This window comes from Corynebacterium marambiense, from assembly GCF_016342275.1.
Lineage (GTDB): Bacteria > Actinomycetota > Actinomycetes > Mycobacteriales > Mycobacteriaceae > Corynebacterium > Corynebacterium marambiense.
Genome location: NZ_JAEIOT010000005.1, coordinates 1 through 57,457 on the forward strand (window position 1 = coordinate 1; position 57,457 = coordinate 57,457).

Here is a 57,457-nt window from a genome sequence, read left to right on the forward strand (position 1 = left end):
TTTCGAGATAAGGTTTCGTTTGAGGTTCCCTGTAGATTATGGGGTTGATAGGCCGGATCTGGAAGCATAGTAATGTGTGGAGGTGACCGGTACTAATTGACCGAAACAAAACAACTGCAGAACAGAGAAACATTTGTTTGTGTTGCTTGCGTCCACTAGCCAGTGTCTGGCACCAACACCAGCACAACGTAAGTTGTGTGTGACATTGTTTGAGATGTGTCGGTGGTTTTAGCGGTGGGGAAACGCCCGGTCCCTTTCCGAACCCGGAAGCTAAGCCCTCCAGCGCCGATGGTACTGCATGCGGGAGCGTGTGGGAGAGTAGGACACCGCCGATACTACAACTTCATGAGTATGGATTGAGGCACCGGCCTTTGGGTGGTTGACAGGAATGTCGACCACCCGGGGGCCGGTGTTTTGTCATATTCACCACCAAAAGGCGGGGTGGTTGTTTATTGCCGCTCTAGGGGCGGCGTTCCCGCGTACGGAATTCCCGGCGAATAACCGGCTACACAGGGTGAAATAGTGGCTGGTTCCACGAGGTATGGAGCCACCGGTCGGCATCCGTGGAGACTGGAGCGCCATTAGTGCTATCCGGTCACAAACCGGGGTCAGGAAGCGGAACATATCCCGGTACGCTTCAGAATGGGTGAGGCACAGGTAGACCATCAAGATGGTTAATGTCGACAACCTCGCTCCTCATGCGACGCAGGTCACGTCCGGTACCGCCCATCCCATTCTGGAGCAATGTATGGAATCCACCCCGTCCGCTTTTTAGGCATCCCTCATAGCGCTCTTTCACAGCCTACGACAGTAGAATCCCGACGCCACCGCGGTTGTCTCCGGCGAGCGTGGTGAACGCCGGAGCATGTCACGGGGCGAACTCGCCGGCCGGGTGCTGACGCTCGCCGAGGAACTCCGGGCCTTCGACGGGCGCATCGCCATCGGGAGAACCCACAACCGCCCTACCTCGGCAACCGTCATCGCGCTTCTCGCACGTCTAGAGGCGAGCAAGAATTTCACCCTGTGGAACGCCAGGCGGTCCTACGGTCTCCTGCGGGATGCCGACGCGTGTGCCTTCATCGACACAGAGGACAGCCTCGCGGTGCACGGCCTCCCGAACCTGCCGTCGTCCCCTCCCGACCCCGGTGACTACGTCGTGTTCAGCTCCGGGACCACCGTACGCCGAAGGGAATCATCGGCTCCGGACGCGGACTCGCGGAGTTCATCACCTGGCAGACCGACACCTTCGGTATCGGTCCCGGCGACCGCTGCACCTGCTTGACGCCGCCCACCTTCGACGTGTTCCTCAGGGACGCACTGACTCCCCTCAGCAGTGGCGCGACACTCGTCCTCCCCGGCGACGACGATGTGCGTGACCCGGCTGCGTTCCTCGCCGCCGAGAGCATCACCGTGTGCCACGTCGTTCCCAGTCTCGCGGCACGGTGGCTGAGACGGGCGCAGGGCACCTGGGAATCGCTCCGGTTGGCCTTCTTCACCGGCGAGCCGCTCTACGCCTGACATGTGGTGGCCCTGCGTCAGTTCGCACCGAACACGCGGGTCATCAACCTCTACGGCCCGAGCGAGACGACCCTGGCGAAGTTCTTCTCCGACGCAACCGAATGGTGCGACGACGGCGTGTGCCCCGTCGGTGTGCCGCTGCCTGGCACCCGCTACCGGCTGCAGGCCGGGGAAGTTTACATCGGCCCGCCACTCGCCCTGAGCGGCTACCTCCACCGGGAGGATCCGCACTTCTACCGCGACGACGATCGCTGGTGGTTCGCCACCGGCGATCTGGGCTACGACAGCGGTGCGGGCCTCGTCATCGAGGGCCGGACGGACCAGCAGGTGAAGATCGCCGGCGTGTGGGTCAACACCACAGACGTCGCGGCCGTCATAGCCGCCTGCAGCGGTGTCGAGAACGCCGCGGTCCTACCGGTCGCGGACGAACTGGGCACCCACCTGGCCGGTTTCGCCCAGGCCCGGATGCGTACCGCGGAGCAGATCCGGGAACAGCTCGTGGACCGTCTCCCCGCCACCCACCTTCCCGCGAGACCCATCGTCTGCGGGGACCTGCCGTTGACCGTGCGGGGAAAAACTCGATCGGGCAGCCCTCCGGGATCTCCTCACGCACGCCACCCACGAGCCCGGAGACGCCGACGACAGGGGCGATCCCGAGCTCGTGCATGTTGTGGCCGACGCAGCCTCGCGGGCACCGGGAGTGCCGTTGGCCGCTGCAGACGACTTCTTCGCTGCCGGTGGCACGTCCCGGGAAGCCACGACGTGGGTCGCGAAGCTTGCATCCGCGGGCATCTCGGTGAGCCTGCGCGACCTCTTCGAGAAACGCACCCCGCAGGCGGTGGCCGCCGAACGGGAGGCTTCCCGCGTGCCACGTGGAGACAGTGTTCCCTTCGTCGGTCGGCTCGGAGCTACGGCACGGCAGCGGCGCTACACCCGCGTCTACCTGCCCCGGGGCAAACGCAACTGGGCCAACATGACTTCCGGTGTGCCGCTGGGCGAAGAGAGCACCGCCGACGCCGCCGTTCACGAGCTCATTGCGCGACACGACAGTCTCCGCGCCATCGTAGACACGAGCAAAGGCGAACAGGTCTTCCTTCCGGTTGCCCAGTGCACGATTCCTCCGATAGAGCAGCTCACCGCCCGCGAGTGGGAGAGCGTCGTGTCGACCCCAATCGACGTCGGACAGTCGCCGCCGCACCGCTGGGTCATCCGACGGGGAACTCCGCTGGGCCATCCGACGGGGAACTCCGCTGGGTCATCCACCACTTGTTCAGCGACGGCCACAATCAGTCGGTGCTGCGGCGGGAACTCGGCGCACTTCTCGCGGGACACGCACTGCCGCCACGTGTGGGGTTGAGCTACGCCGACTTCTCCCGCGTCGAGCCCCGCCCGGACCGGAATTCCTGGTGGGAGGAACAGCTGCGCGATCCGCCACACTTCCCGTGCACCTGGACGCCCGCCATGCGCAGCAGGGTGCCTGGCGGGCCGTGCGCCCCATCCCGGATTCTCTCCTGGCCGCGGGGCGCGCGCGTGGCATCACCCCGTTCCAGGGCGTGATGCTGGGGCTGTTCGCCAGCCTCATGAAGCGCACAGGTCGGGATGACCTCCTCATCGGCACGCCGGGCACGGGCGAACCGTCCCCGGCGTCGAGGACACTGTCGGCAACTTCATCAGCCTCGTTCTCGTGCGCCTACGCGCGGGAGAACTCGTGCCGTCGATCCTCCAGGATCGCCTTCTCGGAGCGCTCGAGCACCAGGACTACCAGTTCGACCGGGGGATGGACGATCTGGGGCAGGAAGAATGCGAGGACCGTTTTCCTGTCACGGGTTTCTTCGCCTCCCACATGGAGATCGGCTCGGAGCCGGTTGTGGGCGTCCACCCCATGGAGGGCGACGTCAAGTTCGACGCCATGGCCTACGTGCTGCGGCACGGCGGGGAACACTGGCTGGAGATCCAGGCCCGGCGCAGCATCTTCAGTGCCGAGGAACTGGATACGCTGCTGAGGGACGTTCTGGCGGGTTGGAAGGACCATTGCTGAGCAACGCGGGCTGACCGGATGAAGCCGGTGCTCCGGTCATCGGCGTTCAGCCGTTCCCATGAACTCCTCTCACCCGGCCGCAACCGTCATGTCGGCGGCTCATCGCCCCACATCACAAACCGCCGCAGCTTCCCCTGAAAGACGAATCATCAGAGATGGCCCACCCGCTGATCCCGGTGCTCCGGTTTTACCGGCATGATGGCGATCCGTGGACATGATGAAGCCCACGCGCCGGAATACCGGGCGTGAGCTGTCCGGTCGGCAGCTGCGAGGGCGGGGTCCGCCGCGGACGCTCATGTCTACGGGACGAGACCGAAGTACAGGAAGGTGAGGTATCCGTAGAAGGTCGCCGTGAAGATCCCCTGGAGGACGAGTAGCCAGCTGCGGAGTCTCACTGCGGCGACAAGTGCGACAAGGCCTGCAACGGGTGAGTATATGAAGATCAACTGATAGCTGTTGTCGATACGTAACGCGCAGAACGTGATTACCGGGAGTGCGAGGATGAGCAGCCACGCGGTAGCCAGCAACCACCTCGGTTCAGTTTCTCCGTAGAAGGACGACTTGTTTCTCATCTGATTCTCTCCTTCCATCAGATTGTCCACGTGCACCGGACAGTGACCGATCCGGTGTCACATGGGCGGCTTCCCGAAGCCCCGGTCTCGCCGTTCATCGGCCCCGACATCTGTCGTTCGGGACGTCTACCGCATAAAACTGTACGGCGTGCATATTTTCTCCTCGGGGTCGGATGGCGGTGCCGGGCGGCCCGGTGCCGCTTCTCTCCGGGATGCACCTTCGCGGGCCGTTGATCGGCTCAACCCGACACTCCCGTCCCGGTGCTCCCGCAGGCGCTGTCCCACCCGCGTGTACCCCTGCGGTTCCAGTGGGGGAGCAGAAGATGAAGCCAGAGCAGCGACGGTCCCTGCTGTTGTTCTCTCATGTCGGACCGCTCTTGCATCGATTTCGGGCGGTGATGTGCCGACGCCTGTACCGCTCGTACGGTCGTCCTTTCGTACCGCGTACGCGGTCGGGGAGTTTTCGGCGATCTCTGGGATCAGTTCGGTGTCCCGGCACAGCTGCCGTCGCTGTCGTCGTGGCCGCAGCAGCGGTCATGGCGCGCCTGCACGCGGTACCGGGAACGTCCGACGAGGCACCCCGACACTCTGTCCGGACAGGACCGGTGCGGACAGGACCCGGGTTTCCCGGGATGCGGAGATGACCTCGCCGTGCCGGTTGACGGGGGACGGGCATGAAAAGGCGCGCCGTTCCGAGAGACACACCCGGCCACGCCGCCTCCACGCAGGGGGCTCGTCGCCCGGTAGCGGCCCCCCACCATCAGAGGCGTCGTCCAGAAACTGTGATCAACCAGAATGAGGGCGGGTACGTGTCCGTTTACCAGGCCCGGCGCAGCACCGTGCGCCACCGAGGTCCCGGCTACGTCGATTGTTCAGGCTCCGACTCCCTGCGGTTCCTGATCGTATGGCAGACCGTCCCGGAAGGCGTCTCCGTCAGTATGGTCGCCGCCAGTTCCCGGCCCCTCGGCATGAGCCGCACGGTTACCCTTCCTCGGTCCGTTGATCTCAGGATGTCCGCCGCCAGCGAGCAGGCTTCATCGACTTCGGGTGGGCGCTCCGGGTGATCGACGGTTCTCCGGTGGAAGATTCTCGCCGGGGTGAGATCATCGAGCAAGGTGACCTTGACGCCCCGCTTCCGTGCATTCCACACCTCCCGGGTGAGATCGGGAACGTCGAGGAACGGGGATCTGATTGAATCACGGAGCCGCATCTCGAGGAGACGCGCATTGCGTGTCCTTTCCTGCAACGGCAGATCATCCGGCAACGCGAATGCGATCATCGCTTTCACCCATTCGCAGTTCCGTCGGAGATATCCGGTGTGGGTACCTGCCCGGTGCTCGGCTTCGTCATGCTTCAACGCATCTTTCGTCGCGATCGGGAACTGGCTCGTCGCTCTTTTGATCAACAGCGGAACCAGTGCGCCGGCGAAGATCGTCGGGAATACGTTGAGGATGCTAAACAGAGCCGGTGCGTCCACCGTCGCTCCTGCTGCACGTGCCGCCGTGACGATCACGACGACGCATCCAAACGTTGCTGCGGCAGTTCCGCCACGCCTTCGGATAGCGAGGAGAGGGAGAATCGAATGCAGGGCGTAGAACCACCAGTGGGTGGGCCACGGCATGTCGTGCCCGGCTCCCATCATCAGGCCGCTGACGCTCATGATTAGGATGCCCGTAACTGTTGCACACGTCGCGGGTATCGATAGCTTGAACTCCCGTCCGGTCATGATCGCCGCGACTGCGAACCCGAAACCGATCGTCGCGACAATCTGCGCCGGGTGGTTGGTGTACTGGTGCCGCTCGGTCCACTGCATGCCCATGAACGTCATGGCGATGCACCCCGCGAACCACGGACTGTACGTGACGTGTCGGCCGGTGAGGCGTTCGAGTGGTGGGAACCTGAACGGGTCGCGGGGCTGTTCCGCAGGCATCCGGGTGTACGTGTCGGCGCTCCATCCGATCGTCACGGTCACCCCTTTTCCCGGTGCCGATTCGATGTCGACGATTCCGCCCTTCGTCGTCTGCAGACGACTGAATATGCTGAGGCGGAGCCCCGCCCTGTCGTCCGGAATCCTCCTGATGTCGAAGCCGGGGCCGTCATCGCTGTAGCGGACGGTTAAACCACGCAGACGGTCGTCGCTGTGGGTGACAATGATCTCGCACCGGCGTTGGGCGTCCGGTGCATGTTTCGCGGAATTGAGTGCAGCTTCGCGGAGAGCGTCACAGATCGCCGCCGCCGCCGAAGCCGGTAGGGTCACCGCGGTGGACGGCACAGGCGTCGATGTCACCACGGTTCTCGGATCGAAGATCGTCACGATTCGCAGCATCTCATCCATGAGCTCACGGACCGCGACCGGAGCGCCGCCCGGGTACGGCACACCGTCGGGTGACAATCTTCCGATGATCTGTTCAGTACCGATCCCGGGGTTGCCCCGGGCGACGGAGCCAAGCAATGTGAGGACGTTGTCATGCACGTGGGCCAGAAACTGGGTCTCTGTCTCCCTCAGCGTCCGGGACCCGGCGTTCAGCAGCGCGGCGCGGTGCAGCGACGCAACGCGGGCGTCGAGTCGCCGGGCGGTGCTGGTTGCGTAGGCGAGAAACACGAGGAACGGAAAAGTAATGATCTCACCGTGGGCGATCGCGAGAAGGAAGTGGCTACCGAGGGGGATCGTGTTGTTCAGGAGTGTGGAGGCGGCGATGATGATCGCCCCGAAAGCGTATCCGAGCGGTGGCCGGAGTGAAGCGGCGAAGAACACGGCGGGAAAACCGGAATAGTCCTCCATATGGAGGTCGCCGAGCGGAGAACTGCCGTACACCGCCTTCAACACAATGTGGGTGCTGATGATGGCGGTGTATCCCGTGGCGGAGAGGACCATCAGCTGCCGGTAGCGTCTCGGATCCGGGCTGAAAAACACCAGCAGGGGAAGCGAAGCACAGATCAGGAGAGTGGCTGACGCTGCGAGTGATCCGCTGAAGCTTCCCGTCGAGAGTTGTCCAGCGACTTGGTTCCCGGTTCTGCTGAATACCAGAGCCAGGATCCAGGCGGCACTCGTTGCGGAAGCGGTGACCCGCAACACCGCGGCCTCCGCCCGGCGTCCACTGGTCAGATGTCCGAAAGGACTCTGCGCGCTATCTCCGATAGCTCGGGTGGGAGCAGGGACAAATGGAGGATCGACGTCCGGGGCGTGGGTATCAGCCCCCCGGCTGTCGGTGATGCCGGATTCCGGGATGCTCGTTGATCCACTCATGCCGTATCCCCCCACCGGTCGTGGTTCATGGGCGAGCTCCATTCACGGTGAAACTCCTGAGCTGGCGGCATCCGGGAAGGGTGTATCCGCTATTAGTTTTAGTGTCCTATCGAGCTCACTGGAACCCCATACTTTCAAGGGGCCTCGAGCGGCCGCACAGTGGATGACTGTTCGGGGTCACCGGGTATCAACGGGAGGCCGGTGCCCGAGGAGAGAGAGGATGGGACCGTTCAGGTGTCCTCCTGCGCCCTCTGGCGATGCCGACCTTCTCTCTCCGGGCACGGTGGTGTCGCCGCACTCGTCGCTACGGTCGTGCATCAGCTGCGGGATGCGTCCCCCGGTTGGACGAGCTTGTCGTGTGGGTCGACCGATCCCGGACAAGTTGCCGATCTCGCGCTGATCCCGTGATCGGAGGATGCGAACCGGTCGGAGACACCAACCAAGTGGTCGAATCCGGACCCGAATGGGCGATCTTTGAGATCGAACACTGCCGTGGTCCGGTGGCCAGGGGCCGGATGGTTGAACCGGGCAATGCTCCGGGCCCGGAAGTCAGTCGAGAACGAGCAGGTCTGCGGGGGTCTCGCGGACCTCGGCGAGGCGATCGACGGACTTCTCCAGGCGTTTCCACTGAGCCGCCGGGATGGCGTCAGCGGCCCGGCCGATCACACCCCTGTCTGGTGTCGCCCAGGAAATCGGCATCGGGGTGACCTCGCTCCAGTGTTCTCTGTCCGAGAGATGCCGTTGCCCAGACACCGCCACCGACGGGACCCGTTCGCCGACCTTTCGCGGGTGGCCCGCGAGTCTGGTGACCGTTCGCGCGGCGAGTGCCCACCGGGGTTTATCGTTCTCATCCACGGTTGTGTTCACCAGAGCGAGCAGTACGAGGTCCCGTTCGTTAACCTTTGCGACGACCGCGGGAACGAGGGGATAGCGGTCGTAGAGTTCCTGCGCGGTGCCGACCTTTCGGGGCAGGACGAACATCATGCCGAAGCTCACCACGGCCATCACGGCCAGGGCGATCACCATCATCCAGACCCACGGCTGCCCACCGAAGTACCACAGGATCCCGGCTGCGACGGCTACCTGGATCAGACCGAAGACACCCGCAGAGACCACGAGGCGACGGGAATCCCGGAACAGTTCATTGTTCGTCTTGCTGTGGGTCTCGTCGACGGTGAAGGGGAAGTCGGTTGCGCTCATCGCGTGGATTACCTTCCGTGGTTGGAATCGGTTGCGGGTGCCGTCCGTTGCCAGTCTAGATGCCGGATCCCGGCAGATCGGCTGCGTCCATGATGCGGTAGGCGTAGCCCTGCTCCGCGAGGAAACGCTGCCGGTGTGCGGCGTATTCGGTGTCCAGGCTGTCGCGGGAGACGACCGAGTAGAAGTGAGCCTCACCTCCGTCGGCCTTCGGCCGCAGCAGCCTACCGAGGCGCTGTGCCTCCTCTTGTCGGGAACCGAAGGTACCCGACACCTGGATGGCGACTGCGGCCTCCGGCAGGTCGATGGAGAAGTTCGCGACCTTACTGACGACGAGGACATCGATCTCCCCGGCACGGAACGCGGCGAACAGTTTTTCCCGCTGCTTGTTCGAGGTGCTGCCCTCGATGACGGGGGCGTCGATGGTCTGACCGATCTCCTCCAGCTGGTCGAGGTACGCACCGATCACCAGCGTCGGTTGGCCCGCGTGCTGTGCCAGGAGCTTGCGGATGACCCGCATCTTCGAGCCGGCGCACGCCGCCAGCCGGTACCGGTCGGCGGCCTCCGCGGTGGCGTAGGCCATACGTTCGGCGTCGGTCATGGTGACACGGACCTCGACGCAGTCCGCGGTGGCGATGTAGCCGCGCGCCTCGATGTCCTTCCACGGTGCGTCGAAGCGTTTCGGGCCGATGAGGGAGAAAACGTCGCCCTCACGGCCGTCCTCGCGCACGAGGGTCGCGGTGAGTCCGAGTCGCCGTCGGGACTGCAGATCGGACGTCATCCGGAACACCGGCGCCGGGAGCAGATGGACCTCGTCGTAGATGATCAGTCCCCAGTCCCGGGAGTCGAACAGCTCGAGTGCCCGGAACTCGCCCTTGGTGCGACGGGTGACCACCTGATAGGTCGCGATCGTGACTGGGCGGATCTCCTTGACCTCCCCAGAATATTCGCCAATCTCGTCGGCGGTGAGGGACGTTCTGCGGATCAGTTCGTCGCGCCACTGGCGCCCAGCCACGGTGTTGGTCACGAGGATCAGGGTGGTGGCCTTAGCCTTCGCCATGGCTGCGGCACCGACCATCGTTTTCCCCGCACCACAGGGGAGCACGATTACGCCGCTGCCGCCAGCCCAGAAAGCTTCGGCCGCCTGGGACTGGTAGTCCCGCAGCTCCCACTGTTCGTTCTCGGTGGACAGTTCGATGGGGTGCGCCTCCCCGTCGACGTAACCGGCGAGGTCCTCGGCAGGCCAGCCGACCTTGAGCAGTTCCTGCTTGAGTCGGCCGCGTTCACTCGGATGCACGGCGAAGGTGGTGTCGTCGATGCGTTCGCCGAGCATCGGGGCGATCTTCCGGTGCCGGATGAGTTCCGCGAGGATCGCGGCCTCGTCCGATTCGAGCGTGAGACCGTGCGCCGGGTCCTTGTGCAGCCGTACCCGACCGTATCGGCTCATGGTTTCCGCGACATCGATGAGCAGTGCGTGTGGCACGGGGAAACGCGAGTAGGTTTCCAGCATGTCGACGACCTGTTCCGCATCGTGTCCCGCGGCGCGGGCGTTCCACAGCGCCAGCGGCGTGATCCGGTAGGTGTGCACATGTTCCGGGGCGCGTTCGAGTTCGGCGAATGGTGCCAGCGCCGATCTAGCGGCGTCGGCCTTCTCGTGTCCCGTCTCCAGCAGCACTGTCTTATCGGACTGCACGATCAGCGGTCCATCGCCGATGGGCACAGGCGACCACGTCCTCTCCAGATTCGCGGATGATCCCCGGGTAGGGGACAATCCACCATTATTGCACTGTCCGTCGTGTGGTGCCTGCGGGTCAGCTGTCCTCGAGAATGACCTCGGTGATGCGGTGGAGCAGGAACCGCCGGGTTTCCCCGGTCGCCTCGTCGACGGCGTCGACCTGCCCGCCCGACACCATCACCGGGGTGATGCGGAGGTACCCGGCCTGGCCGTGATTGTCGACGAAGCCGAGCGTCACCGTCTGGTTCGATCTCGCAGCGGCCTGCAGGATGCCGAGGGCGCGTGCCCCCTGAACGACCCTTCCGGTGTCGTCGGTGGCGGTGCGCCCCTTCCGTGCCGCGTCCTGAGCGGCTTCACCTCGCCGCACTGCGGCGACCACCTCCCGGGTCTGCACACCGTCGCCTGCGGCTGATGGCTGCGGGGGTTGAGGTTCCGCTCCCACCCGTGCGGGGCGCTTACGGAGATCGAGGCTGGCCCCGGTGGCGGATTCCGCGACCGGTTGAAATCCGTCCGCGCGGAGGGCATCGAGTACCTGGATCAGCGGAGCCTGCGCGATGGCCACGGTCGGGGCTACGAGGCGGAGCGCGACCTTCTGGGCCCCGGGGGCCTGGGAGACCTGCAGGAGGAGGGCCTCATCGTCACACCGCAGATAGCAGAGAGCCGGTCCGCCGCGGAGGGCGCCGTGGCGCCGGGAGACGTCGCTGATGAGGTACACGATGTTCTGCGGGAGCGCACCCATGGTGTGCTGCTCCAGGAGTGAACGGATGTCGGTGCCGCTGCGGCCGGCGTCCAGTGCGCGCCGGATCGAGTTCTCGGTGATGCGGAACACGCTGGCCAGTCCCGCTGATTCTATATCCGCGGCCAGGGTCAGCTCTGATTCGAGTTCGGGTTCGAGCGGCCCCGGGGCGAGGACCGTCATGTCGCCCTGTGCGATGAGTGTGTCCACCGGCGCCGGGGTCACCGAACTGGTGGCGGTGAGAAGCGCTGGCCCCGGAGTACCCGGGGTGGGGGAGACCTCCCGCGACAACGCTCGCAGAGGCGTCGTCGCGGTGTCGTGGGCGAGCGCCCCGATCCAGCAGGCCTCGGCGACGATCTCGTCGACCGTCGACGGTCTGATCCGGCTGGCCGGGACTGGGGCTGTGAACCGGAGATCCTCGTCGAGCTCGACGCCCCGGAGCGGTATCCCCTCCGGGGGGCGGACGAACTGGGCCATGACCAGAGCGCGGACGTCAGGGAGCCCCTGATGCTCGGTGGCGGAGGACAGCAGGTGGATGGACCGGCCGCGTGCATCGGTGCGCCCGGTCCGCCAGTGCGCCCAGGTGGACCGAGCCCATCCGGCCAGGAGTGCAGCCCAGCGGGTGGCGAGTCCCGTGGCGAGCCAGGTGTCCGCTGCCGTCGTGGGCGCGAGGAGATCCCCTCCCGGATCATTCGCCGGTGGCGGATCTGGTTCGCCCCTGCCGAGAAGCCCCGACGAGATACCGAGGCAGATCAACCGGTTGACGGTGATCTCGTTGCAGTCGAGGTCCCGGGCCAGTCGGGTGAGGGTGCGTACGCCGATACCGCCCTCCTTCAGGCAGGGGGCGGGGTGGGCCCCGAGTGCGGTGATCAGACGCCGCATGAGACGGACGACCTCGAGGCCGGCTGCCGCGCCCTCATCGTCCGCCCGGCGTTGTGCGGGCGGGTCCGCGACGAGATCATCCCCGCCGTCACCACCGCATCGCGGGGACGGAAGCAGCGGCTGGGGGGCGACGCCGGTCCCGTCGAGAATACCGCGTACCAGTGCGGGCATCTTGACCGTACGGCTATCCACCCGCAGGAGCAGCCCCGCATCGATGAGTCGGGGAACCGGGCGTTTGGGGTCGGCGTCGGGAGCGGCGTCCTTCGACAGGCCGAAGCCGCCGGAGGACACGAGGGTGTCGAGGATACGGCGTTCCCTGGGGGACAGATCGTCGATGTGGGCTCGCGCCGTGTCTTCATCAAGGTGTCCCGCGGTGCCGCCAGGATCGGGCAGCAACTGCCAGTTGGCGGGAAGCGAGGACATCGCTTCCGTGGTCACCCGGAGCTGGTCGTCGTCTCCGTAGATTAGGGCGCGGTCCATGAGTTCACCCAGGGTGCGGGTGACAGTTGCCGGGGTGACGCTCAGCGATCTGCCGGTGGTGTTCAGGCGCTCGATGACCAGTTCCACCACATCGGGGGCGGAGATGGGGTGGAGTTCACCACCGAGGGAGGCTGCGGCCTCGAGGACCACGAGTTGGAGCGCCGTGAGGCCCGTGGTCGAGCGGGCGACGGACGCCCGGAGCTGCAGGCGGGCCGCCAGGGCACCGATTCCGGGAGGTAACGGCCATGCGGTGTCGGGGCGGTTGTCGATGATCCGGGAGAGCTGGTCGTCATCGACGCCGGAGAGCCACTGACGGAATGTGGGGCCGGACTCGGAGGCGGTGTCGGGTGTTTTCATGGTGCCGTCAAGTTTAGAGGGTCATAAGGTGACTTTTCTCCGCTGCGTTTGAGACAATGGAAGCATGTCGAAAATCGAGAAGAAAACCTACGTCGATCCCGGCTGGCCGGAGCACGTTCCCGGTGGTGGGCATCCGGTGACTGAGCTGGTCTCCAAGGTGGACGGCGCGTCGAGCCCGTTCGGCGATGATACGATCTTCCCGCGCCCCGTCGAGGAAATCGGATACGTCCACCCCTACACCCGGATCAACCGCTAGAACTGCCACTCCGGCCTGTCGCCGGTGGGTGTTGCCGCGAGTGCCATCCACCGGCATTTTGCTCCGCCCGAAATACCGAGGTCCTCCGTTTTTCGCGTAGGTGTCGGAGAAACGACGGAGCCCGGTGCGCACGCACGTTTTCGTGTGTACGCACCGGGCTTCGTCGTTTCCACCCGAGGATCCCGGTGGGATGGGGACACTAGCGGCCCAGCAGGAACTCGATGTTGTCCCGGTTGGCGCTGTAGAAAGCCTCGAAGTTACCGCGGTTGGCCTGGTAGAAGGCAGTGAGCTCACGGGGAACCGGGAGACCACGGTCGCGCAGGGCATTCACCAGAGCGTTGTAGAGCGCGTCGACGGCGGTGACGTCGCTGGAGCCGGCGGCACCCTCAGCGTTGTCGACAGTGGCATCGAACTGGGCTGGCGCGGCGACGATGTTCTCGATCTCCGGAGCTGCAGCCGGGGCGGGAACACCGCGGTTGGTGTTCGGTGCGGAATTCAGGCCGAGGCGTGCGGAGCAGGCGGGCCATGCCCCCCAGCCCTGGCCCGCGAGAGTCTTCTCGGCGATGGCGATCTGCTGCTCGCGGGTCGCCATATGCGGCAACGGTGCGTACTCGGTGCCGCCGTAGGAGCGCCAGGTACCCGGGGTGAACTGCAGACCACCGTAGAAACCGTTACCGGTGTTTATGCCCCAGTTGCCCCCGGCCTCGCACTGTGCGAGCCGGTCCCAATCAGAGTAGGGGGCTGCACCGGCGGTCGGCACCATGATGGATGCCGCGGCGCCGATGGTTACGGCGGATGCCGCGAGGCGGGTGATACGGGAGTGGGTCCTCTTTGCGTGACGGGCCATGAAGTGTTCTGTTTCCTCTCGGTCATCGCTTGGCGGTGTCACCTCGGCGTCCGGTTCCCCGGTGGCCGGCGCCGGAGTTTCCACTCCGGCACGGCGGTGTACCACCCCTGTCCTGGCTGTCTGTGTTGGGCTTGCCACGTGTCGGGCCCAGGTGGGTACGGCACGCGGCATGAAGATGTGCGTTCGTCTCGTGGTGATCCACAGGCCCCGGTCGTGATTGTCGCGTCGCCGGGTGTCCCGGACAGGGTGGCGATGGGTCCGGCTGGCGCGGTGGTGGGGCCTACGACTGGCAACGGTACTGGTTTATAACGAAACTGTCACGTTCTTTGTGAAGATAAGATGTATTTCATCGTCCGGAAATGAAGAAACCGCAGGTGGGGGCGGGTGATATGGATATGTCACAATTTGTCGTCTCTGCCGGTCGGATGGGTGACTGTGGTGCAACCGGTCGATTCCCGTGGTGGCGACGCTACCGCGCCCCCTCCGCGGCATCCCCCGGAATGGCATATATGTGGGACGCCAGGTGTACCAGGGTATATTGGATGTTTTACGCGATAAGCGGGTGTCGGTGAGGCAGGTCTTCGTGGACCGGTTCCCCCGTCGTCAGTGGATCCCGCACAGTACTTAATGAAAGGGTGACGTCCAATGCCTATCGGCAAGGTCAAATGGTATGACTCCGAGCGAGGCTTCGGCTTCGTCTCCAATCCCGGTGACGAGGACTGTTTCGTGGGGAAGCAGGTGCTCCCGGAGGGGACCGAGGAACTCCACCCGGGGCAGCGGATCGAGTTCGACTTCGCGGCCGGGCGTCGGGGTCCGCAGGCACTGCGGGTCAAGATCCTGGACAGCCCCCGGGTCGCCCGGCGCGTCCAGCACAAGTACCAGCCCGAGGAACTCCACGGGATGATCTCGGACCTGGTCACGTTACTCGAGTCAAAAGTCCAGCCCGATCTCCGTTCGGGTCGTCGACCGGACCGGAAGACCGGGCGTCAGGTGGCCGAGATTCTCCGCGCCGTGGCTCGGGAACTCGACTCCTGAGCCACCCGTGGAACTAAGGCTGGGCGTTGATTGACCAGACGACGCGGACGGGGCTTTCCGTCCCGTCCGCGGCGATACCGATCTGAGGTGATCTGAGTTCGACCACGAGCAGCCGGGCCTCGGTCGATTTCCCCCCGTCGTCGGCCTTGAGCGCCAGGGACCCCGGAACCTCGACTTTCTTGGTGCTGTTGCCGGGGTAGAGGCGCTGGTCGTTGGCAGCCGGGTTGTCATAGATCATCAGCAGGGAGAAATCACGGTCGTAGACTTCCGGGGGAAGCATGATAGTGAGCGTGTCGTCCGCTCCGACCGGTAGATCCGTCACCTCGCCCTCGGGGCACTCGGCGTCGATCTCACAGGCGCTGTATGGCGTCACAGTCACCGTCCGGTCCCCGGCTGACGCCTCGAGCGTGATCTCCTGGGGTGGCGGTCCCGGGCGATCATTCCACCAGCGCTGGAACAACACCGACACCACCACGACGATGATCACCGCAATGATGAGGGTGACGAACTGCCGGAGATTCCTGCCCTTGTTTCTTCGTTCAGCCATGACCGCAGTCTAACCGCCTGTCCCGGTCCGCTCCGTCAGACGCACCTCGTAGAGGGCACCCCACCGTTTGCCCGTGAGTAGGAGCCTGTCCGTGCCCGGGACCAGTGCGATACCGTTCAGGACGTCGTCCGGATCACGGGGTGTGGGCCCGTCCAGATCCGAGGCGTCGATCAGTGCGTCGACGTTTCCGGTTGCCGGGTCGATGCGCACGATGTCGGTGCTTTTCCAGATGTTCGCCAGCACGGACCTGCGGCTGCCTTTCTCGACACACTCGAGTTCATTGAGCTCGTCCACCGGTTCCCCCACGAGCGTGACCGCGACCCTCGACCGCTCCCGGAGATCAGTGGGGTCGAGCAGCCGCAGGTGATCGGTGCCGTCTGACATCACCACGGTGTCACTGAAGGAACACAGTCCCCACCCCTCCCCGGAGTAGGAGGCCCGCCCGATCTCCCGGAGGTTTTCCCGGTCTCGTTTGATTGCCGTCTGCCCCTTCCACGTCAGCTGCCAGATCGCGGTGCCGGTGTCGGTGACTCCCTCACCGAAGTACTCCCCGGGCAGGGTCGCTGACTGGATCTCCGTACCGTCCAACCCGGAGGTGTAGATCCGGGAGGCTCCGGTGAGCCCGGTTCCGACCAGGAGTCGATCGCCGTCGTACTCCAGCCCCTGGGTGAAACTGGTCGGATCCATCGGATACCGGGCGACGACCTCCACTCCGAACTGCTCTACCCCGGGATCCGTCACGATCTCGGGGGCATTCCCCGGGCCGCATCCGGCGACCAGAAGGGCGATCAGGGTCGCGGGCAGGGCAGTGCACATTCTCTTCGACATGACAGGGGGCATTCGTTCATCATGCACCAGATACGGGATAATGAACGCGTGCCGAAGAGAAACCGCAGACGAAACCGGAGCGCTGAACCGCAGCGGAAGCCGATGGGTGAGCCCCTGCTCGGGACCACGGCAATCGCTGTTGCGCGGGATGCGGTCGTCGAGCTCGGCGAGGGCGATGTCGGTGTCCATCTCGGCGTGATGCGGACCGGAGAGCACACCGCCACCCACCGCTTTGCAGCTGACGTACCTGGCTACGGTGGTTGGGAATGGGTCGCGGTTGTGGCCTGTGCCCCGGACTCCGAGCGGATCACAGTCAACGAGGTGGCCCTCCAGCCGGGCAGTGGCGCGCTCCGGGCTCCGGACTGGGTGCCCTACGCGGACCGGGTCCGACCCGGTGATCTCGGTCCCGGTGACGTCATGCCGCCGCGGCCCGGTGACGGGCGCCTCATCGACGCCGCCGAACTCGGCGACACCTCAGGCCCGGACCGTCCCGCGATTCCGTGTCAGAAAACCGGCAAGCGGCTCACCCGACGTGGCCTCGACGAGACCCTGCACCGATGGCGGGGGAGCGATTTCGGCCCGACCAGCGAATTTGCGCGGTACGCGGCACTGCACTGCGGCAGCTGCGCTTTCTGGGTTCCGCTGCCAGAGAAGGTGATGGGGAGCTTTGGGGTGTGCACCAACGAGTACGCCGCCGACGGCCACGTCGCGCACAGCGGGTACGGCTGCGGCGCGCATTCGGACACCCCACCCGCGGATGCTCTGGGGCAGCCGGAGGGAACCGCTTTCGACGACGAGTCCACCGTCGAGTTTTAGATCTCCGTCGCGTTTTCCCAGAGCCACGCACCGGCCCCGCCGAGGCCCTCCGGCCCCGCGGTCACAGCCTCCGGCGCGGCGACGGCACCCGCTGCCGTGATCCACCCACTGACCGCCCGGACCCCGGAGAACGCGTTGAGCAACCAGATCGGTGAGTCCATGAGTTCTCTTGGTGTGATATCTGCCCGATCGGTGACCGTCCATCCTGCGGAACGGAGGTATTCCGAGATCCCGGCTGCCGTCGTGGACTCCAAGGACCGGGGATGCCGGATGAGCGTCGCCCGGCCCCGCCCCAGTACTAGGACCGCGGAGTAGACGGCCTCCACCACATGGCAGGAGTCATCGAGGAGAAGCCCCTCTCCGGCGCCCCGTCCCCGGGACTCCGCCAGCCGATCCGCCAGCCACCCGATATCGGGGCCCTTCACCGTGGGGGACCGGCGCAGATCTCGGTGGCCGACCGCGTCGACGGTCACCCGGTCGGAAAGCTCACGGTCCGGACGGATCAGTACCTCCACACCATTCGACCGCACCGACACCAGCGGATTGAAAGCACCCGGCCCCGCCGCCCGCAGCTCCGAACGGATACGTGACTCCGCACCGTCTGGCAGAAACGGGATGAGGCGATCCATGTGCGCACCCCAGCATCGGACCCGGCCGTCGACCATCCGGAACGAGGTGGCGACCTGGGCGCCGTCGCTCATCTATCCTCCCCCGAAGGGTCCGTTCCCAGCAGCAACCGGAACGGAAGCATCTTCACCATGACCTCAGCCCATTCCTCCGCCGGATCCGACAACCGGGTCACGGCACCCCCGGCGCCGTAGGTCAGCGTCCTGCCGGTCACCACGACGGTGCGGATCAGCACCGACAGATCCACATCACCGGTAGCGGAGAACCAGCCCATGCACCCTGAGTAGACACCGCGGGGCGTCTTCTCGAGTTCCGCGAGGATGTCCATGCTGCGCTGCTTCGGGGCGCCCGTCATCGACCCGGGGGGAAAGGCCGCGAGCGCGGCGTCGATGCCGTGCACTGTGACCGGGAGCCGACCCGCCACGGTGGAAATCATCTGGTGCACCCGGTCGAAGGTGTGGACGGCGCACAGCTCCGAGACAGTCACGGATCCAGGTATGCAGCTGCGGGCCAGATCATTGCGCAGCAGATCGACGATCATCATGTTCTCCGCGCGGTCCTTGACGCTTGAGGCAAGTTCCTCGATCAGTGCGGCGTCCCGCCCGGGACTCGAGCCTCTCGGACGGGTCCCCTTGATTGGTGACGCGGTGACGGTGCCCGCGGTCACCGTCACGAACCGCTCCGGGGAGACCGACAGCACCGACCGCCCCGGGGTGATGAACAACCCGGCGCGGGGAGCTGCGGCGAGTCGCCGGAGCCGGAGAAACAGAGTGAACGGATCCGGGTCCTCCGCCAACTCTGCGGTGGCGCGGGTCGTCAGGCACAATTCGTAGGATTCGCCAACCTCGATGTACCGCCTGCACCGCTCCACGAGGTCCTGGTAGGCCGCCGCGTCGTGCCGGAGCTCGATCGAACCCGAGAGTCTGGGGGCCACCGGGACCGCTGTGGGGGAAGTCGGCTTCCCGCGAGGTAAGAGCGCCAAGGCTTCGTCATCCGACAGGTCGGCGGGAAACGTGAGAAGGCCGCCGGCGGGACCGCACTGGTAGATGACGTCTGGGACGAGCAGCCGTTCGCCCGAGTCGATCTGCGCCGGTGTCGCTCCATCCCACCCGCCGGACGCCTCGTAGGTAAGGACTCCGAGCGCGCCGGGCACGAGGTCCGGCTGGGCCGGTGCGCTGTCCGGCGTCAGCTGGCCTGCGGGGATGTCCGCCGGATGGACCAGGTCACGGCCGACGGCGACGATTCCAGTGGTCCGTGGACGGTCCGACGGTTGTGGGTGCTCTGCGGCGTCGACGCCTGCTGGACCGGTTTCGGAGGCGGCGTCGTCAAGCCAGATCAGCGTCGGGTACCGGTCCCGCCAGACGCCTGCGACCTCGAGTGCCGCGGGTGGATCTGGGACCGGTATTCGCCGCCACTGACGCACGCCGTCGGCCCCGCGTGATCTGGTGTACCGGAGCGCCTCCTCGATCATGTTCCGCAGGAGCCTGTCGCCGTGGTGCGTTCCGATGGACTCGGGATGGAACTGGACGCCCCACTGGGGGGCGTCCGTGCGCCTCAGGGCCATGATTGTGCCGTCGTCCGCCCGCGCGAGAACGTCGATGTTCGGCGTCGGGTCGGTGACGTCCAATGAGTGGTAGCGTACAACCTCCATGGGGGAGGGGACACCGCTGAAGATCCCGGTGCCGTCATGGGTAACCCTGCTCGCGAGTCCGTGGCGTGGATGGCGGGCGCGGTTGACGGTTGCGCCCGCAGCCAAGGCGATGGCCTGATGCCCGAGGCAGATGCCGATCACCGGTACCTGATCCTGCGCGATCGCGGCGGCGGAGAAACCGAGATCCTCGGGGGAGTGCGGCGACCCGGGGCCGGGGGAGATGACGACCACATCCGCGGAGCTCAGGAGCTCGGGGGTGACCCGGGGGGAGTTGTTCGGGAGGATTCGGGGGGTTGTTCCGGCCGCACGGTGAATCAAGTCGCCGAGCAGATGGGTGAAGGAATCGTGGTTGTCTATCAGCAGAATTGTTGTCACAGTCAGGTCCGGGAGGTTGAGGGGGAGGCCGCAGGCTGTGTTCGGCGGGCGGTCCATCGGGCGCGGGGATGCCACCGAATCACGTTCGGTCCTGCAGGAAGTCCGGTTGCCCACAGGTGCGTGCCGGTGCCATTGTATCCGTGGCACAGCATTCCTCTTGCCCGGTTGGACGGGAGGGCGTGTGACATTCCCTGACCGTACGTACGGAAAGACACCCCACACTCATGACCGAGAGCAACGGCGGCGCTCCCGCTGCCGCGCCGACGACACACCAGCCCGACGGCGCACTCGACCGTTTCTTCCACATCAGCGCCCGCGGTTCCTCCGTGGGCACCGAGATCCGGGCCGGCGTGGTCACCTTCTTCGCCATGGCCTACATCATCATCCTCAACCCGCTGATTATCGGCACCACCGCCGACATCAACGGTGCCACCCTGGGTATCCCGCAGGTCGCGGCCGTCACGGCGCTTGCTGCGGGCGTGATGACCATCGCCTTCGGTGTGATCGCCCGGTACCCCTTCGGCATCGCCACGGGACTCGGGATCAACACGCTCGTCGCGGTGACCCTGGTGGCCACCGAGGGACTGACCTGGCCAGAGGCCATGGGACTCGTGGTCATCGACGGCATCATCATCGTTATCCTCGCGGTGTCCGGCTTCCGGGTCGCCGTGTTCGAGGCCATCCCCCACTCCCTGAAGGCCGCGATGGGCGTCGGTATCGGCCTGTTCATCGCGCTCATCGGACTCGTCGACGCCGGTTTCGTGCGTCGCATCCCCGATGCCGCAGGTACCACGGTCCCGGTTGGTCTCGGCATCAACGGCTCGATCGGCTCCTGGCCGACGTTCGTCTTTTGTGCAGGGCTCATCATCTGCGGAATCCTTGTCACCCGCAGGGTCCGCGGCGGACTGTTCATCGGTATCGTCGCCTCGACGATCATCGCCATGATCGTCGAGGCACTCACCGACTCCGGCCCCTCCTTCGTCGACGGAAAGCCGGTTCCCACCGGCTGGTCCCTGGCCGTGCCCAAGCTCCCCGACACCGTCGGTGGAGTACCGGACCTGTCGCTCGTCGGCGCAGTCGACCTCATCGGTGCCTTCAGCCGTATCGGTGTGCTCGCGGCGTCACTGCTCGTCTTCACCCTCGTACTGGCGAACTTCTTCGACGCCATGGGAACCATGACCGCGCTGGGCAAACAGGGGCGCCTCGTCGATGAGAACGGTAACCTCCCAGACATGAAGCGCGCCCTGATCGTCGAAGGCGCAGGCGCGATCGTTGGCGGTGGAGTCTCTGCGTCGTCGAACACGGTCTACATCGATTCCGCCGCCGGTATCGCCGACGGCGCACGCACCGGTCTCGCGAACGTCGTCACCGGTGTTCTGTTCCTCGCCGCGATGTTCCTCACCCCGCTGTACGAGGTCGTCCCGATCGAGGCCGCAGCGCCCGTGCTCGTCGTCGTCGGTGCGATGATGATGGGGCAGGTCGTGGACATCGACTTCACGAAGTTCCACATCGCACTTCCCGCGTTCCTCACCATCGTGATCATGCCGTTCACCTACTCGATCGCCAACGGCATCGGCGTCGGCTTCATCGCCTACGTGCTGATGGCGCTGGCCGGCGGCCAGGCGAAGAAGGTCCACTGGCTGCTGTGGCTGATCTCCGCGCTGTTCATGGTGTACTTCACCATCGACCCGGTGATGCACGCCATCGCGTAGTTCCCCGGACCACGATCCGGCGGCGCCTGCCCCGATACCGCTTTCACGCGGGCGGGACCGGCGCCGTTCGTGTGTCCCGCCAGGACCGTGTCCTACGATGGCAGCGTGTTGCGCATACCCGTCACCTCAGCCGATGATTCCCGTCTCCGTGACTACCGGGATCTCAACCACTCCGACAACCGGCCTGATCTTCCAGGCGGTAAAGGACTGGTGATCGCCGAAGGACCGCTGGTCGTCGGCAGGCTCCTCGCCTCCCGGTTCCCGGTGCGTTCCATCGTCGGATTCGGCAACCGGCTCGACGAGTTCCTCGCGGACCCGGAGATGACAAGGCTGGTCGGGGCCGCCGACATTCCCGTCTATGAGGTGGAGCGACGGACGCTCGCCGAGACCGTGGGCTTCGACATGCACCGTGGGCTGCTGGCCGCGGCTGACCGGGTTCCGGGCATGAGTGTCGGTGCCGCGATCGAGGGCGCCCGCACCATCGCGGTGCTCGAGGGCGTCGGTGACCATGAGAACATAGGCTCGCTGTTCCGCAACGCCGCGGGACTGGGCGTGGATGCTGTGCTCTTCGGTGCCGGGTGCGCCGATCCGCTGTACCGCAGGGCCGTCCGGGTCTCCATGGGGCACGTCCTCAGGACACCGTTCGCGCATCTGCCCGGCACGCCGACGACGTGGCAGCGGGGACTGGCGGACCTGCGGGCCGACGGGTTCACCCTGCTGTCCCTGACCCCGGACCCGCGGGCCGTGCATCTCGCCGACGCCGTCACCCGCCCTGACGGCGATCCCGTGGACAGGTTGGCGTTCCTCGTCGGCGCGGAAGGGCCGGGACTCTCCGAACACGCCATGCGGGCGACCGATGTCCGGGCGCGCATACCGATGGCCCCCGGGACCGATTCCCTCAACCTGGCCACTGCCGCGGCCGTGGCGTTCTACGAGCGGCAGCGCAGCCTGCGCTGAGGGACACCACCGACTGTTCCATCCGGTGCAGAGGACGGGCGTTCCGCGTCGGAGTGTCAGGGGCGGTCGGTGTGCCGTAGCTTCTGCCCGATGGTCGCCCTCAGGGCCCGTCCACGGCGCGCCACGATCCGCCCGATCCGCCGCGCCGCCGCGGCACTGGCCTCCGCCAGTCGACGGAACTCGTCGCCGTCCCCGTCGCCATCGTGGGTCTCGTAGTCGTCGTATCCCGGATCTCGTACGGAGATGCCGAGTCTCGATGAAGCCCGGCCGACGACGGTGTCGAGGTCCGGGGTCGCACGATGTCCAGATTCGTTGAGGAACCGCGGCTCCGGACGGCCGTCAACCGCGAACGCCGTCACGTGGAGGTCTGGACCGTCTACCGCTATATCGAAGCCCAACCATGCCCGCTGGGCCGCAGGGACCAAGTCCACTGGGTGGAACGGGAGATCTATGCCGGTGCCGCTCCCGTCGTCGTGGTCGCCAGCCCAGAAGGGGAGTTCGAAGGGATCGGGGAGACCGATGTCCTCGTAGAGCCGGTCCCGACGGGCGCACAAAGATCGGATGACCTCACCCTCGCGGAAGTGGGCGATTCCGCCGAAATCCGTTCCGGTATCCGTCGCAAAGACGTAGACGTCGTTCGCGGGTAGGGACGTGAGGAGACGGGGATCGAGTTCGGAGAGCCGGTGGGCATCCTCGATCACCGTCTGGACCAGCGTTATCCCCGGGTAGCCGGCGATATAGTACTCGCCGGCTGATGCCGGGACGCTACGGTTCAACGCGAACTGTCCGATTGGCGTGATCGGCCATGCTGGGTTGAGTTGGGCGAGATACTTGCGGCCGAATCCACGGTCGGAGCGCGGTTCGCTGGCGATGACCGCGGCCGGGTCCGCCGCGGTGACGAACCAGATCGTGACGACGGCACCGCTGTTCGCGGGAGTGCTCACAGTGTGTTCAATTCCTCGGTCGTTTTGTATTGGTACGAACCCCCAACAGGACATCCTCCCAGTGCGGGGTGATCGCCCTGCGGCGAGGTCGCCGCTGCGGATCCTCGTCGGGGTGCCGGAGGAACCCCTCATCGTCTCCGCCAGGATGCCGGGTATCGGTCTGCGGTTGAGCGTTCCCCTCCCTCCGATCGGTCGATCCGGGGCTGGATTCCTCGGGTGAGGGGCCCCGGTCACCGTGGTTGTCATTGTTCGGTTCGCGGACGGGGCTCAGTGTGCGGGTGGGGCGTCCGAAGTTCGGGTCGAGAAGCGCCGCTGCGACGGAGTTCCGGGCCACCGCCGTCGCGTTGCTAATTCCCTGGCGGTGGTAGGACCACTCCGCGGTGGTGCGGGTCTGTCCCTCGAGCCAGGTCACCAGGATGACCCACTGACCGCCGGGCTCGCGGTAGGCGTCCCACTCACTGCTGCCGAGATCGTTGCCGCGGGCCGCGAGTGCCGTCGCGAGGACCTCCCACAGTGTCAGGGGGGCCGGTCCGTCGTCGCGGACGGGATGAGCCTGCTTCGCCATGTCTGCGATGCGACCGCGTTCAAGGAGGACCGGGTGTGCGAAAGGCTCGATACGGCTCTCCGGGACTCCGCACTCCGCAGCCAGCTCAGTGGCGTTTGCTCCGCCTCTGATCCGGGCCTGGATGTCCCGTGGGCTCATCGTCAACGGGGCAGACAAGCGGGGATCCGGTTCGCGGGTGGTGCGGGGGGCTGGGTCCTTCTCCTCCCCGACGGGGGGATGACCACCCTGTCGCTTAGCGTCAGTCACGCCGACGCCACCATGACCCCCGGTGATCGCGTTGCGGAGAGCATCGTCGACGACTAGGAAGAACTGTTCACCGCCGCTGACATCCAGACCGGGGTCGGCGAGGCGGAGCACCAGCGACCCGGGTGTTGACTCCTCGGGTACGACGTTGAGCTCCCGCATGCGATCTCCCTGTGTGCTCTGATGGAACCGGACGGGCCGGAGAAGCTCCGACTCTGATCCCACTCTAACGCACGCACCACCGCGGTACCGGGCAGAAGCGCCGGTCGCGGTGGTGCGTGTTTGTGGTGCAGTTTCGAGTATGCGGAGCGGGGCGGCTACGCGCCGGCGAGCTCCTCGTCCAGGACGTAGTCGATGGCTGCGGTGAGTTTCTCGATATCGGCGGTGTCGATCGCGGGGAACATTCCGACCCGCAGCTGGTTTCGACCGAGCTTACGGTAGGGTTCGACGTCCACGATGCCGTTGGCGCGCAGGATCTTCGCGATGCGCGCCGCATCGACGGAGTCGTCAAAGTCGACGGTGCCGACGACCAGCGACCGGTTGGCCGGATCGGAGACGAAGCACCGTGCCTCGGGCCGGGTGTCCGCCCACGAGTAGAGGGCGCGCGAGTTGGCGGTGGTGCGCTCGACCATGCCCGCGAGACCGCCGTTGGCGTTCATCCACTGGACCTGATTGTCCATCATCAGCAGGGTGCCGACGGCCGGTGTGTTGTAGGTCTGGTTCTTGCGGGAGTTGTCGACGGCCGTCTGCAGGTTGAGGAATGCGGGGATGAACCGGTCGGTGGCGTTGATTTCCGCGATCCGCTCGATCGCGGCGGGGCTCATCGCGGCGAACCACAGGCCACCGTCGGAGGCGAAGCACTTCTGAGGGGAGAAGTAGTAGGCGTCGGCCTGGCCCATCTCGACCGGGAGACCGCCCGCCCCTGAGGTGGCGTCGATGACGACCAGCGAATTCCCGGAGCCCTCAGGTCGGGTGACCGGGACCATCGCGCCGGTCGACGTCTCGTTGTGGGCCCAGGCGATGACATCGCAGCCCTCGAATGCCTGCGGGGTGGGTGCGTCACCCGGCTCGGCAGCGGAAATCTCCGGATCGTCGAGCCACGGTGCCTTCTTGGCCGCGGTGGCGAACTTCCCGGAGAACTCACCGAAGGTCAGGTGGCCGGAGCGCTTGCGGATCAGGCCGTAGGTCGCGGCATCCCAGAAAGCGGTGGCGCCGCCGAGGGACAGCACGATCTCGTAGCCTTCGGGCAGGTTGAACAGTTCGGTCAGACCCTCGCGGAGGGACCCCACGACGTTACGGACGCCAGCCTGGCGGTGAGAGGTACCCACAATTCCGGTGGCACCATCGATGATGGCCTGGAGCTGTGCGGGACGGACCTTCGATGGGCCGCAGCCGAATCGGCCGTCAGCGGGCAACAGGTTCGCGGGAAGGGTGGGGAACTGATCGGTCATGGTGGTATGTGTGTTCTTCCTCGTTGGGTACTGGGTCTGTCGTCGGTCCGTAGTCGGTCCGCAACCGGGTTCAAGTACAAGAACCGTACCCAGGCAACTCTAGTCCCCGTACGCCGACCAGGTGCGCAATCCGGGGACGCAGCGTGCACTGGACACCGTTCGCTGCTTCAGTACCGGTTCAACGGCACGCCCCCCAGTGTCCCCATTTGTCACTATATCGTCGGAGCGGCCGCCATCGCTGCCCCCGGGGTTACAGAATTGACTTCGTCGATGGTTTGGTGACTCAGCGCAGGCGTGGGCGGCGGTGGTTCAGCGACAGGGGCACCGTGTTGTGCCGCATTTGTCGGGGGTAATTGGGGGTGGTTCATTTCCCCCGTAGCGGGTGTAGCGGGGTTGTGTGCCGTGGACTTTACGTGTCGCTATGGTCACATCGTTTGATAAACTGTGCCACACCCCACTCTATTGGTTTTTGGGGTGGAGCCGTGAAATCATAATCTGCCGGAGCTTGTGGACCGGCACCGTCTATTCCCCGTTTCGGACTTCCGAAAGGGTATTTACCTCGGGGAATGTAAATAACTTCACAGAGAGTGTCACGTGCTGGGAGCGTTTGGTGCTGCCAGTCGGTGAACGGACTTAAGTGACGGTTACGGGCGTTTGTGTCCGTAGCCGTTGTCGAACGGGCATGATGCTTCGGGTACAACCGGAGTTGATGCCTGCGCGTGGCAAACCGTATAGCGTAGAGGTGATTATCCGGACTCTGGTTCGGGCAACACCCCTCGGTGAGGCGTGTGAGTCCAACGGGACGTAACACTATGCGGTGCAATGGCCGTCCCAGATCCGGGAGGGCGACACTTAACAAAGCTTGAAAGGTACATTGTGGCAACTGACAACAAGGACAAGGCCGTACTTCACTACCCCGGTGGTGAGTTCGAGATGGACATTAAGCGTGCTTCCGAAGGTCAGGACGGCATCGTCCTGGGCAAGATGCTCGCCGAGACCGGACTCGTCACCTACGACCCGGGCTATGTCAGCACCGGCTCCACGGAGTCCGCTATCACCTTTATCGACGGTGATAAGGGCATTCTGCGTTACCGCGGTTATGCCATCGAGGACCTCGCGGAGAAGGCAACTTTCAACGAAGTGTCCTACCTGCTGATCCACGGTGAGCTGCCGACGCAGGCGCAGTTGGAGAAGTTCAACGCGGATATTCGACACCACACCCTCATCGACGAGGACTTTAAGAGCCAGTTCCGGGTTTTCCCCCGTGACGCGCACCCTATGTCGGTTCTGGCGTCCTCTCTCAACATTCTCTCGACCTACTACCAGGACTCCCTGGATCCGCTGGATTCGGAGCACCGTGACAAGGCCACGGTCCGTCTGATGGCTAAGGTTCCGATGCTGGCTGCGATGGCGCACCGAGCCCGGCACGGTGAACCGTGGATGTACCCGGACAACAAGCTCAATGCCCGTGAGAACTTCCTCCGAATGATGTTTGGCTTCCCGACCGAGGATTACGAGGTCGACCCGGTCATGTCCAAGGCTTTGGATCAGTTGCTCATTCTGCACGCAGATCACGAGCAGAATTGCTCCACTTCGACCGTGCGTATGGTCGCGTCCGCGCAGGCGAATATGTTCGTCTCCATCGCCGCGGGTATCAATGCGCTGTCCGGTCCGCTCCACGGCGGCGCTAACCAGGCTGTTCTCGAGATGCTTGACGAGATCAAGGCCAACGGTGGCGACGCGACCGACTTCATGACCCGTGTCAAGAACAAGGAAGCCGGTGTCCGACTCATGGGCTTCGGTCACCGTGTCTACAAGAACTACGACCCGCGTGCGGCGATCATCAAGTCGACCGCGCACGAGGTGCTGGAGAAGATGGGCGGCGACGAGCTGCTCGATCTCGCCCTGAACCTGGAGGAGATCGCTCTCGCGGACGACTACTTCATCTCCCGCAAGCTGTACCCGAACGTCGACTTCTACACGGGTCTCATCTACCGTGCGATGGGCTTCCCCACGGACTTCTTCACGGTGCTCTTCGCCATGGGCCGTCTGCCGGGCTGGATCGCCCAGTACCGCGAGCTCATCGAGAACCCCGCTTCGAAGATCTACCGTCCGCGCCAGGTCTACACCGGCGAGACCTTGCGCGACTTCGTGCCGCGCCCGGAGCGTTAATCACCGCGCTGATTCCGGTGGAAGTACCCGCGGTTTTCCGCGGGTTTTTCCCTGTCCGGCATCCCCCCCAGATTTCTTTAGGGCGAGAAAACCCACGTAAGGTGGCTTTCGGCATCGTGACGACAGCCCTTGAATCTGATGGTTCGGGTCCATTGTCGCGACACCGCACATTACGTCTAAAGCCCAAAGGAGCGTTCATGGACAAGCCCACGATTGAAGCACAGACTGGCCCCGCCCCGGAGGACATCGTCGTCGTCGACCTCATCGAAGGTGACGGCCCCGAGGCACAGCCGAACGGACTGGTGGAGGTGCACTACGTCGGCGTCGACTTCGAGACGGGCGAGGAGTTCGACTCCTCGTGGGACCGTGGACAGACCATCGAGTTTCCCCTTCACCGTCTCATCGCCGGATGGCAGGAGGGGATTCCGGGCATGAAGGTCGGTGGTCGTCGCCAGCTGACCATCCCGCCGGAGGCTGCCTACGGTCCCGCCGGCGGTGGGCACCCCCTGTCCGGTCGCACCCTGGTCTTCGTGATCGACCTGATCAGCGTCGGCTGACGGAAGTCACGCCGTTCCGCATACAACGGGGAAACCGCCGCCCGGCCGAATGGCCGGACGGCGGTTTGTCGTTCACCCGGGTTTCATCCCTGGCCGATGGCCCACTGCTCGTAGTGCCGGAACCTGTGCTCGCGGCCAACCTTGGTTGGATCGGACGCCAGATCCCGGAGGGCGGCGGCGACGGAGCAGAGAACTCGGGTTGTGAACTCGTCCGGTTCGTCCGCCGCGTCGGGGTTCTCCGGGATGAGCGTGTCCACGATGCCCGCCTCCCGCAGCGCGAACGCCGAGACCCGCTGCTCACGCATCATCTCCGGAGCGTGGGTTGTGTCGCGGTGGATGATGGCCGAGGCGCCCTCGGGTGGGAGCGGGGAGAGCCAGGCGTGTTCGGCCGCCAGGACGGTATCCGCGGGCAGCATCGACAGCGCCCCTCCGCCGCAGCCCTGTCCGAGGATCACGGAGACCGTCGGGACGTCGACGTCCACGAGCTCGCCGAGAGTCCGGGCGATCGACCCCGCCATGCCGGCCTCCTCTGCCGCGGCGGACAACTCCGCGCCCGGTGTGTCGATGACACTGACCAGTGGCAGCCTCAGGCCGTGGGCCAGTGCCACACCTCGGCGGGCGAAGCGGAGCGCGGCCGGGCCGAGCTCGGTGTCCGCGTGTGGCGGCTGGGCGTGCCGGTCCTGGCCGATGAGTACGCAGGGCTGTCCCTTGATCCGGGTGAGCGCGACGATGACCGCGGGGGAGACGCGACCGTCGCCGGTCCCGGACAACTGGATGAGGTGTTCGGAGAGTCGGTCGACGATACTCCGGAGCCCGGGCCTGTCGGTGCGCCGAGTGGCGGTGATCGCGTCCCACACGTCGATCCGGGGCTCCTCCGGAGCCGTGGTCGCCGCGCCGTTGATGGAGTGCGCGTCCGTGGTCTGGGGACGCAGAACATCGACGATCTTTACCACTGCCTCCCGTAACTGGCTGGGGGAGACGACTCCGTCGATGACGCCGCGGGCCGCCAGGTTCTCCGCGCGTTGCACGCCCTCCGGCATCGGGGTGCCCGTGGTGAGTTCGACGACCCGTGGGCCGAGGAATCCCAGCAGCGCACCGGGCTCCGCGAACGTGAAGTGCCCGGCGGAGCCCCAGGACGCCATCACCCCACCGGTTGTGGGGTTCCGGAGGTACACCAGGAACGGCAGATGTGCGTCCTTGTGCCGGTAGACCGCGGTCGTGATGGAGACCATCAGTGCGAATGCCGGGGTCCCCTCCTGCATCCGGGTCCCGCCGGATGCGGGTGAGATCAGCAGCGGGAGTCCACCGTCCGTCGCCCGGTGGATTCCGTCGATGATCCGGCGGGCGGTCGCCGCCCCGATGGAACCACCGAGGAACCCGAACTCACTCAGGACGAACGCCACCCGCGCACCGTTGACGGTTCCCTCACCGGTGATGACCGCCTCGTCCACGCCGGATTTCTCCCGGGCGCGTCGGAGGGTCGCCCGGTAGTCGTCGCTGATGTCCCCGTACACGGGTGGGGTGTCCCAGGAAATGAAGGATCCGGGGTCGAGAACCTGGTCGATGAGGTCGCGGGAGGTGGTGTTCGTCATGGCTGACACTGTAGCCGCCGGAACAGTCGGCAGGGCCGGTTCCGGGTCAGCTCCGCGATACCCGGCGCAGTGCCTTCAACCAGCCGACGGGTGAACCAGTGTGCAGGATCGACGAGCGGTAGATCCGGGCGGCCAACCAGCTGGTCGCGACGGTCGCGAGGGCGAGGAGCAGAGCGGCACCCAGGACTCCTCCCACACCGACGTTGCCCACCGCGTACTGCAGGGGAATCGTCGACGAGGAGAACGGCGGCACCCAGGCAGCTGCCCGCATGAACGTCGAATCGACCTGCGCCAATCCGAAGAAAGGGAGGTAGATCACGGCCATCAGCAGCAGGATCACCGGTGTCTGCACCCCCTGGAAATCCTCCATCCGGGACACCAGGGAACCGGCTGCAGCGTAGAGCACAGAGAAGAAGAGGTAGCCGAGGATGTAGAACAGTAGCAGGATGGGCAGGACCGTGAGATCGATCTCCACGTCGAAGCGTTCGCCGATCCCAGTGAGGCCGAGCCCCGCGGCCGTGACGGCGAACAGCGTGGCGACGAACGCCAACCCCACGCCGCCGACGCCGATAATTTTGCCCCACAGCAGGTCCAGGGGACGGACCGTAGCGACCATGAGTTCCACGACCCGGGAGGACTTCTCCTCGATGACCGCGGAGCCGATGGTGATGGCGAACATCATTACCGACATCACCAGCACGCCGAGTCCGATGAGGGTGACCATGACCGTGCCCGCTGTGCGTGGGTCCCCGAAGGCCCCACCGTCCGATCCACCGTCGACGCGGACGGTCGTCACAGTGCCGGCGGCGGTGATCTCCGCGACCCGATCGGCGCTTACTCCGAGTGTGGAGAGCAGTTCCTCCCCCGTGATCTCCCCCTGCGCCGCCCGGAGAACAGCGAGGGAGTCCGTGTCGGCGGAGGACTCGGAGACCAGTTCCCATCCCGTGCCGGAGTCTGCGGGTCGGTAGAGGGCGTCAATGTCTCCGGCGGAGAGCGCCTCCAGTGCGGTGTTTTGGTCCGGGTACCCGGCAGACTCCACGGAGGGGCCGTCGCCACCGGCGCCCGCCACGGCCGAGAGCGCTGCGGGTTCCGCACCGACGTAGCCGATGACCTGCGGTGCGTTCTCCTTCGATCCCTGCCAGGCGCCCCAGCCGAGACCGCCGAGGACGGCGACGAGCATGATGGCGAGGGTCACCCAGACGGATTTCCGGGTGAGTACGGCGCGTGCCTCACGTGCGGCGATCAACCGGATCGCCGCAGTCGAAGAATAGGTGTCGGTCGGATGGCTCATGGTTTCACTACTTCCTGGAACAGATCGGACAGGTCGGGGCGACGGCGGGTGAAATGATGGACGGGACCGGCGGCCATCGCGGCGCGCAGGATGTCCTGGTCGGTGGCCGGGGAACCGGGGGTGAGGGTGAGTAATGTCACGGTGTCGCCGCCGCTGACTGCGGTGGTTCCGGGCACCGCCCGCCACCAGTCACCGGGGGCGTCGACATGCACCTCGTAGGTGTCCTCACCGGTGTCCCGGAGCTCGTCGACGGTGCCTTCTGCGCGCATCCGGCCGGCGGCGATGATCCCGACGCGGTGGCAGAGGCGTTGGACGAGGTCGAGCTGGTGGGAGGAGAATAGGACTGGGATCCCCGCCTCCGCCCGCTCGACGAGGATCTCGCTCATCACGTTCACTGCCACGGGATCGAGGCCCGAGAACGGTTCATCTAGGACGAGGACATCGGGGTCGTGGACGAGAGCGGCGGCCAACTGCACGCGCTGCTGGTTGCCGAGGGACAGCGACTCTAGTTGGTCGCCGACTCGGTCGCTGAGCCCGAGCTTTTTGAGGAGCCCGGTGGTGCGGGACTCCGCCGAGGATCTGTCGACGCCGTGCAGGCGGGCGAGGTAGGTCAGCTGTGCGCCGATCTTCTCCTTCGGGTAGAGGCCTCGCTCCTCGGGCATGTAGCCGATGCGTCGACGGGAGGATTCGGTGAGTGGTTGGTCACCGAGTCGGACCTCTCCGGAGTCGGCTGAGATCACCCCGAGCGCGATGCGCATGGTGGTTGACTTGCCGGCTCCGTTGGAGCCGACGAAGCCGTAGATCTCGCCGGGGTACACGGTGAAGGTCATGCCGTCGAGAGCGGTGAGGTCGCCGTATCTCTTGGATATCCCGTCGATGACGAGCGGGGATGGTGAGTGTGTCATGGGGTTTGTTTTCCTTCTGGTTTTCAGTCCGCGTAGGGGAACAACAGATCGGGGTCGGTCGGGTCGGGAAGGGTCCAGGCGAGCACGAGTCCGGGGATGGCGCCGATCAAGCCGATGATGAGAAACATCGTCATGCCGGTCGTGTACGTGAGGTCGTACAGATCGCGCATCGCCCACCCTTTGTCCAGCGCCCAGACCGATCCAAAGGTGATGATTCCGGCGTAGACTAGGCCGATCGCGTAGTAGAAGTGGGTGGTCGCGGCGCGCAGTCGGAGTTGCCGCGCCAGTTCGTATTCATCGAGGAACTCCGGAGGGGCCATGTCCTCCAGTCGGATCAGGGTGCGGATCGTGAACCAGAGGGCACAGGCCACCAGGGACAGCACCGCGGCGACCGCGAGCAGGTTCGCCTGTTCGCGGAGTACCGCCACGACACTGAGTGTCACCCCGGTGAGGTAGACCCCGGAGAACAAGAGAACCAGGGCCCGCCGGTGGTGACGGTTCCGCCAGCGGTGGAACCGGGAGTCCAGGACGTCCCGGCGACGTTCGAAACTGTTCAACCGGTGCCGCCGGTAGCGGGCCATCGGGGAGGACCTGCGGCCGGTCACGCGTCCTCCGTGTCGGGTGTGGTCCACGTGGTCACGCGATTCGGCCAGGTCAGGTATAACAGGACAGCCAGCATGAGGAACGCGGTGGCGGCGCGGATCAGATCCACCGAGCCGGACTCCGCGGAGATCCCGATGACCAGTGCACACGCTCCGGCGCAGGCCGACAGCATCCACAGGGCCTGCACGCGGCGGTGTGACCTCTGTGCGTGCTCGTACTCGTCCAGTTTGCGGGACCCGTCGTTCATCCCGGTGACCGTGGCGAGTCGGGTGGACAGTACTGTGAGAAGGACGCAGACGGCGGTGAACAGGTACACGGGCACGGAGCCTGTGCCGATCCCGATCCCGATCAGAGTCGCGACGGCGGTGGCCGCCGTGAATGATCCGGAGAGAAGGCGCCGCCCGCGCAGGGGAACGATCGGTGTGATCGTCCGGGGTGCGGTCATTGTCGTGTTCCTTTCCGTGCTTTCACCGGGTCATCGGTGCGGGGTAGAGGTCGTGGGACATGGGGCTGAACTCCTCGCGGGAGAACACTGCCTCGACCGGCAGTCGGAAGGTCTCGGCGATGCGCATCGCCAGGTCGAGGCTGGGGTAGTGGTCTCCGCGCTCGAGGGCGCCGACGGTCTGTGGGTTGACCTCGATGACCGCCGCCAGATCGGCGCGGGACATCCCGCGTTCCGTCCGCAGGACCTTGATGCGATTGTAAATTGGCCGCGTCGGCCTCTTTGATGGAGACATAAACCAAAGTGTTGTATAAACACAATAATATGTCAAGATCTTGTTTCTCGACGTTGTCTGGATCGGGATGCGGGTCCGCTGCCCCCGTACCCACGGACCCCGTGCGCGTCCCCGGACATGGGTGTTCAATGGGGCCCATGACTGAGAAGACCTTCCCCACGACGGTGACCCTGAATGACGGCAACGAGATACCGCAGCTCGGATTCGGTGTCTACAAGCTGAAGGACGACGAGTGTGTGACCGCGGTCCGGCACGCCATCGAGGTCGGCTACCGGCACATCGATACTGCCGCCATCTACGGCAACGAGGAGCAGGTGGGCAATGCCATCCGGGACGCCATCGCCGCAGGTGACGTCACCCGCGAAGAGCTGTTCGTGACCACCAAACTGTGGAACGACCGCCAGGGCGCCGAGGAATCTACCCGCGCCTTCCAGGAATCACTGTCCAGGCTCGGGCTCGACTACGTGGACTGCTACCTCATCCACTGGCCCTGCCCCCGGAAGGGGCTCGCCGTGGAGACCTTCAGCTCGATGGCGAAGCTCCAAGGGCTCGGGAGCATCCGATCGATCGGAGTCTCAAACTTCTACGCCGAGACCCTTGATGAGGTGATCTCCGGCACCGGGATCACCCCCGTTCTCAATCAGATCGAACTGCACCCCGGTTTCTCCCAGGCGGGGCTCCGTGAGGTTAACCGCGAGCGCGGGATTGCCACTGAGGCATGGTCCCCGATCGGTCGGGGCAAGGGGCTCGACAACCCGGTGGTCAAGCGGATCGCCGAGGACCACGACCGGACTCCCGCGCAGGTGATGCTCCGCTGGCATCTCCAACTGGGCAACATCGTCATCCCGAAGTCCGCGCATCCGAAGCGGATCAGCGAGAACTTTGACATCTTCGATTTCCACCTCGGGGACCGCGACATGGAGTGCATCACGGCGTTGGATGATTCCGCGATTGCGGGCCGGATCGGTCCTGACCCGCTGACGTTCCCCGAAGAATGAGCACCGGACAGAAAACCGGAGACCGTCGGCTCCACGTCCACGACGAGGGCCGAACGAGGGTTCTCACCCTGAATCGGCCCCGGGTCCGCAACGCCCTCGACACCGGACTCTGTGCCACGTTGACCGGAGCCATCTGCGCCGCGGGTCGGGAGGGGACCCGCTCGGGACACGGAGTCGGGCCTCGGGCACTGCTGCTCCGGGGTGCCCCACCGGCGTTCTGCGCGGGAGCGGACCTAGATGAGGAGCATTCGCCCGAGTTCCTCGACACTCTGGGGGAACTCCTCCTGACCCTCGTGGAGTGCCCGCTGCCGGTGATCGCAGACATCCAGGGACCGTGCATCGGTGCCGGTCTGCAACTGGCGTTGGCGAGTGATCTGCGCGTCGTCGGGCCGGACGCCTGGTTCGGGCTCCCGCCCGCGGCACTGGGCATTGCCCTCGACGACTGGACCGTCGGACGGTGCGTCGACCTCATCGGTGGTTCCCGAGCCCGTGGACTGATGCTCGGTGGTCTGCGGATGTCCGCCACCGAGGCCGCGGCATGCGGATTCTCCAATGTCTCCGGCGGGTCCCAGGATGCAGCGGAACTCGCCGACCGGGTTGCCGCTCTCGCACCGCTCTCGGTGAGGCAGCTCAAACTCGCTCTCAACGACACCGGGACAGCGGCCGTCGGCACCGGTGCCGCAGCCCGGGAACTCTACGAGGCGTGCTGGGCGAGTGCGGACGCCGCAGAGGCACGGGCAGCACGGACGGAGAAACGGGGCCCGGTTTTCACCGGTCGGTGACCCCACCACCCGAGGGTGAGAGCATCCGGTCTCCCTGATCTGCCGCGTGCACCGTTCCGGAAACCGTGGCCCGGCCCGGCACGCCCTGCCACCCGCTCCAGCGGGCGCGGCGGTGAATGCCCTCTGACGGGCTCCCCGGATTAGAGTTGGCGCCATGAAAATGGATCCCGCAGCTACCGCTGTCGCCACGACTGGCCACACCACCGGACCGGAGGGGCTCGACTCCGCGTCCGTACGTAAACGGGTGGAATCGGGTCAGATCAACCATGCGGTACGACGCACCGGCCGCAGCGTCGCCGACATTGTGCGGAGCAACGTCTTCACCCGGATCAACGCGATCCTCGGCGTGCTGCTCGTTATCGTCCTGAGCACCGGGTCGATCATCAACGCGGCCTTCGGTCTGCTCATCATCGCTAACTCGGCGATCGGCATCATTCAGGAGCTCCGCGCCAAGCGAACCCTCGACCGGTTGACGATCCTCGGGGAATCGAGGCCCCGTGTGATCCGCGACGGCCAGACCACCGAGATCGTCCGCGATGAGATCGTCCTCGACGACCTCATCGACATCGGTCCGGGAGACCAGATCGTCGTCGACGGCTACGTGCGTTCCGCCGACGGCCTCGAGGTTGACGAGTCCATGCTCACCGGGGAATCCGACGCAGTGGTCAAACAGAGCGGAGACGCCATCCGGTCGGGCTCCTACGTGACGGCGGGGTCCGGGACGTTCCAGGCCACCGCCATCGGGGAGGACTCCTACCAGGCAAAGCTCATCGCGGAAGCCGGCCGGTTCACGCTGACGAACTCGCAGCTCATGGACGGCATCAACCAGATTCTCCGGATCATCACCTGGTTGCTCATCCCCACGGGCGTGCTCACCGTGTGGACCCAGCTTGGACGGACAGGAGCCCCATGGAAGGAAGCCGTCTTGTCCATGGTCGCGGCCCTCGTCCCGATGGTGCCCGAGGGACTCGTGCTGATGACCTCCATCGCGTTCGCGGTCGGGGTTGTCCGACTGGGCAAACGCAAGGCGTTGATCAATGAGCTGCCTGCGATCGAGGGTCTCGCCCGCGTCGATCTCGTCTGCGCCGACAAGACCGGCACGCTGACCGAGAACCGGATGGAACTCGACGAGATCGCGCCGGTGGGGGACCACGACGATGTGGAGCTGGTGCGCCGGGTACTCGCCTCGATCGCGGCGGCCGACGGCCATCAGAACGACACCATGCAGGCGATTTCAGGCGGGGTCGCCGACCTCGATCCCGACGAGGTAGTCGCGACGGTGCCCTTCGATTCCGCCCGCAAGTGGTCCGGGGTGTCCACGGTGGCGATGGGGGACTGGGTCCTCGGTGCGCCCGATGTCCTCACCGCGGACGGAGATGGGGCGCTCACCGCTGTGGAACCCTACATCGATCGTGGTTTGCGCGTGCTGATGCTCTGCCGGGCGACGGCACTCGGAGATGTCTCGGCATCCCCTGCCGCGCCGGGCTGTGCGTCACTGACCCCGTCTGCCTTGGTGGTGTTACGGCAGAAGATCCGGGAGGATGCCGAAGAGACACTGGGGTACTTCGCCCGTGAGGGGGTGGAGGTGAAGGTCATCTCCGGGGACAACGCCGTCTCCGTGGGCGCTGTCGCGGCATCCCTCGGGCTCGAGGGAAAGGTCGTCGATGCGCGAGAGCTGCCCGCGGCTGATGACCCCGATTTCGCGCGGCAGGTCACCGAGGGCACCGTTTTCGGGCGTGTCACCCCGGAACAGAAGCGGGACATGGTCGGTGTCCTGCAGGCTGCGGGGCACACCGTCGCGATGACCGGCGATGGTGTCAACGACGTGCTGGCATTGAAAGATGCGTCGATCGGGGTCGCCATGGGCTCGGGGTCGCCCGCCACCAGATCGGTCGCACAAGTGGTGCTCCTCGACAACCGGTTCGCTACCCTACCCCACGTCGTGGCGGAGGGACGGCGGGTCATCGGCAACATCGAGAGGGTCGCCAATCTCTTCCTCACCAAGACGATCTACTCGATCGTCCTGGCCCTGGTGGTCGGGCTGTTCGGGATGACCTTCCCGTTTCAGCCGATCCACGTGACGATGATCGGCTGGTTCACCATCGGGATCCCAGCCTTCATCCTGTCGCTTGCACCGAACCATGAGCGGGCCCGGGCGGGTTTCGTCTCCCGCGTCCTCCGCCTCGCGCTGCCCTCCGGGCTGCTGATCGGCTTATTTACAGTCGCGTTCTGGATCCTGGTAAATCCAGGGACACACGCGCCGGACTCCGCTGTGCGGCAGGCGGGGACGGCCACCCTCACGGTAACCCTCGTCATGGCGCTCTGGGTGCTCGCCGTGGTCGCCCGCCCGTACCAGTGGTGGCGTATCGCGCTGATCGTCAGCGGTGCCGTCGCCTACGTGACCATCTTCTCGGTGCCGCCTCTCGCTCGTCTGCTGTTCCTCGATGCCTCGGACCCAGGGCTGTTATTCCGGGCACTCGTGGTCGGTGGTGTTGGTGCGGTGCTGATTGAGGCGTCGTGGTGGATCGGGCAGAAGCGATCGGGCATGTCCCCGCGAGTCTTCGCTTTCGGGGAGTGACACGCGTTCCGGGGTTCGATTCAGGTCTTTTCCGTTTCCTTACGAAGCCGAAAATCGATTCGCAACCTTCACAGCGCCCGAACAAGCGGGCGATGGGGGGTTGTTGGCAATTGGGGAAAGTGCCGGTAGCGGCCTTTTATGGGGGTGGGTGAATACTGTGAACGCAGTAATTCGGGCGATTAGCTTTCACATTGCAACGTGAGCTAGGTAACTTCACACCTACACCTTGTTCTGTGATCGTTTGCACAATGACGTCCGGCGGATCCGTTCCGTCACCATCGTCAGGTCTCCGGCAGCGGTGTGCGAAGTGGGAGAGCGGACGGCCGTTCAGCGACTGTTCCACTCAACCTGAACAGTGTCTCCGTCTCCGTCAAAATTAATTACAGAAAGCGAGAGGACCCTCTCATGAGTGCAGACTCGTCCGCCCCGGTGCGGCGCCGTGAACCCGGTGCCGCAGAATTCCGGGCCATGCAGAAAGATCCTGAATTCCTCGACCTCAAGAAGACGTTCCGTGGGTTCGCCTTCCCGATGAGTATCGCGTTCTTCCTCTGGTACATGTTCTACGTCCTCCTCGCGGTGTACGCGAAGGACTGGATGAGCACTCCGGTGTTCGGCAACGTCAACTGGGGCGTGATCATGGGACTACTGCAGTTCGTGACCACCTTCGCCATCACCTGGATCTACATCAACTTCGCCAACAAGAAGATCGAGCCCAAGGCGGCCGCGATCCGTGAGAGAATGGAAGGCTGATCACCCTCATGAATAATCTCACCACGTACTCCGCTCAGGAAGTGGGCGCGCAGGCCGGTAACCCGATCCTGAACATCGCAGTCTTCATCCTGTTCATCGTCGTCACCATGGGCGTCGTCATCAAGGTGGGCAAGTCCACCAGCGAGGCATCTGACTTCTACACCGGTGGCGCGAAGTTCTCCGGTAAGCAGAACGGTCTGGCCATCGCGGGTGACTACCTTTCAGCGGCTTCCTTCCTCGGTATCGTCGGCGCCGTCGCACTCGCGGGATATGACGGCTTCCTCTATTCCATCGGCTTCTTCGTGGCCTGGCTGGTCGCACTACTGCTCGTTGCCGAGCCGCTCCGGAACACCGGTAAGTTCACAATGGCCGATGTGCTGTCGTTCCGGCTGAAGCAGAAGCCCGTCCGGATGGCGGCTGCGCTGGGTACGCTCTTCGTCTCGCTGTTCTACCTCATCGCGCAGATGGCCGGTGCGGGGTCCCTCGTTGCCGTGCTCCTCAACGTTCACGAGGAATCCAAGCAGGCACTCGTGGTTGTCGTGGTTGGCGTCATCATGATCGCCTACGTGCTGCTCGGCGGCATGAAGGGCACGACCTACGTCCAGATGATCAAGGCCGTCCTCCTCGTCGGTGGTGTCGGTATCATGACCGCGCTGATCTTCATCAAGGTTGGGTCCTTCCCGCATCTCCTCGATGCAGCCGTTCAGAAGCACGCTGAGTCCGACTATCTCGCAGGCAAGGGCTACGATGCCCACGCGATCCTGGAGCCGGGCCTGAAGTTCGGTAAGGACAACATCACCAAGATCGACTTCATCTCCCTCGGTCTCACCCTGGTGCTTGGTACAGCGGGACTCCCGCACGTTCTGATGCGCTTCTACACGGTTCCGACGGCACGTGAAGCCCGCCGCTCCGTCACCTGGGCCATCGTCCTCATCGGTGCCTTCTACCTCATGACCCTGATGCTGGGTTACGCCGCTGCCGCACTGGTCGGACCGGACCGCATCCTCGGCGCCCCCGGTGGGCAGAACGCTGCTGCGCCGCTGCTCGCACTGGAACTCGGCGGTTCGATCTTCATGGCGGCCATCTCCGCTGTCGCCTTCGCCACTGTTCTCGCGGTCGTCGCAGGCCTAGCGATCACGGCGTCCGCATCCGTTGCGCACGACATTTACCACTCGATCATTCGTAACGGTGAGTCCACCGAAGCGGAGCAGGTCCGGGTTTCCCGAATCACGGTGGTTGTGATCGGTGTCATCGCGATTGTCCTCGGTATCCTGGCGATGAGCCAGAATGTCGCCTTCCTCGTTGCGCTGGCCTTCGCCATCGCCGCCTCGGCGAACCTGCCGACGATCCTGTACTCGCTGTACTGGAAGAAGTTCAACACCACGGGTGCCCTGTGCTCCATGTACACCGGACTGATCCTCGCTCTGGTGCTCATCGTGTTCTCCCCGGCCGTGTCCGGTGATCCGAGCGCGATGATCCCCGACGCGGACTGGGCATGGTTCCCGCTGCGCAATCCGGGTCTCATCTCCATCCCGGCGGCGTTCCTCGCGGGTTACCTCGGTACCCTCTTCGGCAAGCCGGACAACCTGGACGACCTCCAGGCGGAAATGGAAGTCCGCTCGCTGACCGGTGTCGGTGTGGAAGCCGCGGTCGAGCACTAGTCCCGTTTCCACTTCGCACACTGACCGGTATCCACCTGTGACGGCGGGTGGACGCAAGGCATCACAGCAATAGAATAAGACGGCGGCCCCGTCCATCAGAACCCAAGAGAATTGGGGGTGGACGGGGTCGCCGGTACCATGTCTGACATGGTTGATCATTCCGTCGGGCCTCAGGATGGTCTGAGGGGACGAAGTGGCCGCTGGTGGCGGATCGGTCGCTCAACACCAGTGATCGTCGCCGTATGTTGTTTTTTCTCGCTCCCGTTTCTCCTCGTCGTCGATGGTGACGGAGACTCCGGCAGCGGTGCGACCTCCCGGAGATCCGCTGCATCGCCACTGGGAGCTCGCGCCTCAAACATGAGTTTCGAGAGTGAGGATCTCGGCGACTTCACTGCCAACGCGACCGGGTCACAGGTGTCGTTCACCCGGCTCTCTGACGGCTGGCACACCGGTACAGCGACGGAGCGCTATGCCCGCCCCGCGCTGAGCCTGATCAAGCTCTACATCGCCGACTACGTGCTCCGGTACGGTGATCCCGAGGACAAGCTCGCTGCGGTGGAGATGATCCGCTCGTCCGACGATGAGCTTGCCGATGAGCTGTGGGAGCGGTACCCACGGGCGATCGACGTGACCGCGAAGCACTACGGGCTGCTGTCCACCAGATCAGACGAACGGTGGGGCTACAGCGTCACCTCCACCTACGACGTCGTGTCGTTCATCCAGCAGAAGCTGGCGACGGACCGCATGTCACCGATCCTCACCGCAATGACCCAGTCCGACGAGTATGCCGCAGACGGATATCCACAGGACTTCGGTACCGCGGTGCTGCCCGGGGCGGTGGGCACAAAGTGGGGCTGGTCGAACGACTACTCGCTCCACTCCTCGGTCACCTTCGGGGAGAACTACGTAGCGGCGGCAGCGGTCGCCGGCTCCGCCGAGGAGCTCACGGCACTCGTGGAGGCACAGCTGAACAGGTTCGTCCGTGGCGATGCTGAGCCCGCAGCCACGATCACGGGGCGCCGGTTGGAGGTTGGCAAGTAGTCGGGACCGCACGGAATTCCGTGCCCGAGATTCTGCTGAGGTGACCTATCATTGGAACTCGCCTGGGGCGCAGTTCCGACCCCGTCTGAGGACCCCTCCACGAAACGAAGGTAGACGTTGAACTCGATCACTGTGCTCGCCTCCGGTGCCGCTGTCCCGCCGGGCGTCATTGTCTCCATGATGTGGATCGCGATCGCGGCCCTCGCGTCCCCGCTGCTGTCCTTCCTCACCGGTAAACGGGTCCCGGGTGTGGTCTTCATGCTCCTTCTCGGCGTTGTGATCGGCCCCGAGGTCCTCGACCTGGCGCACCTCGACGGTTCGAACGCCCTGCTCCGGGAACTCGGCCTCGGAATGTTGTTCCTCCTGGCGGGCTGGGAGATCGATCCGGATGTGATGAGGGGGCGCCAGGGGCGTCGGGCCACGGGGACCTGGCTGCTCAGTCTTGGACTGGCAATCGGTGCGGCGTTGCTCCTGCTAGGCACCGATGATCTGCTCCGGAGCATCGTTCTCGCCATCGCGGTGTCCTCCACTGCCATGGGAACCCTGCTGCCTGTCATCAAGAACTCCGGGCGTGCGGACTCCCCGGTCGGTCAGGGGGTTCTGGTCCACGGCGCTGTCGGCGAACTGGGGCCCATCTTCGCCATGGCCCTGCTCCTGTCGACGCGCACGACGTGGCTTACCCTGATCATCCTCGCCCTCTTCATGGGTGGCGCGATGATGGTGGCGTTTCTCCCGCGTACCGTCTCCCGCCTCGTCCCCTGGGTCGGGCACGCGGTCCGCGACGGAGCCAGTCACACGAGTCAGACCGTCATGAGGATGGTCATCGTTCTGCTCACCACACTCATGGCGATGGCAGCGGTGTTCGAACTCGACGTGGTTCTCGGGGCGTTCGCTGCGGGAATCATCCTCCGCGGGCTGGTTCCGGTGCGCGCGCGGAAGACGGTCGAGGCGCGTCTCGATGTCCTGGGCTACGGGTTGCTCATCCCGGTCTTCTTCATCACCTCCGGTATGGCGATCAACGTCCGTGAGGTTCTGCACTCGCCCTGGGCTGTGGTCGTGGGCATCGGCGTCATCTACATTGCACGTGGACTGCCGATCCTTCTGGTGGAACGCTTCACCGACACGGGTTCCGGGATCCGGGGTTTCCGGGATCAGATGGAGCTCTCGCTGTACTCCGCGACCGGCCTGCCGATCATCGTGGCCGTCACCGAGATCGCCGTGGACCGTGGTCTGCTCGGAGAAGGGCACGCGTCGGTGATGGTCGCCACAGGTGCTGCAACGGTGCTCCTCTTCCCCATGCTGGCCGCGAACGTGCACTCGTACGTCCCCGCGCCGGAAGACCCCGGGGACGCGGAGAAGCGTCGTCGGGTGGAAAGCGACATCAAGGCGGAGGCAGCCGAATACCGGAGCGGGAAAAGCGGTGTCACCGTGCAGCCGGGTGTTGTTCGAGCTAAACCGCGGCCGAAGAGCAGTACCGTCTCCGATGACGAGATCACTATCGATGCGGACGAGGACTGACCGTTTAGCTGGATAGGCCGTTCAGCTGCGTTAGTAGGTGACCCAGTGCCTTCACCGGGTCGTCCGCGGGTATGGGCGGCACGGGTACTGGGACCTCCACCGGGCCTGGCGTGACGGCGTCCGGGAGCGTGGCCGTCCACTGGCCCCAGTCCTGGGAGTAGACGTCGTTTACGTCGACCTGGACCCCTGAGATCCAGGCTGTGCGTTTTGCGGGCTGGTGCAGATCTGCCCGCGGATGCAGGCGTCCGCCAGAACCCCAGTCGTGCTGCCAGAAGAACTCGCCGAGCCCATCGGCCAGGGCCCACGCTATGACGTTGTAGTTGCCGTAGACACCCAGCTGGAGCCAGGCGGCCTCGAGTGAGAGTTTGAATGCGGCGAGGTAGGGCCGGATCTGGTTCTCGTACTGTGCGCGGGTCGGATTGTCGTCGATGGCGACGTAGACCGGTCGCCCCGCCGGACCGCCCGCCGCGGCATGGAGGGCGATCGCCTGGGGTGCGTGGACAGCGGCGCCCGCCGCGCCCGGGATCCAGTCGGCGGTGTCGGCTCTGCCGAACTGGTAGACGCTGGCCGTTGCGAGTCCCGCTGATCTGAAGGCGAGGGTTTCCGCCGCTGTGACGGGTTTTCCCAGCATCCAGTTCTCGGTTCCGGGACGGCGGCGGGACACGTACCTTACGGCACCCAGATGTCCCGCCGCTGCGATCGCGCGGGCGTCGGGGACACCTGCGGCGTAGTCCAGGACCGTTCCCAGCACTGGGCGTGCGGCGTGGGCCCGCGGCACCATCCCAGTCGAGGTTGCGATGGTGCCGCCTGCCGCGGCCAGCGCGGCCGCCTTGAGTAGGGTACGGCGGTGGATGAGAGGTTGGCGCGACGTCATGCTGTACTTCCTGGATGCGGATCGGGGAGACCCGCAGAGTTCCACGAGTCACATGCGTAACAGTAGCAACTTCTGGTGGTTTGTGGCCTTCCGTGCCGGTTCAAACCTGAGCCCAGGAACCGTCAGGAATACGGAGACGGTGAACTGGAACCCATCGGGGTCATTATGCTGCGCTCTGTGTCGGCACGTGAACCAGTACGGTCCGGAGGTCCCTTGTAGGAGGTCCCTTGCAACCGAGTGGTAATGCCCCGCGCATTTCTTCCGTACCCGGGGCGCGGTGTCGAGTCACCCATCGAGTACCCGTGCGGGATCGGATGCCCTCGCCTGACACCGTCCTCGAGTTTCTGATAGTCAGCTGTTCGCCATTATCGACGGGCATACGGAACCGGGTGACCAGTTGCTCTGTGGTGAAACCCGGCGCTAGTCCGTGTCCAGGGGGCGGGGTGTGCGCCCGGCACATTGCCGACATACTGCGTTCCAGATCCGAATTCGTGGTTTCCCTGTCCGTGATGACATGGACGCTGATGAAGGTGCGCAGCCTGATCCGGGCATCGCCCGGATATCACGTGGGAGCGAGTGTAGGGATGGCTACGCATTCTCTGTCTCATTGCCCGGTTCTCCTTGTCCGAGGTCGTGCCCGCCATGATTTCACGACATCGATTCCGGCGACCTGCATGATCGATCGGGACGTTCCTTCGCACGGATGACGCAAAAACACCCCCTCGTGTGATGGGGACACCGGGTGAGGGGGTGTTTGCGGATTGTGCCCCAGAGAGGAATCGAACCTCCGACACCGGCTTTAGGAGAGCCGTGCTCTATCCACTGAGCTACTAGGGCCTGACAATGACCTTATCCAAGATCGGACGGTGTCAGACTAGCCCATCGGTGTGCGTCGAGGAAAACCGGGTGAATGGGCGGCATCGGGGGTGTCGCCAACTGTGAGATCCGGGACACTACCCCCGAGCTCACTTCAACAGAGGCGAAAAGAACATAGGCTTGCAGTAATACCTGTGGGATCCGTGAGGGCCCACCCCGACTCAAAGGAAGGTCATCATGCCGCACAAGAAGCCGCTGTTCACCGACGTCAACCACGTTGAGGTCGTCGCCAACATCGTCACCGGCGAGAAGGGCCCCGTGCTCTCCCTGGACAAGATCGAGGAAGGCGGCACCTTGAGCAACCTCCTGCTCCTGAATATCTACGATGCGAAGCATCTCTCCGAGGCCTGTACCCGTTACCTCGGGCAGTCCTTCATCGCCAACTTTGACGGTTTCACCTCTGGGCTCTCCGTCAAGGACCACGAGGAAATCCACGGCGACGACTAGATGATGCCCTGATGGGATTCCCGGGTGTCCCGATCGCATCGGGCACCGGGAGACTCCATCGGCGGCGGATGGGAAGGGCGGACCCAGGATGCGGACACTGCTGGTCATCGGCATCGGTGCAGGGGATCCCAGCCACCTCACGCTCGGCGCGATAGATGCACTTCGCTCCGCGGACGTGGTTATCGCCCTGGACAAGGGCGAGCAGAAGGCTGATCTCCTGCAGATCCGCCGGGCTGTGGTGGACGCTCACTCACCGGAAACCCCCATAGTCCCGGTGACCGATCCCGAGCGGAACCGTACCCCTGACGACTACCGCGCGGAGGTGCGCCGGTGGCACGGGGAACGCGCGAGACTGCTCACCGAGGCGATCACGGGCGCCACCAGCCCGGATGGGACGGCTGCGTTTCTCGTCTGGGGAGATCCATCGCTCTACGACTCCACCCTGCGCATCATCGACCGCATGCGCGAGGACACCGGACTCGAGTGCACGGTGAGGGTCATCCCCGGTATCACCGCGCTCCAGACGCTCACCGCCGCACACGCCATCACCGCGAACCGCATCGGTGAGCCCATCCATGTGACCACGGGCCGTCTCCTTCCCACCACGAGCGCCGCTGACCGACGCAACTGCTTCGTCATGCTCGACGGTGGCGCGACCTGGAACGAGGTCGCCGGGCCTGACACCTACATGTACTGGGGTGCGTACCTGGGGACGCCGGAACAGATCCTCCGAGCCGGGTACGTCGAGAACATCGGTGACGAGGTTGCCGCCCTGAAGTACACGCTCCGTGAGCACCACGGATGGATCATGGACACCTATCTCCTGCGCGAGCTCAGTGAGGAATGACCGGGCACGGGTCGCCGGTTGGTGCTCCCCGTGTTCCCGGGTAGGTTGGCTCCGGTGGACGGTGGTGACCGTTGCGGGCCCCGGGAACGAGAGAAGGTGACGGCACAATGGCCGTGAAACGCAAGAACGTGAAGCGAAAGAAACAGAAGGTGCCGTTCAGCCCGTGGATCATCGTCACGTGGGCCTTCGCAGCGGTCTGGGCGGTACTCGCCATGTTCGCACACCGTGCCGGTATCCACACACTCATCTGGGGTTTCGGGGTCAGTGCACTTCTCACCGCCATGACCGCGACCGCGGTGACGGTCATCCCGGAACTGCGTTCCTCGGCCGGGCTCGCGTGCCCGGTGGCGCTGATTCTCTCCGGAACGGTCGCAGTCACATTCAGCTGGTGGTTCATTCTCGCGCTGTTCTGCGGCGTTCCGTGGCTCGTTCTCTCGCTGATCAGGCTTTCCGCTCCACGCCGGGCCAGGGGAGGACTGCATCTCTGGCGTGGCGACTACTAGCGGAGTTCTCCCTCCGCACCCGATCTGGGTAATGGCCCTGACCGGAGGTATGGAACCCACCCCAACCCGTCATGGTTTCGATGGGTACGGACTCGGAACACAGATGACCGCCACCGGACCGAGCCGGTGGTCCTTCCTGAGACAACCCGCGAAGACCTGCTGACTCAGCGATTCGAGGACCCCACAGGACTAGGTGGGATGCCCGGTTCCTGGTTCCCGCACCCGACGACCGAGTCCGGCACACCGGGCGGTTTCATCGGCTTTCCCAACGAACCACGGCCATAGCCCGGAGGATGGCCGACCACCCCACCGGCGGGAAATGACCCCCGGACGAGTACTTGCGTCCGGGGGTCATTGGATCGTCATCGAAGTGAGGTCAGCCCTGCAGCTCCTCCAGCTTGCGGCGAACCTCGGAAGCCGGAGGGTTGGTGGCGTGCGTACCGTCCGAGTACTTCACGGTGGGCACGATCCGGTTGCCGTCATTCACTGACTCAACCCATGCCGAGGCCTCGGCATCCTCGTCGACGTTGACGGCGGTGAACGGCGTCTCCGTACGGTTGAGGGCCTTCACCAGGCGGTTGCAGTACGGGCACCAGTCGGTCAGGAACACTGTGATGTGATTGTTGCTCATGCCCGGTATAACGACACCGGCCGTCGGGATTATTCCACCGGGCTGCGGCGGTAGGTCCGGATCCGGAAACGCAGCGGCCCCTCCTGTGGAGCCGCCGCGGCCGCACCGGTCAGCCGGCCCTTCTCCGATTCGATCCAGTCGGTATCGGCGGTGCACGTGAACGCATTCCCGAGCTCCGGTGCGAACACCGCGACGGGACCGAGAACATCGCGCAGTTCGGCGCCGATGAGCGTCACCCGAACCTCATCCACCATCGGGAGGGTGTCGGCGTAGACGCGTCCGCCGCCTATGATCCACGCACCTTCCGGCGCCTGGGACGGATCACGGATCACGGTGGCGCCCTCGGACCAGGCGTCGGCCGGGCGAGTGGTCAGGACGTAGTTGTCACGGCTGGGAAGAGGGCGGAACCGTTCGGGGATCGTCTCCCAGGTGCGCCGCCCCATCAGGACAGGAGAACCGAACGTTGTTTCCCGAAAATACCTGAGGTCCTCAGGAATGTGCCACGGCATGTCCCCTCCGTCGCCGATGACCCCGTCAACCGACTGTGCCCAGATCGCTCGGTAGCCCATGACTCAGACCGCCACCTTCCCGCGGATCGCTGGGTGGGGATCATAACCGGTGACGGAGATGTCGTCGAAGGTGTAGTCAAACATCGAGTCCGCCTTGCGTAGGTGAAGCTGCGGGTAGGGGCGTGCCTCGCGGGAGAGCTGCAATTCAACCTGTTCCCGGTGGTTGTCATAGACGTGACAGTCGCCGCCCGTCCAGATGAACTCGCCTACCTCAAGTCCCGCCTGCTGGGCGAACATATGAGTGAGCAGTGAGTAGGAGGCGATGTTGAAGGGGACACCGAGGAACATATCCGCACTACGCTGGTAGAGCTGGCACGACAGTCGCCCCTCCGCGACGTACATCTGGAACAGTAGATGACACGGAGGGAGTGCCATCCGGTCCAGATCCGAGACATTCCACGCGGAGACAATGATTCGGCGGGAATCAGGGTTATTCCTCAACTGATCCAGGACTTGGGAGATCTGGTCGATGTGGTGACCGCCGGGTGTCGGCCAACTGCGCCACTGTACCCCGTAGATGGGGCCGAGGTCACCGTCGGGAGAAGCCCATTCATCCCAGATGCGGATCCCGTGCTCCTTCAGGAATCTGATGTTCGACTCGCCCCGCAGGAACCACAGTAATTCACCGACGACTCCCCTTAGATACACTTTTTTTGTGGTGATCAGCGGGAAGGAATCGGCGAGATTGAATCGCATCTGGCGGGCGAACAAGCTGGTCGTGCCCGTTCCCGTGCGGTCATCCTTGTGGGTGCCCTCGCGCATGATCCGCGTGAGGAGATCCTCGTAGGGAGTGGAAATGGGGGTGGCGCTCATGGCGTCCAGACTAACGGAAACAGCCCCTGCGTCCGACGGCGGGGCTGTGGCTGTGTTCCGGGAAACGGTGGGGGACTAGGTGTAGGAGCCGTTCTCCGTCAGATATGCGGCCGCGATTTCCAGGATCTCGTCGGCGAGATCCTTCCGGCAGATCAGTAGATCCGGCAGGTAGGTGTCCTTGTTATTGTAGGTCAGCTCGCTGCCGTCGAGGCGGGAGCAGTGCAGACCGGCCGCCTGGCAGACACCGACAGGTGCGGCGGAATCCCATTCGTACTGCCCTCCGGCGTGGACGTAGGCGTCGGCGTCGCCGAGCAGGACGTGCATGGCCTTCGCACCCGCGGAACCCATGTCCATCGGTTCGAAGCCGAGCTTCTCCGCGACGTGGAAGGCGACCTTCGGGGGCCGGTTGTGCGACATGATGATCTTTCGGGCGAACGGGCCGCGCACGGCGCGGGCGTCGTGGGAGCTGAACACGACGCCGAGGTCGGGGAGAGCTACCGCCGCCGACAGCGGCCTACCGTTGTCCACCAGAGCGATGTGCACCGCCCAGTCCTGTCGGCCGGTGGCGAACTCGCGGGTGCCGTCCAGGGGGTCGATGATCCAGACGCGGTCCTTGCCGAGGCGCGCCGGGTTGTCCGCGGCCTCTTCACTTAGAACACCGTCATCCGGGCGGTGCTGAGCCAGAACCCGGGCGATCCAGCTCTGGGCCAGCTCGTCACCGGCGTCGCCGAGGCCCCGGCCCCGCAACAGTCCGACGTCGCGCACCCCCTTCAGGATGTCGCCGGTTCCTTGGGCGAGTCGGGCGGTGAGAATGGCATCATCAATGTTCGCGGTCATGGTCCCCACTCTAGTTGTTGGAACGGGCATCCGCTCGGCGCCCGAAGGGTCATACCCGTCACACGGTCGGGCATGTTCGGAAATTCCCCGCCTATTCGACGCAGATAACCCGTCGATGCGAACATTTGGTTGAATGGGGAGCATGCCGACGCCCATCCTGAACTGTTTCCGACCGGAGGTCAGGACCTGGTTCACGGACGTCTTCGCCCACCCCACAGCGGTGCAGGAACAAGCCTGGGCAGAGATCTCCACCGGCGGACATGCACTCGTGGTCGCCCCCACCGGCTCCGGCAAGACCCTCGCCGCTTTCCTGTGGGCCCTGAACTCACTCATCGGTCGTCCCGGCCAGACCCGGCTGGCTGCACCAGAGGGGGTGACCGGAGCGGCTGCCCCTGCATCCGGCACCGACGGCTCCGGGGTGAAGGTCCTCTACATCTCCCCGCTCAAGGCACTCGGCGTCGACGTGGAGAACAACCTCCGTGCCCCGCTGACTGGGATCGCCCGTGCCGCCGACCGCCTCGGTGTTCCGGCACTGGACATCACCGTCGGTGTGCGTTCCGGGGACACCCCAGCGAAGGAACGAGCCCGTCAGCAGCGCAACCCGCCGGACATCCTCATCACCACGCCCGAGTCGCTGTACCTCATGCTCACCTCGAAGGCAGCGGGCACGCTCACCGGTGTACGCACCGTCATCATCGACGAGATCCACGCCCTCGCGGGCACGAAACGCGGCGTGCACCTCGCGCTGTCCCTCGAACGCCTGGAATTGCTCACCGGGCAGTCGGTGCAGCGCATCGGGCTGTCCGCCACTGTCCGACCCCTCGAACGGGTCGCCGCGTTCCTCGGTGGAACCAACCGCGACGTCGCGATCATCGCGCCGGGCAGCGAGAAACGGTGGGAACTCGACGTCCACGTCCCTGTGCCCGACATGTCCGATCTACCCACCCCGGAACACGCCTCCACCATCGGGGACGCCGTCATCGACGATCCCCTCGGCTTGACCGCACCGCTGGACGGAACCAGTGACCGCGGGCCTGCGGCGTCGACAGGTGCTCCGCAGGAATCGGCGTTGCCCACCGCGGGCTCCATCTGGCCGTTCATCGAGACCGAGCTCTACGCGGAGATCACCCGGGCACGCTCCACCCTCGTCTTCGTCAACTCACGCCGCACCGCGGAAAGACTGACCAGCAGACTCAACGAGATCCACGCCGAGAAACACGATCCGGGGGCGCTCTCCGCACCGACCCGTAGGCCACCGGCTCAGGTGATGAAGTCCGTCGACGTCGCCGGGAAAGCCGACACCATCCTCGCCCGCGCCCACCACGGCTCCGTGAGCAAGGAGGAACGCGCCCGCATCGAGGAGCAGCTCAAATCAGGGGAACTCACCTGCGTCGTGGCCACCTCATCCCTGGAACTCGGCATTGACATGGGTGCCGTCGACCTCGTCATCCAGGTTGCCTCACCACCGTCCGTCGCCGCCGGACTGCAGCGCGTCGGCCGCGCCGGGCACACCGTCGGCGCTGTCTCCAGGGGCTCGTTCTATCCCCAGCACCGTTCTGATCTCGTGCAGAGCGCGGTCACCGTCGAACGGATGCGGGCCGGTGCGATCGAGGAACTGACCGTGCCCCGCAACCCCCTCGACGTGCTGACCCAGCAGACCGTCGCCACCGTCGCCGCCCGTGACATCCACGTCGACGAGTGGTACGAGGCTGTGCGCCGTGCCCACCCGTACGCCACCCTCGCGCGCGAGGTGTTCGACGCCGTCATCGACCTGGCCTCCGGCGTGTACCCGTCCACTGACTTCGCGGAACTGCGGCCCCGCGTCGTCTACGACCGGGTCACGGGAATGCTCACCACCCGGCCCGGCGCGCAGCGGGTGGCCGTCACCTCCGGTGGCACGATCCCGGACCGGGGCATGTTCGGCGTGTTCCTCGCGGGCACCACCGGCGAGGGTGGTGGGGCGCCCCGCCGGGTCGGTGAGCTGGACGAGGAGATGGTCTACGAGACCCGGGTGGGCGATGTATTCACCCTCGGGGCATCGAGCTGGCGGGTTGAGGAGATCACCCGCGACCAGGTCATCGTCGCCCCGGCACCCGGGCACACCGGCAGATTGCCGTTCTGGATCGGGGACCAGGCGGGCCGCCCCGCAGAACTCGGAGCCGCACTCGGTGCATTTCGCCGCGAGGTCGCCGCCGATCCGGCGCGCGCCGCGGGCCTCGGCCTGGACACCTGGGCGCACGAGAATCTCACGCGCTATCTCGCGGAGCAGGCCGACGCCACCGGAATCGTCCCGGACGAGAAGACGCTGCTGTTGGAACGCTTCACCGACGAGTTGGGGGACTGGCGCATCATCCTGCACACCCCCTACGGACGCGGGGTGAATGCGGCGTGGGCGCTCGCCGTCGGTGCGCGGATCGCGGAGAACACCGGCATGGACGCCCAGGCGGTCGCCGGCGACGACGGCATCGTCCTCCGCCTGCCCGACATGGACGGTGAACCCGGCGCCGACCTGTTCACCTTCGACGCCGACGACATCGAGGACCTGGTCACCCGGGAGGTCGGAAACTCGGCGTTGTTCGCCTCCCGGTTCCGGGAGTGCGCTGCCCGCGCGCTGCTCCTGCCGCGCCGCGCCCCCGGCAAACGGGCGCCGCTGTGGCAGCAGCGCCAGCGTTCGGCGCAGCTCCTCGACGTCGCCCGGAAATACCCGTCGTTCCCCATCATCCTGGAGACGGTGCGCGAGTGCCTGCAGGACGTCTACGACCTCCCGGCGTTGAAACAGCTGTGCGCCGATCTCGGTGCACGTCGTGTCCGCATCGCGGAGATCACCACCGACCAACCCAGCCCCTTCGCCTCCTCGCTGCTGTTCAACTACACCGGTGCGTTCATGTACGAGGGCGACACCCCGCTGGCGGAGAAACGCGCGGCGGCTCTCGCCCTCGACCCCGCGCTCCTGGCGAAACTGCTCGGAACCGTGGAGCTCAGGGAACTCCTCGACGCCGGGGTCATCACCGAGGTCCACGCCCAGCTGCAGCGCACCGCCGACGGACGGAAGGCCCGCGGCCCGGAGGAACTCGCCGACGTGCTGCGCATCATCGGCCCCGTCCCCGTCACCAGGGTCCACGAGCACTGCACCTTCGGTGAGCCCAGCACCGTCGTCGACCTCGCCCTCGACCACCTCCGCGACCGGGTCATGCTCGTGCGCATCGCCGGAACCGAGCACCTGGCGCAGTCCCTCGACACCCCGCTGCTCCGCGACGCCCTCGGTGTCCCGGTACCCGCAGGTGTGGCGGCGCAACCGGCCACCGTCACTGATGCACTGGCCCAGCTCGTGAACCGCTTCGCCCGCACCCGCGGCCCCTTCACCCTCGCGGATCTGGCGGACACCTTCGGGCTCGCGCCCGCCGCCGCACACACCGCGCTCCGCCAGGCCGTCACCGACGGAACCGTCATCGAGGGCCACTACCGTGCCGGGGTCGAGGGGCCCGAGTACTGCGCCGTCGAGGTCCTGCGCACCATCCGCAGTAGGTCGCTGGCGCTCGCCCGATCCCAGGCCGAGCCAGTCAGTGGTTCGACCTTCGCGCGTTTCCTCACCGACTGGCACCAGATCGCCGGCGTCGGCAGGCGGCCCGTGTTACGCGGTGCGGACGGTGTGTACACGGTCATCGAACAGCTCGCCGGTGTCCGCCTGCCCGCGAGTGCCTGGGAGACCCTCGTCCTGCCGGCCCGCGTCGGCGACTACACCCCGCGCCTGCTCGACGAGCTGACCGCCACCGGAGAGGTACTCATCCTGGGCGCAGGCTCCGCCGGTACCCGGGACCCGTGGATCATGCTGCTGCCCGCCGACTACGCCGCGCAGCTCGCCCCGCGGACCGAGCCTCCCACGCTCACCGGACTGCAGGAGGCGGTACTCACCGTGCTGCGCCGCGGCGGCGGTTTCCACTTCGCCGAGCTGCTCGGGGAGGTGTCCACCCTCGCGCAGGATGATCTCGACATCGCCGTGCCGCGCGGCGTCGAGGCCCGTGATCTAGCGGACTCCCTCTGGGAGCTCGTCGAGCTGGGACTGGTCAGCCCGGACAGCTTCGTGCCGCTGCGGGCCCGCCTCGCGGGCACGACCTCCGGCGCCACGGCACACCGTGCGAAACGCAGGCCCACCCGCAACCGTCTGCGCATGGGGCGCACCCGCTTCGCGCAGGCCGAACGGGCGAACGCGACGGCGGTGTCCGCCCCACCGGACATGGTGGGACGGTGGGCCGCCGCCGTGACCCCGGCGACCGACCCGACGACCCGCTCCGTCGCGCACGGCGAGGCGTGGCTGGACCGGTACGGCGTGGTCACCCGGGGCAGTGTCGTCGCCGAGGACGTCACCGGTGGGTTCGCGCTCGCCTACAAGGTCCTGTCCTCCTTCGAGGAGACCGGTAGAGCGATGCGCGGCTACGTCATCGATGGCCTCGGCGCCGCACAGTTTTCCACGGCGGCCGTCATCGACCGGCTTCGGGGACTGGCCGACACCCCGGACGTCGAGGGCTGGCCGTCGGGAACCACCGATCCGGAGGTGGTACTGCTCGCGGCCGCTGATCCGGCGAACCCCTACGGAGCCGCGCTGCCGTGGCCCGACTGCCCGGGGGCGCGTCCGACCCGCAGCGCCGGTGCTGTGGTGGTCCTGGCCGACGGGCTGCCGCTGGCGTACCTCACCCGGGGTGGCCGCAGCCTCACCCTGTTCCCCGGAATCTGCCCCGGTGGGGCGGCGGAGCTGGTCGCCCTCGTGGTCGCTGCCCTGGTGGATGCGGTCGCGGCGGGGCGGATGTCCCGGTTCACCGTGGAGAAGATCGGCGGGGAACCGGCCCTCGAATCTCCACTGGTCGGGGCCTTCCGCTCGGCGGGTGCCGCGATCACCCCGAAGGGGCTGCGGCTGGCCGGAACCTCCGGCACCGTCACTCCCCGGGTGGCGCGTACCCGACCTGGAAGGTCACTGTCCGAGGCCGCAGCCGATGCCGCCGACATTGACCTCACCTTCGACGACCCGCCGCCCGGTGGCGGATTCCGCAGGCCCAGGCAGCCGGGGCGCTGAGGGGAGCCCCGGCCCGAGTGGGAACGGGGACCGGTCCAGTGTGGTGTCGGCACAATTCGGTCGAGAGCTCCTGCGTTTATTTCTTCCGGGGAGTGCGGAAGATGAGATACGCGAACACCGCGCTAAACAGCAGAGCGAAGATGCTCGTCGCCGCAGAATTCATGTCCCAGTTCTGCAGTACACCGAAAAAGACGAAGAAAATCGCGCCTGTTCCGATGAGCGTGACGACTGTTCTGAGAATCATCACTATTCTCCCTGTTTACCGTGTCCGTAGTTATTGTGATCCGCGCGTGGAGCTCCAACGGATGTGCCGCCGAGGATAACGTTGTTCGTGAATGTGTGGAGTTTCCCGCCCGCGGTAAGGGATTTCATCCTCCCATCTGCCCCCTTTGAGCTGGACACACCCTCGTGTGGGTCTGACGCCTACCCGGATTACGGTGAGCAACCGGCGGGCAGTGGTTCTGTCCAGTTTGCGTAGGGCTTTCGCGGCTGATGGAACGTAACTGATCGTATGGGGCATGAGCCTGGATCAGAGCCTGAGTTCGCGTTCAAGTTTCTCGTGGGAGACCCTTCCGGTCTCCTTTTGTGACTCGTCGGCTGCGGGGATCTCCGCCAGCTCTTCCATCGCCAGCACCGCCCGGTCGAAGAACTCGGGCGAGATAACGACGGATCGGCGTCCGATACCTCGGGACGTGATCTCTACCGGCTCATTCTGTGCGGCAGCGATGTAGTCACTCTGATTGTGAACTGGGACAGCGTTACGGATGCCACATCACTGTGTACAACTTGTACACAGTGATGTGGGGTTATTCCGCCAGGCGAATCACCTGAACAATCGCGGTTCCGCACAATGGATGTCGGTGTGGCGACGGTAGTCGAACCCGTCGATATCAGGGAAGGGTCTACGGTGGGAGCATGACCACCATCGTCGATCCGGTGTAGTGGCCGGGTGAACCTTACGGAAGGATGGCCGTGGCATTCTGGCGGTGACACCGATGGGTACAGGGAGAAGACTCTGGTTCAGCCCGACTGGACTACCACGGACCCGGCACCGGGACATGTAGCTGGTGATCGTGTGGAGCGTCGTGTCTCGCTTCTAAGGCGCTCCTACCCGGTACTCGAGGATCGCCAGCATCCACAGGTTGATGAGGTACGCCATTATCCCGAAAGGAGCCCCGTGCCCGAGGGTGATTCCGTCTACCAGCTGTCCGCGCGGATGCAGTTCATGTGCGGACGCGAGGTGACCTCGACGTCGATACGCGTGCCCCGGTACGCCACCGTCTCCTTCACCGGGGAGACGGTCGGGGCGGTGTGGCCGCTGGGCAAGCACCTGTTCATGTCTTTCGGCGACCGGATCCTGCACACGCACTTGAAGATGGAGGGCACCTGGTCCGTGCACCGGAAGGGGGCCCGGTGGCGGAAACCCGGGCACGCGGCGCGGGTGGTGCTCCGGCTCAGTGACGGCCCCGACCGTGCGCCCATCGAGGTCGTCGGCTTCGACCTGGGCCTCGTGCAGGTGTTCCCCGCGTCCGAGTACCGGGAGCGGATGGGGTATCTCGGGCCGGACGTGCTCTACGACGACTGGACTGAATGGGGACGGGATGAGGCGCGGCGCCGCATTTTGGTCCGCCCGGACCGGGCCATCGGTGCAGCACTGCTCGACCAGAGGAATCTGGCCGGGGTAGGCAACGAGTACCGCGCGGAGATCTGTTTCCTGTGCGGTGTCCACCCCGCGACGCCCGTGTCTGAGGTGGACGTGGATCAGATTCTCGATGTGACCCGCCGACTGATGTGGGCGAATCGCAGTGAACCGGTGCGGGTGACCACAGGTGTGAAACGTTCAGGGGAGACGGCCTATGTGTTCGGACGGAACCACCGCCCGTGCCGCAGGTGCGGGATCCCGATTGAGCAGAGTTTCCTCGGTGGCGTCGACAGGGGCGGGGATGACGGGGAACTGGAGCGGGTCATCTGGTGGTGTCCCCACTGTCAGCCGGCGCCGGACGGCTGGGTCGGCGACGGTCGGTGATCCGTGTCGTTCTCAGGGGTGCGGCACAGTGGACGTACAGGCGGCGGCCATAGAATGAGGGCATGAAGCTCCTCCTGAACATCATCTGGTTCGTATTCGGCGGCGTGTGGCTGGCTCTGTCCTACGTGATCTTCGGGGTCGTCGCGTGTCTCTTCATCGTCACGATCCCTGCCGGAGTGGCCTCCTTCCGGATGGCCAACTATGCACTGTGGCCGTTCGGCCGCTCCGTCATCGTCCCGGACACCGGGGTCAGTGGGCTCAATACCGTCAGTAACGTCATCTGGTTCGTCGTCGCGGGTTTCTGGTTGGCCCTCGGGCACCTGACCACGGCGGTGACCCAGGCAGTGACGATCATCGGTATCCCGCTTGCGCTGGCGAACCTGAAGATGATCCCGGTGACCTGTTTCCCCTTCGGTAAGCAGATCGTCGACAACGACCGGATCCCGGTCGGGTACCGCCCGATGGTGCAGATGTGACCCACTGAAAGTGAGACGGTGCGCTATGTCGGCGTCCTGTTCCGGCGGCAGGCGGCGCCGGTGAGACACCTCAAGGAGATGAGTACGGTGCGCAGTAATCCGGAGACCCAGTCCAAGCTGGTGGCGGCGACCCGGGAGGTTATCGTCTCCCACGGTTTCGAGGGCTGCACGCTGGAGCGGATCTGCCAGACCGCGGGTTTCACCAGAGGCGCGTTCTACTCCAATTTCGCGGACAAGGACGCTCTGTTCACCCTGGTGGTCCGGGACGAGTATTCGCGGGTGATCGAGCTTCTCGACGCCGTGACCCGGGAGTGGGTCGCGGGTTTCCACCCCGGTGTCCGACGCAGGACATGTTCGGCTGAGGTCGCGGCCGAGAAACTGGCCGATGCTCTGCTTCGGACCCGGGAGCGGTTGGGGTTGGACCGGGATTTCCTCGTCCTGCACAACGAACTCCTCGCGCGCGCTGCCCGGGAACCGGAGTGGGCGATGCAGTTCATGGAGATCAACCGCGACTTTGTTGTCGGCGTCGGGAGGGCTCTCGAGCTTATGCTCGCGGAGGTTGACCGGGTCCCAGTCAAACGCACTGAAGCGATCGCGCAGGCGGTCATCGGTATCACGATGCGCTACACGGGAGTGTCGGTGTGGCGAGATCGGCTGGCGGACGTTGAAGCGGAGCATCACCGCCGGGG

Annotated in this window: 50 protein-coding genes, 1 tRNA gene and 2 rRNA genes (1 of these 53 cut by a window edge); 27 read left to right on the top strand and 26 right to left on the bottom strand. The window is 65.4% G+C overall.

All coding sequences use genetic code 11. The features are described 5' to 3' along the window. The 6 genes from JDV76_RS02700 to JDV76_RS02730 all read left to right on the top strand — a co-directional run. Nucleotides 1-117 (top strand): 23S ribosomal RNA (locus JDV76_RS02700); the annotation flags it as partial. Nucleotides 118-218: 101 nt separating this feature from the next. Beyond that, nucleotides 219-335 (top strand): 5S ribosomal RNA (rrf, locus tag JDV76_RS02705). A 530-nt stretch (nt 336-865) separates the two neighbouring features. Continuing rightward, entirely contained in the window at nt 866-1,282 is a 417-nt protein-coding gene (locus JDV76_RS02710; protein ID WP_198735359.1) for a hypothetical protein, read from the top strand. Then, the gene (locus JDV76_RS12855) at nt 1,225-1,518 is read left to right on the top strand and encodes an AMP-binding protein (RefSeq protein WP_336244242.1); all 294 of its coding nucleotides are present in this window, start codon (nt 1,225-1,227) and stop codon (nt 1,516-1,518) included. Before JDV76_RS02710 ends, JDV76_RS12855 begins: the two co-directional genes overlap by 58 nt. Before the next feature lie 670 nt (nt 1,519-2,188). Beyond that, nucleotides 2,189-2,875, top strand: a complete 687-nt coding sequence (locus JDV76_RS02725; RefSeq protein ID WP_198735360.1) for a phosphopantetheine-binding protein — start codon at nt 2,189-2,191, stop codon at nt 2,873-2,875. 327 nt (nt 2,876-3,202) lie between these two features. Beyond that, nucleotides 3,203-3,556: a hypothetical protein gene (locus JDV76_RS02730; RefSeq protein WP_198735361.1), complete on the top strand. Its 354-nt coding sequence runs from the start codon at nt 3,203-3,205 to the stop codon at nt 3,554-3,556. Between the two features lie 299 nt (nt 3,557-3,855). Here the strand turns inward: JDV76_RS02730 and JDV76_RS02735 are convergent, their stop codons facing one another. The 5 genes from JDV76_RS02735 to JDV76_RS02755 all read right to left on the bottom strand — a co-directional run bounded on the left by JDV76_RS02735 (nt 3,856) and on the right by JDV76_RS02755 (nt 12,762). After that, a complete protein-coding gene (locus JDV76_RS02735; RefSeq protein ID WP_198735362.1) occupies nt 3,856-4,128 on the bottom strand; it encodes a hypothetical protein in 273 nt (90 codons plus the stop codon). Nucleotides 4,129-4,987: 859 nt separating this feature from the next. Then, nucleotides 4,988-7,417: a sensor histidine kinase gene (locus JDV76_RS02740; protein WP_198735363.1), complete on the bottom strand. Its 2,430-nt coding sequence runs from the start codon at nt 7,415-7,417 to the stop codon at nt 4,988-4,990. A 507-nt stretch (nt 7,418-7,924) separates the two neighbouring features. Further along, nucleotides 7,925-8,575, bottom strand: coding sequence for a DUF3239 domain-containing protein (locus JDV76_RS02745; RefSeq protein WP_198735364.1), 651 nt, complete (start codon nt 8,573-8,575; stop codon nt 7,925-7,927). Nucleotides 8,576-8,630: 55 nt separating this feature from the next. Next, complete coding sequence (locus JDV76_RS02750) at nt 8,631-10,292, bottom strand: DNA repair helicase XPB (protein WP_198735365.1); 1,662 nt, start codon at nt 10,290-10,292, stop codon at nt 8,631-8,633. 91 nt (nt 10,293-10,383) lie between these two features. After that, nucleotides 10,384-12,762, bottom strand: coding sequence for a helicase-associated domain-containing protein (locus JDV76_RS02755; RefSeq protein ID WP_198735366.1), 2,379 nt, complete (start codon nt 12,760-12,762; stop codon nt 10,384-10,386). A gap of 64 nt (nt 12,763-12,826) precedes the next feature. Between JDV76_RS02755 and JDV76_RS02760 the strand changes: the two genes are divergently transcribed. Then, entirely contained in the window at nt 12,827-13,018 is a 192-nt protein-coding gene (locus JDV76_RS02760; protein ID WP_198735367.1) for a hypothetical protein, read from the top strand. Nucleotides 13,019-13,217: 199 nt separating this feature from the next. Here JDV76_RS02760 and JDV76_RS02765 read toward each other — a convergent pair whose 3' ends face one another. Then, nucleotides 13,218-13,865: a resuscitation-promoting factor Rpf1 domain-containing protein gene (locus JDV76_RS02765; RefSeq protein ID WP_198735368.1), complete on the bottom strand. Its 648-nt coding sequence runs from the start codon at nt 13,863-13,865 to the stop codon at nt 13,218-13,220. A 645-nt stretch (nt 13,866-14,510) separates the two neighbouring features. Here JDV76_RS02765 and JDV76_RS02770 point away from each other — a divergent pair. Next, nucleotides 14,511-14,900, top strand: coding sequence for a cold-shock protein (locus JDV76_RS02770; protein WP_198735369.1), 390 nt, complete (start codon nt 14,511-14,513; stop codon nt 14,898-14,900). 13 nt (nt 14,901-14,913) lie between these two features. Here JDV76_RS02770 and JDV76_RS02775 read toward each other — a convergent pair whose 3' ends face one another. Together JDV76_RS02775 and JDV76_RS02780 are read right to left on the bottom strand one after the other, a co-directional pair. Next, nucleotides 14,914-15,447 carry a DUF2771 domain-containing protein gene (locus tag JDV76_RS02775; protein WP_198735370.1) on the bottom strand — a complete coding sequence of 178 codons (534 nt, stop codon included), beginning with the start codon at nt 15,445-15,447 and terminating at the stop codon, nt 14,914-14,916. Between the two features lie 9 nt (nt 15,448-15,456). After that, nucleotides 15,457-16,275 carry a glutaminyl-peptide cyclotransferase gene (locus JDV76_RS02780; RefSeq protein WP_198735371.1) on the bottom strand — a complete coding sequence of 273 codons (819 nt, stop codon included), beginning with the start codon at nt 16,273-16,275 and terminating at the stop codon, nt 15,457-15,459. A gap of 21 nt (nt 16,276-16,296) precedes the next feature. Here JDV76_RS02780 and JDV76_RS02785 point away from each other — a divergent pair, with 21 nt between their 5' ends. After that, nucleotides 16,297-17,091 (top strand): DUF3027 domain-containing protein, encoded by a 795-nt coding sequence (locus JDV76_RS02785; protein ID WP_198735372.1) that lies wholly within the window; start codon nt 16,297-16,299, stop codon nt 17,089-17,091. On the opposite strand, the gene JDV76_RS02790 is transcribed toward JDV76_RS02785, so the two are convergent. Further along, nucleotides 17,088-17,792: an aminotransferase class IV gene (locus tag JDV76_RS02790; RefSeq protein ID WP_198735373.1), complete on the bottom strand. Its 705-nt coding sequence runs from the start codon at nt 17,790-17,792 to the stop codon at nt 17,088-17,090. The genes JDV76_RS02785 and JDV76_RS02790 overlap by 4 nt on opposite strands. Next, nucleotides 17,789-19,819 (bottom strand): chorismate-binding protein, encoded by a 2,031-nt coding sequence (locus tag JDV76_RS02795; protein ID WP_198735374.1) that lies wholly within the window; start codon nt 19,817-19,819, stop codon nt 17,789-17,791. The genes JDV76_RS02790 and JDV76_RS02795 overlap by 4 nt, the downstream gene beginning before the upstream one ends. A gap of 149 nt (nt 19,820-19,968) precedes the next feature. On the opposite strand from JDV76_RS02795, the gene JDV76_RS02800 reads away from it, so the two are divergent. Together JDV76_RS02800 and JDV76_RS02805 are read left to right on the top strand one after the other, a co-directional pair. Beyond that, nucleotides 19,969-21,456: an NCS2 family permease gene (locus JDV76_RS02800; RefSeq protein WP_198735375.1), complete on the top strand. Its 1,488-nt coding sequence runs from the start codon at nt 19,969-19,971 to the stop codon at nt 21,454-21,456. 87 nt (nt 21,457-21,543) lie between these two features. Next, nucleotides 21,544-22,413, top strand: a complete 870-nt coding sequence (locus tag JDV76_RS02805) for a TrmH family RNA methyltransferase (protein ID WP_376993069.1) — start codon at nt 21,544-21,546, stop codon at nt 22,411-22,413. A 56-nt stretch (nt 22,414-22,469) separates the two neighbouring features. Here JDV76_RS02805 and JDV76_RS02810 read toward each other — a convergent pair whose 3' ends face one another. The 3 genes from JDV76_RS02810 to serC form a co-directional block, all read right to left on the bottom strand. Continuing rightward, on the bottom strand, nt 22,470-23,357 hold the full coding sequence (locus tag JDV76_RS02810; protein ID WP_198735376.1) for a DUF6928 family protein: 888 nt from the start codon (nt 23,355-23,357) through the stop codon (nt 22,470-22,472). Between the two features lie 7 nt (nt 23,358-23,364). After that, nucleotides 23,365-24,327 carry a septation protein SepH gene (gene sepH / locus JDV76_RS02815; protein WP_198735377.1) on the bottom strand — a complete coding sequence of 321 codons (963 nt, stop codon included), beginning with the start codon at nt 24,325-24,327 and terminating at the stop codon, nt 23,365-23,367. Nucleotides 24,328-24,482: 155 nt separating this feature from the next. After that, nucleotides 24,483-25,616, bottom strand: coding sequence for a phosphoserine transaminase (gene serC / locus JDV76_RS02820; RefSeq protein ID WP_198735378.1), 1,134 nt, complete (start codon nt 25,614-25,616; stop codon nt 24,483-24,485). Between the two features lie 822 nt (nt 25,617-26,438). Here serC and JDV76_RS02825 point away from each other — a divergent pair. Both JDV76_RS02825 and fkpA read left to right on the top strand, forming a co-directional pair. Continuing rightward, on the top strand, nt 26,439-27,788 hold the full coding sequence (locus JDV76_RS02825) for a citrate synthase (protein WP_198735379.1): 1,350 nt from the start codon (nt 26,439-26,441) through the stop codon (nt 27,786-27,788). 197 nt (nt 27,789-27,985) lie between these two features. Next, the gene (fkpA, locus tag JDV76_RS02830) at nt 27,986-28,345 is read left to right on the top strand and encodes an FKBP-type peptidyl-prolyl cis-trans isomerase FkpA (protein ID WP_198735380.1); all 360 of its coding nucleotides are present in this window, start codon (nt 27,986-27,988) and stop codon (nt 28,343-28,345) included. Between the two features lie 83 nt (nt 28,346-28,428). On the opposite strand, the gene JDV76_RS02835 is transcribed toward fkpA, so the two are convergent. Genes JDV76_RS02835 through JDV76_RS02860 form a run of 6 tightly spaced genes read right to left on the bottom strand, consistent with a single transcriptional unit; the run spans nt 28,429 to nt 33,473 of the window. Beyond that, nucleotides 28,429-29,937 carry a carboxyl transferase domain-containing protein gene (locus JDV76_RS02835; RefSeq protein ID WP_198735381.1) on the bottom strand — a complete coding sequence of 503 codons (1,509 nt, stop codon included), beginning with the start codon at nt 29,935-29,937 and terminating at the stop codon, nt 28,429-28,431. A gap of 46 nt (nt 29,938-29,983) precedes the next feature. Next, nucleotides 29,984-31,228: an ABC transporter permease gene (locus JDV76_RS02840; protein WP_198735382.1), complete on the bottom strand. Its 1,245-nt coding sequence runs from the start codon at nt 31,226-31,228 to the stop codon at nt 29,984-29,986. Continuing rightward, on the bottom strand, nt 31,225-32,133 hold the full coding sequence (locus tag JDV76_RS02845) for an ABC transporter ATP-binding protein (RefSeq protein WP_198735383.1): 909 nt from the start codon (nt 32,131-32,133) through the stop codon (nt 31,225-31,227). The genes JDV76_RS02840 and JDV76_RS02845 overlap by 4 nt, the downstream gene beginning before the upstream one ends. A gap of 23 nt (nt 32,134-32,156) precedes the next feature. Beyond that, nucleotides 32,157-32,738 (bottom strand): hypothetical protein, encoded by a 582-nt coding sequence (locus JDV76_RS02850; protein WP_198735384.1) that lies wholly within the window; start codon nt 32,736-32,738, stop codon nt 32,157-32,159. Then, the gene (locus JDV76_RS02855; RefSeq protein WP_198735385.1) at nt 32,735-33,181 is read right to left on the bottom strand and encodes a hypothetical protein; all 447 of its coding nucleotides are present in this window, start codon (nt 33,179-33,181) and stop codon (nt 32,735-32,737) included. The genes JDV76_RS02850 and JDV76_RS02855 overlap by 4 nt, the downstream gene beginning before the upstream one ends. Nucleotides 33,182-33,203: 22 nt before the next feature. Next, complete coding sequence (locus JDV76_RS02860; RefSeq protein ID WP_198735386.1) at nt 33,204-33,473, bottom strand: helix-turn-helix transcriptional regulator; 270 nt, start codon at nt 33,471-33,473, stop codon at nt 33,204-33,206. A gap of 137 nt (nt 33,474-33,610) precedes the next feature. Here JDV76_RS02860 and JDV76_RS02865 point away from each other — a divergent pair, with 137 nt between their 5' ends. From JDV76_RS02865 to JDV76_RS02895, 7 genes are all read left to right on the top strand, one after another. Further along, a complete protein-coding gene (locus tag JDV76_RS02865; RefSeq protein ID WP_198735387.1) occupies nt 33,611-34,471 on the top strand; it encodes an aldo/keto reductase in 861 nt (286 codons plus the stop codon). Beyond that, on the top strand, nt 34,468-35,253 hold the full coding sequence (locus JDV76_RS02870; protein WP_198735388.1) for an enoyl-CoA hydratase: 786 nt from the start codon (nt 34,468-34,470) through the stop codon (nt 35,251-35,253). Before JDV76_RS02865 ends, JDV76_RS02870 begins: the two co-directional genes overlap by 4 nt. Before the next feature lie 154 nt (nt 35,254-35,407). Beyond that, nucleotides 35,408-37,831, top strand: coding sequence for an HAD-IC family P-type ATPase (locus JDV76_RS02875; protein ID WP_232958811.1), 2,424 nt, complete (start codon nt 35,408-35,410; stop codon nt 37,829-37,831). 405 nt (nt 37,832-38,236) lie between these two features. After that, nucleotides 38,237-38,581 (top strand): DUF485 domain-containing protein, encoded by a 345-nt coding sequence (locus tag JDV76_RS02880; RefSeq protein ID WP_198735389.1) that lies wholly within the window; start codon nt 38,237-38,239, stop codon nt 38,579-38,581. Nucleotides 38,582-38,589: 8 nt separating this feature from the next. Beyond that, complete coding sequence (locus tag JDV76_RS02885; protein WP_198735390.1) at nt 38,590-40,242, top strand: solute symporter family protein; 1,653 nt, start codon at nt 38,590-38,592, stop codon at nt 40,240-40,242. A gap of 357 nt (nt 40,243-40,599) precedes the next feature. Then, entirely contained in the window at nt 40,600-41,283 is a 684-nt protein-coding gene (locus tag JDV76_RS02890) for a hypothetical protein (RefSeq protein WP_198735391.1), read from the top strand. Nucleotides 41,284-41,460: 177 nt separating this feature from the next. After that, the gene (locus JDV76_RS02895) at nt 41,461-42,801 is read left to right on the top strand and encodes a cation:proton antiporter (RefSeq protein ID WP_198735791.1); all 1,341 of its coding nucleotides are present in this window, start codon (nt 41,461-41,463) and stop codon (nt 42,799-42,801) included. 4 nt (nt 42,802-42,805) lie between these two features. On the opposite strand, the gene JDV76_RS02900 is transcribed toward JDV76_RS02895, so the two are convergent. Both JDV76_RS02900 and JDV76_RS02905 read right to left on the bottom strand, forming a co-directional pair. Further along, on the bottom strand, nt 42,806-43,675 hold the full coding sequence (locus tag JDV76_RS02900) for a DUF1906 domain-containing protein (protein WP_198735392.1): 870 nt from the start codon (nt 43,673-43,675) through the stop codon (nt 42,806-42,808). Nucleotides 43,676-44,439: 764 nt separating this feature from the next. Next, nucleotides 44,440-44,512: transfer RNA gene (locus tag JDV76_RS02905), tRNA-Arg, on the bottom strand. A gap of 216 nt (nt 44,513-44,728) precedes the next feature. Between JDV76_RS02905 and JDV76_RS02910 the strand changes: the two genes are divergently transcribed. The 3 genes from JDV76_RS02910 (at nt 44,729) to JDV76_RS02920 (ending at nt 46,348) form a co-directional block, all read left to right on the top strand. Next, a complete protein-coding gene (locus JDV76_RS02910; RefSeq protein ID WP_198735393.1) occupies nt 44,729-44,998 on the top strand; it encodes a cg0963 family protein in 270 nt (89 codons plus the stop codon). 88 nt (nt 44,999-45,086) lie between these two features. Beyond that, the gene (gene cobF, locus JDV76_RS02915; RefSeq protein ID WP_198735394.1) at nt 45,087-45,845 is read left to right on the top strand and encodes a precorrin-6A synthase (deacetylating); all 759 of its coding nucleotides are present in this window, start codon (nt 45,087-45,089) and stop codon (nt 45,843-45,845) included. Between the two features lie 107 nt (nt 45,846-45,952). Continuing rightward, on the top strand, nt 45,953-46,348 hold the full coding sequence (locus tag JDV76_RS02920; protein WP_198735395.1) for a hypothetical protein: 396 nt from the start codon (nt 45,953-45,955) through the stop codon (nt 46,346-46,348). A gap of 376 nt (nt 46,349-46,724) precedes the next feature. On the opposite strand, the gene JDV76_RS02925 is transcribed toward JDV76_RS02920, so the two are convergent. The 4 genes from JDV76_RS02925 to JDV76_RS02940 all read right to left on the bottom strand — a co-directional run bounded on the left by JDV76_RS02925 (nt 46,725) and on the right by JDV76_RS02940 (nt 49,198). Then, entirely contained in the window at nt 46,725-46,979 is a 255-nt protein-coding gene (locus tag JDV76_RS02925) for a mycoredoxin (protein ID WP_198735396.1), read from the bottom strand. Nucleotides 46,980-47,008: 29 nt separating this feature from the next. Further along, nucleotides 47,009-47,548 (bottom strand): dihydrofolate reductase, encoded by a 540-nt coding sequence (locus JDV76_RS02930; protein WP_198735397.1) that lies wholly within the window; start codon nt 47,546-47,548, stop codon nt 47,009-47,011. Between the two features lie 3 nt (nt 47,549-47,551). Then, complete coding sequence (locus tag JDV76_RS02935; RefSeq protein ID WP_198735398.1) at nt 47,552-48,361, bottom strand: thymidylate synthase; 810 nt, start codon at nt 48,359-48,361, stop codon at nt 47,552-47,554. 75 nt (nt 48,362-48,436) lie between these two features. Then, nucleotides 48,437-49,198 (bottom strand): 3'(2'),5'-bisphosphate nucleotidase CysQ, encoded by a 762-nt coding sequence (locus JDV76_RS02940; protein ID WP_198735399.1) that lies wholly within the window; start codon nt 49,196-49,198, stop codon nt 48,437-48,439. Between the two features lie 142 nt (nt 49,199-49,340). On the opposite strand from JDV76_RS02940, the gene JDV76_RS02945 reads away from it, so the two are divergent. Beyond that, a complete protein-coding gene (locus JDV76_RS02945) occupies nt 49,341-54,266 on the top strand; it encodes an Lhr family ATP-dependent helicase (RefSeq protein ID WP_198735400.1) in 4,926 nt (1,641 codons plus the stop codon). A 76-nt stretch (nt 54,267-54,342) separates the two neighbouring features. On the opposite strand, the gene JDV76_RS02950 is transcribed toward JDV76_RS02945, so the two are convergent. After that, nucleotides 54,343-54,510 (bottom strand): hypothetical protein, encoded by a 168-nt coding sequence (locus tag JDV76_RS02950; protein WP_198735401.1) that lies wholly within the window; start codon nt 54,508-54,510, stop codon nt 54,343-54,345. 933 nt (nt 54,511-55,443) lie between these two features. On the opposite strand from JDV76_RS02950, the gene JDV76_RS02955 reads away from it, so the two are divergent. From JDV76_RS02955 to JDV76_RS02965, 3 genes are all read left to right on the top strand, one after another. After that, the gene (locus JDV76_RS02955) at nt 55,444-56,292 is read left to right on the top strand and encodes an Fpg/Nei family DNA glycosylase (protein ID WP_198735402.1); all 849 of its coding nucleotides are present in this window, start codon (nt 55,444-55,446) and stop codon (nt 56,290-56,292) included. 62 nt (nt 56,293-56,354) lie between these two features. Further along, the gene (locus JDV76_RS02960) at nt 56,355-56,768 is read left to right on the top strand and encodes a YccF domain-containing protein (RefSeq protein WP_198735403.1); all 414 of its coding nucleotides are present in this window, start codon (nt 56,355-56,357) and stop codon (nt 56,766-56,768) included. Nucleotides 56,769-56,855: 87 nt separating this feature from the next. After that, nucleotides 56,856-57,457: the 5' portion of a TetR/AcrR family transcriptional regulator gene (locus tag JDV76_RS02965; protein ID WP_198735404.1), read on the top strand. 91 nt of this gene lie beyond the right edge of the window; only the first 602 of its 693 coding nucleotides appear in the window; its start codon is at nt 56,856-56,858; the stop codon falls past the right edge of the window.

Excerpts from the sequence above, each read along its gene's own strand:
- JDV76_RS02930 (WP_198735397.1), bottom strand. The coding sequence starts at position 47,548 with ATGGGCTACCGAGCGATCTGGGCACAGTCGGTTGACGGGGTCATCGGC.
- JDV76_RS02745 (WP_198735364.1), bottom strand. The coding sequence starts at position 8,575 with ATGAGCGCAACCGACTTCCCCTTCACCGTCGACGAGACCCACAGCAAG.
- JDV76_RS02800 (WP_198735375.1), top strand. The coding sequence starts at position 19,969 with ATGACCGAGAGCAACGGCGGCGCTCCCGCTGCCGCGCCGACGACACAC.
- JDV76_RS02735 (WP_198735362.1), bottom strand. The coding sequence starts at position 4,128 with ATGAGAAACAAGTCGTCCTTCTACGGAGAAACTGAACCGAGGTGGTTG.
- JDV76_RS02900 (WP_198735392.1), bottom strand. The coding sequence starts at position 43,675 with ATGACGTCGCGCCAACCTCTCATCCACCGCCGTACCCTACTCAAGGCG.
- JDV76_RS02840 (WP_198735382.1), bottom strand. The coding sequence starts at position 31,228 with ATGAGCCATCCGACCGACACCTATTCTTCGACTGCGGCGATCCGGTTG.
- JDV76_RS02880 (WP_198735389.1), top strand. The coding sequence starts at position 38,237 with ATGAGTGCAGACTCGTCCGCCCCGGTGCGGCGCCGTGAACCCGGTGCC.
- JDV76_RS02890 (WP_198735391.1), top strand. The coding sequence starts at position 40,600 with ATGAGTTTCGAGAGTGAGGATCTCGGCGACTTCACTGCCAACGCGACC.
- JDV76_RS02845 (WP_198735383.1), bottom strand. The coding sequence starts at position 32,133 with ATGACACACTCACCATCCCCGCTCGTCATCGACGGGATATCCAAGAGA.
- JDV76_RS02960 (WP_198735403.1), top strand. The coding sequence starts at position 56,355 with ATGAAGCTCCTCCTGAACATCATCTGGTTCGTATTCGGCGGCGTGTGG.
- JDV76_RS02775 (WP_198735370.1), bottom strand. The coding sequence starts at position 15,447 with ATGGCTGAACGAAGAAACAAGGGCAGGAATCTCCGGCAGTTCGTCACC.
- JDV76_RS02770 (WP_198735369.1), top strand. The coding sequence starts at position 14,511 with ATGCCTATCGGCAAGGTCAAATGGTATGACTCCGAGCGAGGCTTCGGC.
- JDV76_RS02780 (WP_198735371.1), bottom strand. The coding sequence starts at position 16,275 with ATGTCGAAGAGAATGTGCACTGCCCTGCCCGCGACCCTGATCGCCCTT.
- JDV76_RS02790 (WP_198735373.1), bottom strand. The coding sequence starts at position 17,792 with ATGAGCGACGGCGCCCAGGTCGCCACCTCGTTCCGGATGGTCGACGGC.
- cobF (WP_198735394.1), top strand. The coding sequence starts at position 45,087 with ATGCGGACACTGCTGGTCATCGGCATCGGTGCAGGGGATCCCAGCCAC.
- JDV76_RS02785 (WP_198735372.1), top strand. The coding sequence starts at position 16,297 with ATGCACCAGATACGGGATAATGAACGCGTGCCGAAGAGAAACCGCAGA.
- JDV76_RS02895 (WP_198735791.1), top strand. The coding sequence starts at position 41,461 with ATGATGTGGATCGCGATCGCGGCCCTCGCGTCCCCGCTGCTGTCCTTC.
- JDV76_RS02825 (WP_198735379.1), top strand. The coding sequence starts at position 26,439 with ATGGCCGTCCCAGATCCGGGAGGGCGACACTTAACAAAGCTTGAAAGG.
- sepH (WP_198735377.1), bottom strand. The coding sequence starts at position 24,327 with ATGCGGGAGCTCAACGTCGTACCCGAGGAGTCAACACCCGGGTCGCTG.
- JDV76_RS02920 (WP_198735395.1), top strand. The coding sequence starts at position 45,953 with ATGGCCGTGAAACGCAAGAACGTGAAGCGAAAGAAACAGAAGGTGCCG.
- JDV76_RS02710 (WP_198735359.1), top strand. The coding sequence starts at position 866 with ATGTCACGGGGCGAACTCGCCGGCCGGGTGCTGACGCTCGCCGAGGAA.
- JDV76_RS02950 (WP_198735401.1), bottom strand. The coding sequence starts at position 54,510 with ATGATTCTCAGAACAGTCGTCACGCTCATCGGAACAGGCGCGATTTTC.
- JDV76_RS02935 (WP_198735398.1), bottom strand. The coding sequence starts at position 48,361 with ATGAGCGCCACCCCCATTTCCACTCCCTACGAGGATCTCCTCACGCGG.
- JDV76_RS02765 (WP_198735368.1), bottom strand. The coding sequence starts at position 13,865 with ATGGCCCGTCACGCAAAGAGGACCCACTCCCGTATCACCCGCCTCGCG.
- JDV76_RS02740 (WP_198735363.1), bottom strand. The coding sequence starts at position 7,417 with ATGGAGCTCGCCCATGAACCACGACCGGTGGGGGGATACGGCATGAGT.
- JDV76_RS02885 (WP_198735390.1), top strand. The coding sequence starts at position 38,590 with ATGAATAATCTCACCACGTACTCCGCTCAGGAAGTGGGCGCGCAGGCC.
- JDV76_RS02755 (WP_198735366.1), bottom strand. The coding sequence starts at position 12,762 with ATGAAAACACCCGACACCGCCTCCGAGTCCGGCCCCACATTCCGTCAG.
- serC (WP_198735378.1), bottom strand. The coding sequence starts at position 25,616 with ATGACCGATCAGTTCCCCACCCTTCCCGCGAACCTGTTGCCCGCTGAC.
- JDV76_RS02940 (WP_198735399.1), bottom strand. The coding sequence starts at position 49,198 with ATGACCGCGAACATTGATGATGCCATTCTCACCGCCCGACTCGCCCAA.
- JDV76_RS02945 (WP_198735400.1), top strand. The coding sequence starts at position 49,341 with ATGCCGACGCCCATCCTGAACTGTTTCCGACCGGAGGTCAGGACCTGG.
- JDV76_RS02835 (WP_198735381.1), bottom strand. The coding sequence starts at position 29,937 with ATGACGAACACCACCTCCCGCGACCTCATCGACCAGGTTCTCGACCCC.
- JDV76_RS02910 (WP_198735393.1), top strand. The coding sequence starts at position 44,729 with ATGCCGCACAAGAAGCCGCTGTTCACCGACGTCAACCACGTTGAGGTC.
- JDV76_RS02860 (WP_198735386.1), bottom strand. The coding sequence starts at position 33,473 with ATGTCTCCATCAAAGAGGCCGACGCGGCCAATTTACAATCGCATCAAG.
- fkpA (WP_198735380.1), top strand. The coding sequence starts at position 27,986 with ATGGACAAGCCCACGATTGAAGCACAGACTGGCCCCGCCCCGGAGGAC.
- JDV76_RS02875 (WP_232958811.1), top strand. The coding sequence starts at position 35,408 with ATGAAAATGGATCCCGCAGCTACCGCTGTCGCCACGACTGGCCACACC.
- JDV76_RS02855 (WP_198735385.1), bottom strand. The coding sequence starts at position 33,181 with ATGACCGCACCCCGGACGATCACACCGATCGTTCCCCTGCGCGGGCGG.
- JDV76_RS02925 (WP_198735396.1), bottom strand. The coding sequence starts at position 46,979 with ATGAGCAACAATCACATCACAGTGTTCCTGACCGACTGGTGCCCGTAC.
- JDV76_RS02870 (WP_198735388.1), top strand. The coding sequence starts at position 34,468 with ATGAGCACCGGACAGAAAACCGGAGACCGTCGGCTCCACGTCCACGAC.
- JDV76_RS02760 (WP_198735367.1), top strand. The coding sequence starts at position 12,827 with ATGTCGAAAATCGAGAAGAAAACCTACGTCGATCCCGGCTGGCCGGAG.
- JDV76_RS02865 (WP_198735387.1), top strand. The coding sequence starts at position 33,611 with ATGACTGAGAAGACCTTCCCCACGACGGTGACCCTGAATGACGGCAAC.